This window comes from Streptomyces sp. SID13666 (assembly GCF_010548325.1).
Classification (GTDB): Bacteria; Actinomycetota; Actinomycetes; order Streptomycetales; family Streptomycetaceae; genus Actinacidiphila; species Actinacidiphila fildesensis.
Genome location: NZ_JAAGLX010000011.1, coordinates 1 through 57,671, shown reverse-complemented (window position 1 = coordinate 57,671; position 57,671 = coordinate 1). Strand labels below are relative to the sequence as shown.

The 57,671-nt window shown below is 69.9% G+C and carries 54 protein-coding genes (1 of these 54 running past the window's edge); 35 read left to right on the top strand and 19 right to left on the bottom strand.

The annotated features are described in order from the left end of the window. From G3I60_RS16940 to G3I60_RS16925, 4 genes are all read right to left on the bottom strand, one after another. Window positions 1–730 carry the 5' end (the start) of a glycerol-3-phosphate dehydrogenase/oxidase gene (locus tag G3I60_RS16940; protein WP_164293738.1) on the bottom strand. The gene continues 881 nt to the left of window position 1, outside the view, so only the first 730 of its 1,611 coding nucleotides appear in the window; the start codon lies at window positions 728–730; the stop codon falls past the left edge of the window. Window positions 731–735: 5 nt separating this feature from the next. Beyond that, complete coding sequence (gene glpK, locus G3I60_RS16935; RefSeq protein ID WP_138354793.1) at window positions 736–2,262, bottom strand: glycerol kinase GlpK; 1,527 nt, start codon at window positions 2,260–2,262, stop codon at window positions 736–738. A 42-nt stretch (window positions 2,263–2,304) separates the two neighbouring features. Further along, window positions 2,305–3,066 carry an MIP/aquaporin family protein gene (locus G3I60_RS16930; protein ID WP_164293737.1) on the bottom strand — a complete coding sequence of 254 codons (762 nt, stop codon included), beginning with the start codon at window positions 3,064–3,066 and terminating at the stop codon, window positions 2,305–2,307. 145 nt (window positions 3,067–3,211) lie between these two features. Further along, on the bottom strand, window positions 3,212–3,979 hold the full coding sequence (locus G3I60_RS16925) for an IclR family transcriptional regulator (protein WP_138354795.1): 768 nt from the start codon (window positions 3,977–3,979) through the stop codon (window positions 3,212–3,214). Window positions 3,980–4,145: 166 nt separating this feature from the next. Here G3I60_RS16925 and metH point away from each other — a divergent pair, with 166 nt between their 5' ends. From metH to G3I60_RS16870, 11 genes are all read left to right on the top strand, one after another. Next, entirely contained in the window at window positions 4,146–7,655 is a 3,510-nt protein-coding gene (gene metH / locus G3I60_RS16920; protein WP_164293736.1) for a methionine synthase, read from the top strand. 121 nt (window positions 7,656–7,776) lie between these two features. Beyond that, window positions 7,777–8,478, top strand: coding sequence for an HAD family phosphatase (locus G3I60_RS16915; protein WP_164293735.1), 702 nt, complete (start codon window positions 7,777–7,779; stop codon window positions 8,476–8,478). Between the two features lie 374 nt (window positions 8,479–8,852). Continuing rightward, window positions 8,853–10,412: an ABC transporter substrate-binding protein gene (locus tag G3I60_RS16910; RefSeq protein WP_164293734.1), complete on the top strand. Its 1,560-nt coding sequence runs from the start codon at window positions 8,853–8,855 to the stop codon at window positions 10,410–10,412. Window positions 10,413–10,485: 73 nt separating this feature from the next. Next, window positions 10,486–11,496 carry an ABC transporter permease gene (locus G3I60_RS16905; RefSeq protein ID WP_138354799.1) on the top strand — a complete coding sequence of 337 codons (1,011 nt, stop codon included), beginning with the start codon at window positions 10,486–10,488 and terminating at the stop codon, window positions 11,494–11,496. Continuing rightward, window positions 11,496–12,608 carry an ABC transporter permease gene (locus G3I60_RS16900; RefSeq protein ID WP_164293733.1) on the top strand — a complete coding sequence of 371 codons (1,113 nt, stop codon included), beginning with the start codon at window positions 11,496–11,498 and terminating at the stop codon, window positions 12,606–12,608. The genes G3I60_RS16905 and G3I60_RS16900 overlap by 1 nt, the downstream gene beginning before the upstream one ends. Further along, entirely contained in the window at window positions 12,605–13,666 is a 1,062-nt protein-coding gene (locus G3I60_RS16895) for an ABC transporter ATP-binding protein (protein WP_138354800.1), read from the top strand. Before G3I60_RS16900 ends, G3I60_RS16895 begins: the two co-directional genes overlap by 4 nt. Next, entirely contained in the window at window positions 13,650–14,990 is a 1,341-nt protein-coding gene (locus tag G3I60_RS16890; protein WP_232485980.1) for an ABC transporter ATP-binding protein, read from the top strand. Before G3I60_RS16895 ends, G3I60_RS16890 begins: the two co-directional genes overlap by 17 nt. 107 nt (window positions 14,991–15,097) lie before the next feature. Beyond that, a complete protein-coding gene (locus G3I60_RS16885) occupies window positions 15,098–16,699 on the top strand; it encodes an ABC transporter substrate-binding protein (protein ID WP_164293732.1) in 1,602 nt (533 codons plus the stop codon). 28 nt (window positions 16,700–16,727) lie between these two features. After that, on the top strand, window positions 16,728–18,326 hold the full coding sequence (locus tag G3I60_RS16880; RefSeq protein WP_164293731.1) for an ABC transporter substrate-binding protein: 1,599 nt from the start codon (window positions 16,728–16,730) through the stop codon (window positions 18,324–18,326). Window positions 18,327–18,481: 155 nt separating this feature from the next. Then, window positions 18,482–19,588: a MerR family transcriptional regulator gene (locus G3I60_RS16875; protein WP_343240978.1), complete on the top strand. Its 1,107-nt coding sequence runs from the start codon at window positions 18,482–18,484 to the stop codon at window positions 19,586–19,588. Between the two features lie 112 nt (window positions 19,589–19,700). Beyond that, the gene (locus G3I60_RS16870) at window positions 19,701–20,129 is read left to right on the top strand and encodes an STAS domain-containing protein (protein ID WP_343240976.1); all 429 of its coding nucleotides are present in this window, start codon (window positions 19,701–19,703) and stop codon (window positions 20,127–20,129) included. On the opposite strand, the gene G3I60_RS16865 is transcribed toward G3I60_RS16870, so the two are convergent. Genes G3I60_RS16865 through G3I60_RS16850 form a run of 4 tightly spaced genes read right to left on the bottom strand, consistent with a single transcriptional unit; the run spans window position 20,040 to window position 23,275 of the window. Continuing rightward, window positions 20,040–21,023 (bottom strand): sigma-70 family RNA polymerase sigma factor, encoded by a 984-nt coding sequence (locus tag G3I60_RS16865; RefSeq protein WP_164293730.1) that lies wholly within the window; start codon window positions 21,021–21,023, stop codon window positions 20,040–20,042. The genes G3I60_RS16870 and G3I60_RS16865 overlap by 90 nt on opposite strands. Before the next feature lie 51 nt (window positions 21,024–21,074). Beyond that, a complete protein-coding gene (locus tag G3I60_RS16860; protein ID WP_164293729.1) occupies window positions 21,075–21,650 on the bottom strand; it encodes a GNAT family N-acetyltransferase in 576 nt (191 codons plus the stop codon). A 52-nt stretch (window positions 21,651–21,702) separates the two neighbouring features. Continuing rightward, complete coding sequence (locus tag G3I60_RS16855; protein ID WP_138354806.1) at window positions 21,703–22,374, bottom strand: response regulator transcription factor; 672 nt, start codon at window positions 22,372–22,374, stop codon at window positions 21,703–21,705. Between the two features lie 40 nt (window positions 22,375–22,414). Further along, window positions 22,415–23,275 carry a PD-(D/E)XK nuclease family protein gene (locus tag G3I60_RS16850; RefSeq protein WP_164293728.1) on the bottom strand — a complete coding sequence of 287 codons (861 nt, stop codon included), beginning with the start codon at window positions 23,273–23,275 and terminating at the stop codon, window positions 22,415–22,417. A 138-nt stretch (window positions 23,276–23,413) separates the two neighbouring features. Here G3I60_RS16850 and G3I60_RS16845 point away from each other — a divergent pair, with 138 nt between their 5' ends. The 3 genes from G3I60_RS16845 (at window position 23,414) to G3I60_RS16835 (ending at window position 26,441) form a co-directional block, all read left to right on the top strand. Beyond that, window positions 23,414–24,625 carry a site-2 protease family protein gene (locus G3I60_RS16845; RefSeq protein ID WP_164293727.1) on the top strand — a complete coding sequence of 404 codons (1,212 nt, stop codon included), beginning with the start codon at window positions 23,414–23,416 and terminating at the stop codon, window positions 24,623–24,625. A gap of 59 nt (window positions 24,626–24,684) precedes the next feature. Then, window positions 24,685–25,677 (top strand): tRNA (adenine-N1)-methyltransferase, encoded by a 993-nt coding sequence (locus G3I60_RS16840; protein ID WP_239069926.1) that lies wholly within the window; start codon window positions 24,685–24,687, stop codon window positions 25,675–25,677. A gap of 203 nt (window positions 25,678–25,880) precedes the next feature. Beyond that, complete coding sequence (locus G3I60_RS16835; RefSeq protein WP_164293726.1) at window positions 25,881–26,441, top strand: hypothetical protein; 561 nt, start codon at window positions 25,881–25,883, stop codon at window positions 26,439–26,441. A gap of 24 nt (window positions 26,442–26,465) precedes the next feature. On the opposite strand, the gene G3I60_RS16830 is transcribed toward G3I60_RS16835, so the two are convergent. After that, a complete protein-coding gene (locus G3I60_RS16830) occupies window positions 26,466–26,765 on the bottom strand; it encodes a ferredoxin (RefSeq protein WP_164293725.1) in 300 nt (99 codons plus the stop codon). 252 nt (window positions 26,766–27,017) lie between these two features. On the opposite strand from G3I60_RS16830, the gene arc reads away from it, so the two are divergent. From arc to prcA, 6 genes are all read left to right on the top strand, one after another. Then, window positions 27,018–28,784 (top strand): proteasome ATPase, encoded by a 1,767-nt coding sequence (gene arc, locus G3I60_RS16825; protein WP_138354810.1) that lies wholly within the window; start codon window positions 27,018–27,020, stop codon window positions 28,782–28,784. 241 nt (window positions 28,785–29,025) lie between these two features. Further along, a complete protein-coding gene (dop, locus tag G3I60_RS16820; RefSeq protein WP_138354811.1) occupies window positions 29,026–30,537 on the top strand; it encodes a depupylase/deamidase Dop in 1,512 nt (503 codons plus the stop codon). 108 nt (window positions 30,538–30,645) lie between these two features. After that, window positions 30,646–30,864, top strand: coding sequence for a ubiquitin-like protein Pup (locus tag G3I60_RS16815; RefSeq protein ID WP_138354812.1), 219 nt, complete (start codon window positions 30,646–30,648; stop codon window positions 30,862–30,864). Window positions 30,865–30,873: 9 nt separating this feature from the next. Next, the gene (locus G3I60_RS16810) at window positions 30,874–31,464 is read left to right on the top strand and encodes an endonuclease VII domain-containing protein (RefSeq protein WP_164293724.1); all 591 of its coding nucleotides are present in this window, start codon (window positions 30,874–30,876) and stop codon (window positions 31,462–31,464) included. Further along, complete coding sequence (gene prcB, locus G3I60_RS16805) at window positions 31,416–32,261, top strand: proteasome subunit beta (protein WP_138354814.1); 846 nt, start codon at window positions 31,416–31,418, stop codon at window positions 32,259–32,261. The genes G3I60_RS16810 and prcB overlap by 49 nt, the downstream gene beginning before the upstream one ends. Before the next feature lie 64 nt (window positions 32,262–32,325). Further along, complete coding sequence (gene prcA / locus G3I60_RS16800; protein WP_164293723.1) at window positions 32,326–33,075, top strand: proteasome subunit alpha; 750 nt, start codon at window positions 32,326–32,328, stop codon at window positions 33,073–33,075. 185 nt (window positions 33,076–33,260) lie between these two features. Here prcA and G3I60_RS16795 read toward each other — a convergent pair whose 3' ends face one another. Next, window positions 33,261–34,271 carry a LacI family DNA-binding transcriptional regulator gene (locus G3I60_RS16795; RefSeq protein ID WP_343240973.1) on the bottom strand — a complete coding sequence of 337 codons (1,011 nt, stop codon included), beginning with the start codon at window positions 34,269–34,271 and terminating at the stop codon, window positions 33,261–33,263. 122 nt (window positions 34,272–34,393) lie between these two features. Between G3I60_RS16795 and G3I60_RS16790 the strand changes: the two genes are divergently transcribed. The 12 genes from G3I60_RS16790 (at window position 34,394) to G3I60_RS16735 (ending at window position 46,673) form a co-directional block, all read left to right on the top strand. Continuing rightward, complete coding sequence (locus G3I60_RS16790; protein WP_138354817.1) at window positions 34,394–35,641, top strand: MFS transporter; 1,248 nt, start codon at window positions 34,394–34,396, stop codon at window positions 35,639–35,641. 9 nt (window positions 35,642–35,650) lie between these two features. Further along, window positions 35,651–37,012: a Pup--protein ligase gene (gene pafA / locus G3I60_RS16785; protein ID WP_138354818.1), complete on the top strand. Its 1,362-nt coding sequence runs from the start codon at window positions 35,651–35,653 to the stop codon at window positions 37,010–37,012. A 156-nt stretch (window positions 37,013–37,168) separates the two neighbouring features. Continuing rightward, the gene (locus tag G3I60_RS16780) at window positions 37,169–38,182 is read left to right on the top strand and encodes an FKBP-type peptidyl-prolyl cis-trans isomerase (protein ID WP_164293721.1); all 1,014 of its coding nucleotides are present in this window, start codon (window positions 37,169–37,171) and stop codon (window positions 38,180–38,182) included. A gap of 41 nt (window positions 38,183–38,223) precedes the next feature. Next, on the top strand, window positions 38,224–38,595 hold the full coding sequence (locus G3I60_RS16775; protein ID WP_138354820.1) for an FKBP-type peptidyl-prolyl cis-trans isomerase: 372 nt from the start codon (window positions 38,224–38,226) through the stop codon (window positions 38,593–38,595). Window positions 38,596–38,704: 109 nt separating this feature from the next. Beyond that, the gene (locus G3I60_RS16770; protein ID WP_164293720.1) at window positions 38,705–39,646 is read left to right on the top strand and encodes a YafY family protein; all 942 of its coding nucleotides are present in this window, start codon (window positions 38,705–38,707) and stop codon (window positions 39,644–39,646) included. A 14-nt stretch (window positions 39,647–39,660) separates the two neighbouring features. Further along, window positions 39,661–40,608, top strand: coding sequence for a YafY family protein (locus tag G3I60_RS16765; protein WP_138354822.1), 948 nt, complete (start codon window positions 39,661–39,663; stop codon window positions 40,606–40,608). Window positions 40,609–40,617: 9 nt separating this feature from the next. Beyond that, window positions 40,618–40,878 (top strand): hypothetical protein, encoded by a 261-nt coding sequence (locus tag G3I60_RS16760; protein WP_164293719.1) that lies wholly within the window; start codon window positions 40,618–40,620, stop codon window positions 40,876–40,878. Between the two features lie 146 nt (window positions 40,879–41,024). Further along, on the top strand, window positions 41,025–41,228 hold the full coding sequence (locus G3I60_RS16755; protein ID WP_164293718.1) for a hypothetical protein: 204 nt from the start codon (window positions 41,025–41,027) through the stop codon (window positions 41,226–41,228). A gap of 280 nt (window positions 41,229–41,508) precedes the next feature. Next, window positions 41,509–41,790: a Sec-independent protein translocase subunit TatA gene (gene tatA / locus G3I60_RS16750; RefSeq protein ID WP_138354825.1), complete on the top strand. Its 282-nt coding sequence runs from the start codon at window positions 41,509–41,511 to the stop codon at window positions 41,788–41,790. Between the two features lie 61 nt (window positions 41,791–41,851). Next, complete coding sequence (tatC, locus tag G3I60_RS16745) at window positions 41,852–42,778, top strand: twin-arginine translocase subunit TatC (protein WP_164293717.1); 927 nt, start codon at window positions 41,852–41,854, stop codon at window positions 42,776–42,778. An 85-nt stretch (window positions 42,779–42,863) separates the two neighbouring features. Then, window positions 42,864–43,751, top strand: a complete 888-nt coding sequence (locus G3I60_RS16740; protein ID WP_164607398.1) for a diacylglycerol kinase — start codon at window positions 42,864–42,866, stop codon at window positions 43,749–43,751. Between the two features lie 105 nt (window positions 43,752–43,856). Continuing rightward, window positions 43,857–46,673: an RNA helicase gene (locus G3I60_RS16735; protein WP_164293715.1), complete on the top strand. Its 2,817-nt coding sequence runs from the start codon at window positions 43,857–43,859 to the stop codon at window positions 46,671–46,673. Between the two features lie 56 nt (window positions 46,674–46,729). Here the strand turns inward: G3I60_RS16735 and G3I60_RS16730 are convergent, their stop codons facing one another. After that, on the bottom strand, window positions 46,730–47,677 hold the full coding sequence (locus tag G3I60_RS16730) for an ADP-ribosylglycohydrolase family protein (protein ID WP_164293714.1): 948 nt from the start codon (window positions 47,675–47,677) through the stop codon (window positions 46,730–46,732). Window positions 47,678–47,831: 154 nt separating this feature from the next. Between G3I60_RS16730 and G3I60_RS16725 the strand changes: the two genes are divergently transcribed. From G3I60_RS16725 to G3I60_RS16715, 3 genes are all read left to right on the top strand, one after another. After that, complete coding sequence (locus G3I60_RS16725) at window positions 47,832–48,518, top strand: PadR family transcriptional regulator (RefSeq protein ID WP_164293713.1); 687 nt, start codon at window positions 47,832–47,834, stop codon at window positions 48,516–48,518. Window positions 48,519–48,716: 198 nt separating this feature from the next. After that, window positions 48,717–49,736, top strand: a complete 1,020-nt coding sequence (locus tag G3I60_RS16720) for an ATP-binding cassette domain-containing protein (RefSeq protein WP_164293712.1) — start codon at window positions 48,717–48,719, stop codon at window positions 49,734–49,736. Continuing rightward, on the top strand, window positions 49,733–50,512 hold the full coding sequence (locus tag G3I60_RS16715; protein ID WP_164293711.1) for an ABC transporter permease: 780 nt from the start codon (window positions 49,733–49,735) through the stop codon (window positions 50,510–50,512). The genes G3I60_RS16720 and G3I60_RS16715 overlap by 4 nt, the downstream gene beginning before the upstream one ends. 103 nt (window positions 50,513–50,615) lie before the next feature. Here the strand turns inward: G3I60_RS16715 and G3I60_RS16710 are convergent, their stop codons facing one another. From G3I60_RS16710 to G3I60_RS16675, 8 genes are all read right to left on the bottom strand, one after another. Beyond that, window positions 50,616–51,467, bottom strand: coding sequence for a siderophore-interacting protein (locus G3I60_RS16710; RefSeq protein ID WP_164293710.1), 852 nt, complete (start codon window positions 51,465–51,467; stop codon window positions 50,616–50,618). A 145-nt stretch (window positions 51,468–51,612) separates the two neighbouring features. Beyond that, the gene (pgeF, locus tag G3I60_RS16705; RefSeq protein ID WP_164293709.1) at window positions 51,613–52,329 is read right to left on the bottom strand and encodes a peptidoglycan editing factor PgeF; all 717 of its coding nucleotides are present in this window, start codon (window positions 52,327–52,329) and stop codon (window positions 51,613–51,615) included. A 99-nt stretch (window positions 52,330–52,428) separates the two neighbouring features. Beyond that, window positions 52,429–53,514: an alpha/beta fold hydrolase gene (locus tag G3I60_RS16700; RefSeq protein WP_203673134.1), complete on the bottom strand. Its 1,086-nt coding sequence runs from the start codon at window positions 53,512–53,514 to the stop codon at window positions 52,429–52,431. Window positions 53,515–53,687: 173 nt separating this feature from the next. Next, window positions 53,688–54,920, bottom strand: coding sequence for a cytochrome P450 (locus tag G3I60_RS16695; RefSeq protein ID WP_164293708.1), 1,233 nt, complete (start codon window positions 54,918–54,920; stop codon window positions 53,688–53,690). Beyond that, complete coding sequence (locus G3I60_RS16690; RefSeq protein WP_187144813.1) at window positions 54,917–56,161, bottom strand: cytochrome P450; 1,245 nt, start codon at window positions 56,159–56,161, stop codon at window positions 54,917–54,919. Before G3I60_RS16690 ends, G3I60_RS16695 begins: the two co-directional genes overlap by 4 nt. Next, complete coding sequence (locus tag G3I60_RS16685) at window positions 56,158–56,772, bottom strand: ATP/GTP-binding protein (protein WP_138354835.1); 615 nt, start codon at window positions 56,770–56,772, stop codon at window positions 56,158–56,160. Before G3I60_RS16685 ends, G3I60_RS16690 begins: the two co-directional genes overlap by 4 nt. After that, window positions 56,747–57,103, bottom strand: coding sequence for a DUF742 domain-containing protein (locus G3I60_RS16680; protein WP_138354836.1), 357 nt, complete (start codon window positions 57,101–57,103; stop codon window positions 56,747–56,749). The genes G3I60_RS16685 and G3I60_RS16680 overlap by 26 nt, the downstream gene beginning before the upstream one ends. Beyond that, window positions 57,100–57,522, bottom strand: coding sequence for a roadblock/LC7 domain-containing protein (locus tag G3I60_RS16675; RefSeq protein ID WP_138354837.1), 423 nt, complete (start codon window positions 57,520–57,522; stop codon window positions 57,100–57,102). The genes G3I60_RS16680 and G3I60_RS16675 overlap by 4 nt, the downstream gene beginning before the upstream one ends. Between the last annotated feature and the right edge of the window lie 149 nt (window positions 57,523–57,671).

Here is a 57,671-nt window from a genome sequence, read left to right as displayed (position 1 = left end):
TGGCGTTGAGCACCAGCCGGGCGCTCACCCCGAACTCCGTCCCGTCCAGCTTGTCGCGCAGCTCCGCGCCGGTGACCTTGCCGTGCGTGAAGCGCAGCCCCGTCACCTCGGCGTGGTTCAGCACCACGGCACCGGACTCCACGGCCGCGCGGACCGTCATGACGGCCATCCGCGAGTCGTTCATCTGGTGGTCGTGGTAAACCGCGACGGCCTTGAGGTTCGCCGTGCGCAGGCCCGGGTTGTCGGCCACGGCCTTCGCCGGGGAGATGACCCGGCCGACACCGTCACCGAAGGCGGACAGCGCCGAGTACGCGAAGACCCCCGCACCGAGCTTGGCGGCGCCGTGCGGGCCGCCCTTGTACACCGGCAGGTAGAACGTGAGCGGGTTGACCAGGTGCGGAGCCACGTCCTTGGCCAGCACCCGCCGCTCGTGGTGGTTCTCGGCGACCAGCTTGACCGAGCCGGTCTGCAGGTAGCGCAGCCCGCCGTGGACGAGCTTGGAGGATGCCGACGAGGTGGCGCCGGCGAAGTCGCCGGCGTCCACCATCGCGACCCGCAGCCCGGACTGCGCGGCGTGCCAGGCGACCGAGGTGCCGAGGATGCCGCCGCCGATCACCAGTAGGTCGTACGTGGCGTGGCTGAGCAGCTCCCTGGTCTCGGATCGGCTGGGGTCGGTGCCGGCGGTCGGGTGCGTCCCGAGGGTGGGGACGCTCTGCAGGGTGGAAGACATTCTGATCAGTTCTCCTCTTCGATCCAGCCCATGGTCCGCTCGACGGCCTTGAGCCAGTTCTTGTACTCGCGGTCGCGCTTGTCCGCGTCCATCCGGGGGGTCCATTCGGCGGCCCGGCGCCAGTTGGCGCGCAGTGCGTCGGTGTCGGGCCAGAAGCCGACGGCGAGACCGGCCGCGTAGGCGGCGCCCAGGCAGGTGGTCTCGGCGACCATCGGACGGACGACGGGGGCGTCCACGAAGTCCGCGATGGTCTGCATCAGCAGGTTGTTGGAGGTCATACCGCCGTCGACCTTGACCGCGGCCAGCTCGACGCCGGAGTCCTTGCTCATCGCGTCGACGATCTCGCGGGTCTGCCAGGCGGTGGCCTCGAGCACCGCGCGGGCCAGGTGCGCCTTGGTGACGTAACGGGTGAGGCCGGCGATCACACCGCGGGCGTCGTCGCGCCAGTACGGGGCGAACAGACCGGAGAAGGCGGGCACGAAGTACGCGCCGCCGTTGTCGTCGACGGAGCTCGCCAGGGTCTCGATCTCGGCGGCGCTCTTGATGATGCCCATCTGGTCGCGCATCCACTGCACCAGCGAGCCGGTGACGGCGATGGAGCCCTCGAGGGCGTAGACGGCCTTCTGGTCACCGATGCGATAGCCGACGGTGGTGAGCAGGCCGTTGTAGGAGTTGACGGCCTTCTCGCCGGTGTTCATCAGCAGGAAGGTGCCGGTGCCGTACGTCGACTTGGCCTCGCCCTCGGCGAAACAGGTCTGGCCGAACAGCGCGGCCTGCTGGTCACCGAGCGCGGAGGCGACCGGCACACCGGCCAGCACGCCGACGGCGGCGGTGCCGTAGACCTCGGAGGAGGAGCGGATCTCCGGGAGCATCGACATCGGGACGCCGATGGACTCGCAGATCTTCTCGTCCCACTCCAGGGTGTGCAGGTTCATCAGCATGGTGCGGGAGGCGTTGGTGACGTCCGTGACGTGCACACCGCCGTCCGGGCCACCGGTCAGGTTCCAGATGACCCAGCTGTCCATGGTGCCGAAGAGGATCTCGCCGCGGTCGGCGCGCTCGCGCAGGCCCTCGACGTTGTCCAGCAGCCAGCGGGCCTTCGGGCCGGCGAAGTAGCTCGCCAGCGGCAGGCCGGTCTCGCGGCGGAAGCGGTCCTGGCCGACGTTGCGGCCCAGCTCGCGGCAGAGCGCGTCGGTGCGAGTGTCCTGCCAGACCAGCGCGTTGTGGACCGGCTCGCCGGTGTTCTTGTCCCACAGCAGCGTGGTCTCGCGCTGGTTGGTGATGCCGATGGCCTTGACGTCCTCGGCGGTGATCCCGGCCTTCTCGACGGCACTGGCGACGACTTCCTGGACGTTGGTCCAGATCTCCGCGGCGTCGTGCTCGACCCAGCTGGGCTTCGGGAAGATCTGCTCGTGCTCCTTCTGGTCGACGGAGACGATGCGGCCGTCCCGGTCGAAGACGATGCAGCGGCTGGACGTGGTGCCCTGGTCGATCGCGGCGATGAACGGCCCTGCGGTGTGTGCGTCGGTCACGGTGTGCTCCTCAAGGGGTCTGCGTCGGTCGGACAGGAGGGGTTACGCGAAGGCCAGCCGGTAGAGGCCGCCCGCCAGAACGGCACCGACGAGCGGGCCGACGACGGGGATCCAGGCGTAGCCCCAGTCGGAGCCGCCCTTGTTGCGCAGCGGCAGAAGGCTGTGCACGATACGCGGGCCGAGGTCGCGGGCCGGGTTGATCGCGTAGCCGGTGGGCCCTCCGAGTGACAGACCGATGCTGACGACCACCAGAGCGGTGATCAGGGCGCCGGTTCCGGAGAGTGCGAGGCCCGGCGTCAGGCCCTGGGTGAGAACGGCCAGGACGAGAACGGCGGTGCCGATGATCTCGGTGGCGAGGTTCTGCACCGGGTTACGGACCTCAGGCCCGGTGGAGAAGACGCCGAGGACCGGTCCGGCCGGACCGCTGTCCGGTCCGAGCGGCGGTGCCAGCTCGTTGTCGTCCATGTGCGCCTGGAACTGTCCGTAGTAGGCCACCCAGACCAACGCCGCGCCGATCATCGCGCCGAACATCTGTCCGGCTATGTACAGCGGCACGTCGTTCCAGTCGCCCGTCTTGACGGCGATGCCGACGGTGACGGCGGGGTTGAGGTGCGCCCCCGAGAGGCTCGAGGAGATGTACACCGCGGTGAGCACCGCGAAGCCCCACCCGAAGGTGATGGCGAGCCATCCCGCGTTGCGGGCCTTGGAGCTCTTGAGCGTGACGGCGGCGCAGACGCCACCGCCCAGCAGGATGAGGACGGCGGTACCGATGGTCTCGCCGAAGAAGATATGGCTGTTGGACACCGCGACTCCCTTGTCTTACGTCCATTCAGGCGGACCGGGTCCCGTCCGGTGTTCGACAATGTCGACCGCCGAACGGCAGTTTTCTCTGCAATATCTTCCTCGTCAAGAGCTTGGGGCTGAGGACTCCGGATCGTGACCCGAGTCCCTAGAACCGTCCGGCGCCGAGGTCGCGCGAGACGGCGCGGGCGCAGTCGCGTACCGCGGCCACCAGGCGCGCCTGGATGTCGCCGTCCTCCTGGCAGACCCGTTCCACGGCCCCGGTGATGCCCACCGCGCCGACCGGCATCCGCCGCCGGTCCAGGATGGGCGCGGCGACCGAGGCCACGCCCTCCCACGTCTCCTCCAGGTCGGACGCCCAGCCCCGGGTCCTGGCGAGCTCCAGCACGTCCTCGAAGCCGGCCGTGTCGGTGATCGTGCGCGGGGTGAGGGCGAGCCGCTCGTTCTCGGCCGCCTCGCTGTGCGCGACCGGGTCGTACGCGGCCAGCACCTTGCCCAGCGCCGAGCTGTGCAGCGGCTGCATGGCACCCACCTCCAGCACCTGCCGGCTGTCGTCCGGGCGGAAGACGTGGTGCACGATCAGCACCCCCGACTGGTGGAGAACCCCCAGGTAGACGGCCTCGCCGCTGGACCTGGCCAGATCGTCGGTCCACACCAGGGCGCGGGCCCGCAGCTCGTGCACGTCCAGATAGCTGTTCCCCAGCCGCAGCAGTTCGGCGCCCAGCTGGTACTTGCCCGACGCGGCGTCCTGCTCGACGAAGCCCTCCTGCTGGAGGGTGCGCAGGATGCCGTGCGCGGTCCCCTTGGCGAGGCCCAGGGAGGAGGAGATGTCGGAGAGGCCCAGCCGGCGCTCACCGCCGGCCAGCAACCGTAGGATCGCGGCTGCCCTCGCCAGCGACTGAATCGGTCCGGGCATCCGCCAACCTCCGCAAGCCGTTCGACATTGTCGAACCCCATAGTCTCAGAGAAGATTCTGACACCTTCGTCCACCCCTCGGAACTCTTTCGAGGCCCGCGCACCGCGCCCGCTACCCTGGCCAGGCACGTAAAGCCGACAGCCGTCGCACTCCTGGGAGTACATCCATGGCCCCGCAGTCGTCCTCCACCCTCGCCAGCCAAGCCCGAGCCGACGCGCTGCGTCAGGCATTCGCCACCAGGGTGGTGGTGGCCGACGGCGCGATGGGCACCATGCTCCAGGCCCAGGACCCCTCGCTCGAGGACTTCCAGGACCTGGAAGGCTGCAACGAGATCCTGAGCGTCACCCGGCCCGACATCGTCCGGTCGGTGCACGAGGAGTACTTCGCCGCGGGTGTCGACTGCGTCGAGACCAACACCTTCGGCACCAATCTCGCCGCGCTCGGTGAGTACGACATCCCCGAGCGCATCTTCGAGCTCGCCGAGGCCGGCGCCCGGCTGGCCCGCGAGGTGGCGGACGGTTTCGCCACGCCCGACCGGCCGCGCTGGGTGCTCGGCTCCGTCGGGCCGGGCACCAAGCTCCCGACCCTCGGCCACGCCCCGTACGCCGCCCTGCGCGACGCGTACGAGGAGAACGTGGCGGGTCTGATCGCGGGCGGCGCGGACGCGATCCTGGTGGAGACCACCCAGGACCTGCTGCAGACCAAGGCCTCGATCGTCGGCGCCCGCCGCGCCCTCAAGGCGGCCGGCTTCAGCCTCCCGATCATCTGCTCCGTGACCGTCGAGACGACGGGCACGATGCTGCTGGGTTCCGAAATCGGTGCGGCGCTGACGGCGCTGGAGCCGCTCGGCATCGACATGATCGGGCTGAACTGTGCCACCGGCCCCGCCGAGATGAGCGAGCACCTGCGCTACCTGGCCCGGCACGCGCGGACCCAGGTCTCCTGCATGCCGAACGCCGGTCTGCCGGTGCTGGGCAAGGACGGTGCGCACTACCCGCTGTCGCCGGAGGAACTGGCGGACGCGCACGAGACGTTCGTGGGCGAGTACGGGCTGTCGCTGGTGGGAGGCTGCTGCGGCACCACCCCTGAGCATCTGCGGCAGGTCGTGGAGCGGGTGCGGGGCCTGGACCTGTCACCCCGCAGCCCGCGCCCCGAGCCGGGCGCCGCCTCGCTCTACCAGACCGTCCCGTTCCGGCAGGACACCTCGTACCTCGCCATCGGCGAGCGGACGAACGCCAACGGCTCGAAGAAGTTCCGTGAGGCCATGCTGGAAGGGCGCTGGGACGACTGCGTCGAGATGGCCCGCGACCAGATCCGCGAGGGCGCGCACCTGCTCGACCTGTGTGTCGACTACGTCGGGCGTGACGGCGCCGCGGACATGGCCGAGGTCGCCGGCCGCTTCGCGACCGCCTCCACGCTCCCCATCGTGCTGGACTCCACCGAGGTCCCGGTGCTGCGCGCCGGACTGGAGAAGCTCGGCGGCCGGGCCGTCATCAACTCCGTCAACTACGAGGACGGCGACGGTCCCGAGTCCCGCTTCGCGCAGATCACGACGCTGGCGGCCGAACATGGTGCCGCGCTGATCGCGTTGACGATCGACGAGGAGGGCCAGGCCCGCACCCCGGAGCACAAGGTCGCCATCGCCGAGCGGCTCATCGAGGACCTGACCACCAACTGGGGCATCCTCGAATCGGACATCCTCGTCGACTGTCTGACCTTCACGATCGCCACCGGTCAGGAGGAGTCCCGCAAGGACGGCGTCGCCACGATCGAGGCGATCCGCGAGCTCAAGCGCCGCCACCCGCTGGTGCAGACGACCCTCGGCTTGTCGAACATCTCCTTCGGCCTCAACCCCGCCGCCCGCGTGGTGCTGAACTCGGTCTTCCTCAACGAGTGCGTGGAAGCCGGCCTCGACTCCGCGATCGTGCACGCCAGCAAGATCCTCCCGATCGCGCGCCTCACCGAGGAGCAGCGCGATGTGGCCCTGGACCTGATCTACGACCGGCGCAGCGAGGGCTACGACCCCCTGCAGAAGTACCTCGAGCTCTTCGAGGGCGTCGACATGAAGTCCGTCAAGGCCGGCCGCGCGGAGGAACTGGCCGCGCTGCCGCTCGACGAGCGCCTGCAGCGGCGGATCATCGACGGCGAGAAGAACGGCCTGGACCGCGACCTGGACGAGGCGCTCACGACCCGTCCCGCGCTGGCGATCGTCAACGACACCCTGCTGGAAGGCATGAAGGTCGTGGGCGAGCTGTTCGGCTCCGGCCAGATGCAGCTGCCGTTCGTGCTGCAGTCCGCGGAGGTCATGAAGACCGCGGTCGCCTACCTCGAACCGCACATGGAGAAGTCCGACGCCGACGGCAAGGGCACCATCGTGCTGGCCACGGTCCGTGGCGACGTCCATGACATCGGCAAGAACCTGGTCGACATCATCCTGTCCAACAACGGCTACAACGTGGTGAATCTCGGCATCAAGCAGCCGGTGGCGGCGATCCTGGACGCGGCGACCGAGCACAAGGCCGACGTGATCGGGATGTCGGGTCTCCTGGTGAAGTCCACCGTGATCATGAAGGAGAACCTGCAGGAGCTCAACCAGCGCAAGATGGCCGCCGACTACCCCGTCATCCTGGGCGGCGCCGCCCTGACCCGCGCCTATGTCGAGCAGGACCTGCACGAGATCTACGAGGGCGAGGTCCGCTACGCCCGCGACGCGTTCGAAGGCCTGCGGCTGATGGACGCGCTGATCGCCGTCAAGCGCGGCGTCCCCGGCGCCGTCCTGCCGGAGCTCAAGCAGCGCCGGGTGGCCAAGCGCGCCAGCGTCGTGGAGGAGGAGCCCGAGATCAACCTCGGGCAGATCCGCTCGGACGTGGCCGTGGACAACCCGATCCCGACGCCGCCGTTCTGGGGCAGCCGCGTCATCAAGGGCATCCCGCTCAAGGACTACGCGTCCTGGGTCGACGAGGGCGCGCTCTTCAAGGGCCAGTGGGGCCTGAAGGAGGCCCGCGCGGGCGGAGCGACGTACGAGGAGCTGGTGGAGACCGAGGGCCGGCCCCGGCTGCGCGGCCTGCTGGACCGGCTGCAGACCGACGGCCTGCTGGAAGCGGCCGTGGTCTACGGCTACTACCCGTGCGTCTCCAAGGGGGACGACCTGATCCTGCTCAACGACGACGGCAGCGAGCGCACCCGCTTCACCTTCCCGCGCCAGCGCCGGGGCCGCCGGCTGTGCCTGGCGGACTTCTTCCGCCCGGAGGACTCCGGCGAGATCGACGTCGTGGGTCTGCAGGTCGTGACGGTCGGCAACCGGATCGGGGAGGCGACGGCCGAGCTGTTCGCCGCCAACGCCTACCGCGAGTACATGGAGCTGCACGGACTGTCCGTCCAGCTCGCCGAGGCCATGGCCGAGTACTGGCACGCCCGGGTCCGCAGCGAGCTGGGTTTCGCCGGTGAGGACCCGAACGAGGTCGAGGACATGTTCGCCCTGAAGTACCGGGGCGCGCGCTTCTCGCTCGGCTACGGGGCCTGCCCCGAGCTGGAGGACCGGGCGAAGATCGCCGAGCTGCTGGAGCCCGAGCGGATCGGCGTGAAGCTGTCCGAGGAGTTCCAGCTGCACCCGGAGCAGTCCACCGACGCGATCGTCATTCACCACCCCGAGGCGAAGTACTTCAACGCCCGTTAAGCGTTCGCCAGCGACCCGACGTACACTGGACGGTCCGGCACAGGCCGGTCGCCGCACTCCGATCAGGAGTGTGTCGCGACCGGCCTTTGTGCCCCCCTGGCCCAGCTGAGGAGTGGTGCGCATGACCAGTAGCATTCCCGCCGTCGACACCCGTCCGGCCCAAGGCCGCGGGCTGCAGGCCGTGCTCCTCGACATGGACGGCACCCTGGTCGACACCGAGGACATCTGGTGGGCCGCCGAGGTGGAGGTCTTCGCGGCCCTGGGCCACGCCCTGGACGGCGCGCACCGCGCGATCGTGGTCGGCGGCCCGATGGCGCGCAGCCTGGGCCACCTGATGGCCGTCACGGGCACCGAGGTCACGCTGCCCGAGCTGTCCGCCGCGATCAACGCGCGCTTCGTCGAGCTGATCGCCCGGGGCGTGCCGCTGATGCCCGGCGCCCGGCGGCTGCTGACGGAGCTGGCGGCGCACCAGGTGCCCACCGCGCTCGTGTCCGCCTCGCACCGGCACATCATCGACTCGGTGCTGCGCACGCTCGGCGCGGAGCACTTCGCGTTCACCCTCGCCGGCGACGAGGTCGCCCGCACCAAGCCCTTCCCCGACCCGTATCTGCTCGCCGCCGCCCGGCTCGGCGCGGAGCCCGCCCGGTGCGTGGTCGTGGAGGACACCCCGACCGGGGTCGCCTCCGCCGAGGCGGCGGGCTGCCACGTGGTCGCGGTGCCCTCGATCGTCCCGATCGAGGTGGCTCCAGGCCGCACGGTGGTGGGCTCGCTGGAGCAGCTGAGCGTGCCTTTTCTGCGCTCTCTGAATGCGACTGTTCACTGAGCGTATGCCGCTGAATAGTTTGGAAACTCTGGGCGCCCGGCTGCTCATTCCGTGTTACGAAATGCGCTGGCTGAATTCCGCCCCGCTCCAATTTTTGGTCACGTGATTTTTGTCACCCCTCAGTTGGTCGACAGGTACGGACGCGCATGATCCGTTTGCGCGAATCGGGGCAACAAACGCGACGTTGTGTCCGGGTTGCGACACAGAGGGGCGGATCGTTCCATCGTCCGCATATCGGTACCTGCAGTGCCGTTATCGGGATGTGATTTTGCCTCAACTTCTCCGTGTTCTGGGCAAGGAGAGCGTTCCCACTAGTGTCCTGACTGGTCAATGCCGAATCGAGTGATCGGCATTTGAGCAAGGGGAATCACTAGATGTCACGTACTAAGCGTGTCGTCGCCGCAGCTGCCGTGGCCTTCCTGGCCGTCGGTGTGACCGCGTGCGGTGGCAACAAGGACAATTCGGCGTCCGGCAGCAAGGGCGCCGTCATCGTCGGGACCATCGACTCGGTGTCGTCACTCGACCCCGCAGGAGCGTACGACTACGGCTCCTGGGAGGTCATCGACAGCGTTTACCAGAAGGTGATGCGCTTCCCGACGGGCGGCACCAAGCCTGAGCCGGACGCCGCCAAGTCGTGTGCCTTCACCGACCCGAAGACCTACGCCTGCACGCTGCAAGCCGGGCTTCAGTTCTCCAACGGTGACAAGCTGACCTCGGCCAGCGTCAAGTTCTCGTTCGACCGCATGCTGAAGATCGCGGACCCGAACGGGCCGTCCAGCCTCTTCGGCACGCTGGAGTCGACCGAGGCCAAGGGCGCGGACCAGGTGATCTTCCACCTGAAGAGCGCCGACTCCACCTTCCCGTCGGTCCTCGCGACCGACGCCGGTGCGATCGTCGACGAGAAGACCTTCCCGGCCGACAAGCTCCTCGCGGGCACCAAGGTGATCGGCTCCGGCCCGTACACCCTGGACAAGTACACCGCGAAGCAGCAGGCGTCCTTCAAGGTCAACGCGAAGTACAGCGGCCCGGTCAAGGCGCAGAACAGCCAGTTCGTTCTGCAGTACTTCGCCGAGGCGTCCGCGCTGAAGGCGGCCGTCAAGGACGGCACCGTCAACGCGGCCTTCCGCACCCTGTCGCCGACCGACACCGCCGACCTGAAGAAGACCCAGGGCGTCAAGGTCGTCGAGGGCACGGGCACCGAGAAGCGCTACTTCGTCTTCCACGCGAAGGTGAAGCCGTCGGACCAGAAGGCGGTCCGCCAGGCCGTCGCGCAGGTCATCGACCGCGAGGGCATCGCGAAGGACGCCTACAACGGCACCGTCGCCCCGCTCTACTCGATGGTCGGCAACGGCATCGACGGTCACACGGACGCGTTCAAGGACAAGTACGGCGCTCCGGACAAGGCCAAGGCCGCCGCGATCCTGCAGGCCGCCGGCATCACCGCCCCGGTCGCGCTGTCCTACACCTGGACGCCGAGCCACTACGGTGCCGCGGCTGCCGACGAGGCCACCGCGATCAAGCGTCAGCTGGACGCCTCCGGTCTGTTCAACGTCAAGTTGAGCTCGACCGAGTGGCAGCAGTACCAGAAGGACGAGAAGGCGGGCAGCTACGCCTCGTACATGATCGGCTGGTTCCCTGACCTGCCGGACGCCGACAACGACGTGTCGCCGTTCCTCAGCAAGTCGCCGTTCCTGGGCACGGGTTACGACAACCCGGCGATCCAGGCGCTGCTGGTCAAGGAGCAGGGCTCCAACGACCCCAAGGTGCGCAACGAGGCCTTCGCCGAGATCCAGAAGATCGTCGCCGAGGACGCCCCGATCATCCCGGTCTGGCAGGGCAAGCAGACCGCTGTCGTGCGTGACGGTGTGACCGGCGTGGACAAGGCGCTGGACCCGACGATGTTCCGCTTCTACGAACTCTCGACGGGCAAGTGACGGCCGGCCGGCCCGCGGGGGAGTCTCTCCCCCGCGGGCCGGCCGCCACTCCGGCTAAGAAAGACACCCCTCCATGAGTAAGCAGTCCGGGTCGCTGCGCCGCTACATCCTCACCAGGATCGCGCTCGCAATCCCCATGGTTCTCATCCTGCTGGTCCTGGTCTTCGTCCTGATGCGGGTGGCCCCCGGTGACCCCATCTCGGCCTCCCAGGGCGGCAAGCTCAACGCGGCGGAACTCGCGGCGAGACGGCATGCCGCGGGCTTCGACGCCCCGATGTACCAGCAGTTCTGGGACTACCTGAAGTCCGTCGTCACCCTGAACTTCGGCACCACGTTCTCCGACCACCGCCAGGTGCGGGACATCATCATCGAGAACGGCGGCGCCACCCTCACCCTGACCTTCGGCGCCCTGGTCTTCGCGAGCGTCATCGGTATCCCGGTGGGCCTGCTCGCGGGCCGGCTGCGGGACAGCACGATCGACGTGGCGGGCCGGCTCTTCGGCATCCTCAGCTACGCCGTGCCGGTCATCGTCGCAGCGCCCATGCTGATGCTCGCCTTCGGCGCCACGTCCGGCCAGGCCTCCCCACTGGTGCAGCTGAACGTGCCGACGCAGACCCACATCCTGATCGTGGACGCCATGATCGTGGGCGACTGGGACGCGGTCGGCGACATCGCCAACCACCTGGTCCTGCCCTCGATCGCGCTGGGCCTGCTGATCGTCGGTGTCTTCATCCGCATGATCCGCATCAACCTCATCCAGTCGCTGCAGGGCGACTACATCGAGGCGGCCCGCGCCCGCGGTGTGAAGGAGACCGCCGTCGTCGGACGGCACGCCTTCCGCAACGCGATGGTCCCGGTGATCACCGTCCTCGGCCTCCAGGTCGCGATGCTGCTCAGCGGTGCGGTGCTCACCGAGCGAATCTTCACCTGGCCCGGTATCGGTCGCCAGCTCATCGACTACATCAACCAGCGCGACTACGTCGCCGTCCAGGGCATCGTCACCGTCTTCGCCCTCGTCGTCGTCGTGATCAGCATGCTGATCGACTTCATCAACGCGCTGATCGACCCGAGGGTGCGGTACTGATGGCCCAGACGACACTCCCCGCTCCGCTCGACCCGGAGATAACCCCCAAGGCCCCGGGTCCCGGAAAGTCCGTCCGCTTCGGCGGTCTGCGGCGCATCGTGATCGCGGTCCGGCAGGCCCACGGCGTGCCCAAGTTCATGCTGTGGACCGGCGCGATCCTCTCGCTGCTCTTCGTGCTGACCGCGATCTTCGCCCCGCTGATCGCCCCGTACGACTTCGACACGTACCAGTCCGGTGGCAAGACCTTCCCGAAGCAGGGCGCGCCGGACGGCGACCACTGGTTCGGCACCACCGTGCAGAGCCTCGACGTGGTCTCCAGGACCGTCTACGGCGCCCGCACCGCGCTGGAGGTGATGGTCCTCGCCGTCGTCTTCTCGCTCATCCTGGGGGTCCTCCTGGGCCTCCTGGCGGGTTACTTCGGCGGCTGGCTCGACCGCATCCTGGTGCTGGTGATGGACGCGCTCTTCGCGTTCCCCTACCTGCTGCTCGCCATCGTGGCCGGCTTCGTCTTCGCCAGCATCACCGGCGGGGGCGTGGTGACCGCCGCGCTGTCGATCACCGTGGTCTACATCCCGCAGTACTTCCGGGTGGTCCGCGCCTCGGCGCTCTCCGCCCGTGAGGCCACCTTTGTGGAGGCGGCCCGCGCGATGGGCGCCAAGCCCTCCGTGGTGATCCGCAAGTACCTGTTCGGCAACGTCATCCAGTCGGTGCCCGTCATCGGCACGATGAACGCCGCCGACGCCATCGGCACACTGGCCGGCCTGGGCTTCCTGGGCCTCGGCATCCAGCCCACCGACGCCGCCGAGTGGGGCTACGACCTCGACCGCGCGATCAGCGACGTCAACGCCGGCATGTGGTGGACCTGTCTCTACCCGAGCATCGCCATGGTGATCGCCATCCTCGGCTTCACGCTGCTCGGTGAGGGCCTCAACGACGTCCTCAACCCGACCATGCGCCGCCGCCGCATCACCAAGGTGGCGCTGCCCGCGCTCAGCCGCCGCCGCGTCGTCACCGCCGAGACCGCGAAGACCGCGGCAACCGCGGCGAACGCGGAATCCGCAGCAATCGCAGCTACCGCAGCAACCGCAGAAGAAGGGGAGGCCGCGAAATGACCGAACCTGTCCTTTCCGTACGCGACCTGCGCGTCTGGTACGGCACCGAACGCGGACCGGTCCGCGCCGTCGACGGCGTCAGCTTCGACGTACGCCCCGGCGAGACGCTCGGCCTGGTCGGCGAGTCCGGCTGTGGCAAGTCCACCCTCGGCCGCGGTGTGCTGGGCCTGGCGCCCACCGTCGCCTCCGTCGACGGTGAAGTGATCCTGAACAGCAAGGGGGGCAAGGGCCGCAACCTGGTGGGCCTGCCCGCCAAGGAGCTGCAGAAGCTCCGCGGCCCGGACCTCGGGCTGATCTTCCAGGAGCCGATGACCCGGCTGAACCCGCTGATGCGGATCTCCCAGCACTTCGAGGAGGCCCTGCACACGCACCACAAGGACCTCTCGAAGAACGAGCTGCGCGAGCGCGCCATCGAGGCGCTGCGCGGTATGGGCATCCCGGCCAGCCGGTACGAGAGCTACCCCCACGAGTTCTCGGGCGGTATGCGCCAGCGCATCATGATCGCGCTCGCCCTCGTGCTGCGCCCGGCGTTCATCGTCGCGGACGAGCCCACGACGGCGCTCGATGTCCTCGTCGAGGCACAGATCATCAAGATCCTTGCCGATCTGCGCAAGAACTTCGACACATCCCTTGTGCTGATCACCCACAATCTCGGTATCGTCGCCGAAGCGTGTGACCGGGTCGCGGTGATGTACGCGGGCCACATCGTCGAACAGGGCGATGCCCGCGAAGTGTTCGCGAACCCGCAGCACCCGTACACCAAGGAGCTGCTCCGCTCCACGATCTCGCTCTCCACCACCGGACTGCACTTCATCCCGGGTAGCCCCCCGGACCTGGTGCACCCCCCGGAGGGCTGCCGGTTCAGCCCGCGCTGCCCGGTGGCGATGCAGGGATGCGCGAAGGTGGAGCCGCCCGAGGTGGTACTGCCGTCCGGCGTGCACAGCGTCTGCTGGCAGCAGGCGATCGAGGTCGACCCCTCGATGGCCGACGAGTTGGGAACGGGTGGGCGCGAGCCGCTCGCCGCCGTGAAGGAGATCAGCGTTGCTGACGAAGCCTGATACAGAAGCGAGCGGTGTCGTAGCTCTCGACGACCGCGAGACGCTCGTCGAGATGCAGGACCTCGAGGTCCACTTCGGCATGCGGGGCAACGTCTTCGGCCGGCTGGCCGGCAAGGCGGCGGGCGCGGTCAAGGCCGTCGACGGGGTCAACCTGAAGCTGCGCAAGGGCGAGGTGCTCGGCCTGGTCGGCGAGTCCGGCTCGGGCAAGACCACCCTCGGCCGGACCCTGCTGGGCATGAACCGGGCCACCGGCGGCACCATCCGCTACCGGGGCGAGGACATCACCGAGTTCGGCGAGCGCAAGATGCGGCCGCTGCGCCGCAAGCTGCAGATGGTCTTCCAGGACCCGCACGCCTCGCTCAACCCGGCGATGGACATCCGCACCGCCGTCGGCCACCCGCTGCGCATCCACAACCTGGTGAGCAGCGACGCGGAGTACGACGCCAAGGTCACCGACGCCCTGGAGCGGGTCGGCCTGACCCCTCCCGAGCGGTACCTGACGAAGTTCCCCGGCGACCTGTCCGGCGGCCAGAAGCAGCGGGCCGTGCTGGCCCGCGCGATCATCGCCGAGCCGGAGCTCCTCGTCGCCGACGAGCCGATCTCCATGCTCGACATGAGCGTCCGCGCCAAGATCCTGCAGCTGATGCTGGACCTGAAGCGGGACCTGGACCTGACGTACGTCTATGTGACGCACGATCTGGCCAGCGCGAAGTTCTTCTGCGACACCATCGCGATCATGTACCTCGGCCGGATCGTCGAGTACGGGCCCACCGCGGAGGTCTTCGCCGACCCCAAGCACCCGTACACCAAGGCGCTGCTGGCGGCGATCCCCGAGCCCGACCCGACGCTCGCCGTCGAGCGCGAGCTGCTGCGCGGTGAGATTCCGGACGCGGCCAAGCCGCCGCTCGGTTGTTCCTTCCACCCGCGCTGCCCGGTCGCCCTGGCCGGCTGCGGCTGGGAGGCCCGCGACCTGCGTGGCCTGCTGGAACGCCGATGGCTCGAACTGCCGCCGGCGGAGGCGGGCAAGGAAAGGGCGCTCTTCGGCGATCTTGACGCGCTCTCCGAATCCGGGGTCACTTCCGCCGCAGTCACCCCCGGAAGGGGGCACAGCGCGGAAGATGTGCTGGAATACCTCCGCCGACTCCGTGAGGAGGCCTCGGCGGCCGAGCCGCGCGAGCCCTTCTGGCGGGGCGTGATCACCATGCACGCAGAAGGCGGCCGGGCCGTGGTGGAGTTCTCGCCATCACAGGACCCGCGGCTCAACCTGCTGCCGGAAACGGACGTCCAAGTGGCCTGCCACCTGTACCCCGGCTCCGGCGGATAACCGCATCATCACCTACACGGTGGCGGGCGGCGCAGGCGTCGCGTCGCCCGCCCGGGAACGGCTGAGGATCGACTGAGCACGGAAAGACCAAAGGGAGAACGACGAGGATGAACCGTAAGCTACTGGTGCCGGCGATGCTTCTCGGCGTCGTCGCACCCGCCCTCGCCGGTTGCGGCGGATCGGGCAGTGGCGGTGACAGCAGCGGTAAACCCATCGTCGTCGGGACCACGGACAGCATCAAGCTGACCAAGGAGAACCCGTCACCCTTGGATCCGGCGACGTCGTACGACAGCGCCACGTGGAACGTCTTCTACAACACCTTCCAGATGCTGCTGCGCTACCCGCGCAGCGGTACCAACCCGGAACCCGACGCCGCGGAGAAGTGCGGCTTCACCGACCTGGTCGGGCAGGTGTACCAGTGCACGCTCCGCAAGGGGCTCAGTTTCTCCAACGGTCACGCGCTGACGGCCGAGGACGTCAAGTTCTCGGTCGACCGCATGTTGAAGATCAACAGTGACAACGGTCCCGCGTCGCTGATATCCGGCGTCGCCACCGTGCAGGCGCCCGACGAGAAGACCGTGGTCTTCCGCCTCAAGGCGCCGGACTCCACCTTCCCGCTCAAGCTGGCCACGCCCGCCGCCGCGATCCTGGACAGCCAGGTCTACCCCGCGGACAAGCCGTACGACGGCTTCAAGATCGTCGGCTCCGGCCCTTACACGCTGGACGACTTCAAGCAGGACGACAAGGCCGTCTTCTCCAGGAACGGGAACTACCAGGGCACGCTGAAGCTGAACAACAGCAAGGTGCAGCTGCGGATGTTCACGTCCGCGGACACGATGGAGGCCGAGCTCAAGAAGGGCACGGTCGACGTCGCCACCCGCACCATGCGGCCCGACCAGATCAACCGGCTGCTCAAGGCCGGCGACGGCGAGAACGTCAAGCTCACCGAAGCGGCCGGCACCGAGGCCCGCTACCTGTTCTTCGACACCACGGACCCGGCGGTGCGGCCCAAGGCCGTCCGCCAGGCCGTCGCCCAGATCCTGGACCGCCAGGCGCTGACCCGTGATGTCTTCCAGCGGACCGCCGATCCGCTGTACTCGCCCGTCCCGGTGGGCATCACCGGGCACGCCAACTCCTTCTTCAAGACCTACGGCGACCCGAGCGTGACCAAGGCCAAGGCGCTGCTGCACCAGGCCGGTATCGACGACAAGGTCGCGTTCGACTACTGGTACCGCAAGGACCTCGCCGGCTCCAGCAACAAGGAGGAGGCCGAGGCGATCAAGGCTCAGCTCGACGCGAGCGGCCTGTTCGACGTCACGCTCAAGAGCGAGGAGTGGAACGTCTTCCTCACCGAGGTGAAGAAGCACAAGTACGCCGCTTACGCTCTGAGCTGGCTGCCCGACTTCCCGGACCCGGACAACTACATCGCTCCGTTCTTCGACAAGGGCAACTTCCTGAAGCTGCCCTACCAGAGCGACATCATCCAGCGCCAGGTGATCCCGCAGACCCGACAGCAGTCCCAGCGCAGCGCCACCATCAGTGATTTCGAGACCGCTCAGAAGATCATCGCCCAGGACGTACCGATGCTGCCGCTGTGGCAGGGCAAGCAGTACATCGCTGCCCGCAGTGACATCACCGGTGTGGAATGGGCGCTCAACTCCTCCACCACCACCCAGTTCTGGGAGCTCGGGCGGGGCGTGACGAGTTGATCAGCACATACAAGGGAGAACGTCGAGGATGAATCGCAAGCTGCTCGCGCTGCCGATAGTCGTGGGTCTGATGACGCCCGTTCTCGCCGGTTGTGGATCCGGCAGTGGCAGCGGGGACGACGGCAAGGCGATCGTCTTCGGCACCACCGACGAGTTCCACATCACGCCGCAGGCGCCGGCCCCGCTCGACCCCGTCACGGGCTACGACATCCAGTCCTGGAACGTCTTCTACAACACGTTCCAGACGCTGCTGCGCTACCCCCGCAGCGGTACCGACCCGGAGCCCGAGGCCGCCAAGGAGTGCCACTTCACCGACGGGCTCGGCGAGCAGTACCGCTGCACCCTGCGGGACGGCCTCGAGTTCTCCAACGGGCACGCGCTCACGTCCAAGGACGTGAAGTTCTCCGTCGACCGCATGCTCGCGATCAAGGACGAGAACGGCCCGTACAGCCTTCTGACCAACGTGGACAAGGTCGAGACGCCGGACGACGCCACGGTCGTCTTCCACCTCAAGGACCCCGACGCCACCTTCCCGTACAAGCTGGCCACGCCCGCCGCGGCGATCGTGGACAGTGAGGTGTACGACGCGAAGAAGCAGCACCCCGGCTTCGACATCATGGGTTCCGGCCCGTACCAGCTGGACTCCTTCAAGGAGGGCGACTCGGCCGTCTTCACGAAGAACCCGCACTACAAGGGCACGATCAAGCTGAACAACAGCAAGATCGAGCTCAAGTTCTTCAAGAACTCCACGGACATGGAGAAGGCGCTCAAGGCCGGTGACATCGACGTCATGAACCGGACGATGACGCCCGACCAGCTCAACAGCCTCAACATCAGCACCGACAGCAACGTCAAGCTGACCGAGACGGCCGGCACCGAGATCCGCTACCTGGTCTTCAACACGGCCGACCCGGTCGTGAAGCAGAAGGCGGTCCGCGAGGCCTTCGCCCAGATCGTGGACCGGCAGGCCATCACGCGCGACGTCTACAAGCGCACCACCGAGCCGCTCTACTCGATGGTCCCGGCCGGCATCACCGCCCACGCCACCTCGTTCTACAACTCCTACGGCGAGCCGAGCGGGCCGAAGGCCCGTAAGACGCTCAAGGACGCCAACATCACCACGCCGGTCGAGCTGACGCTCTCGTACACGACCGAGCACTACGGCGAGGCGACCAAGGCGGAGTTCGAGCTGCTCAAGAAGCAGCTGGACGCCAGCGGGCTGTTCAAGATCAAGCTGCAGCCGGTGGCCGACTGGCACACGTACACCGACGGCGGGCGCAAGCACCAGTACCAGGTGTACGGGATGGGCTGGTTCCCCGACTTCCCGGACCCGGACAACTACGTCGCGCCGTTCCTCGGCAAGGACAACTTCCTGGAGCTGGCGTACGCGAACCCGGTCATCCAGAACCAGCTGATCAACTCCACCCGGCAGAAGACCCAGCGCAGCGCCACCTTCCCGGACTTCACCGAGATGCAGAAGATCATCGCCCAGGACGTGCCGATGCTGCCGCTGTGGCAGGGCAAGCAGTACCTCGCCGCCCGCAGCGACATCACGGGCACCGAGTGGACCCTCAACGCGTCCTCCACGACCCAGTTCTGGGAGCTGGGACGAGGTGTGACGGGCTGACAGCAGGCTGATCAGGACACTGGAACGGGCCCGGACGACACTGTCGTCCGGGCCCGTTCCGCTGTGCCGGGGCGGCCGGGGTTGACCTTGTCCCTGGGGCAGACCACAGCATCGGGGCAGCCGGGCACGCCGCCCGGCAGGAGGAGGCGAGCACGGTGCTGCTGACGATCGGGGAGTTCGGACACGCGTCCGGCCTGTCGCCGAAGGCGCTGCGGCTGTACGACGAACTCGGACTGCTGCCGCCCGCCCGCGTCGACCCGCTGACCGGCTACCGGTTCTACGATCCGGCGCAGCTGGAACGGGCCGGGCTGGTGGCCTGGCTCCGCCGGCTCGGCATGCCGCTGGCACGGATCCGGGTGGTGTGCGACCTGGCGCCGGCCGCGGCGGCCGAGGCCGTCGCCGCGTTCTGGGAACAGGTCGAGTCCGACACCGACGCCCGGCGGGACCTCGCGACCTTCCTCGTCGACCACCTGTCACGGAAGGACACCGTCATGGAACGCACCGGAGCAGCTCTGGCGATCCGCTATGCCGCGCTCACCGACACCGGCCTGATCCGCGAGAGCAACCAGGACGCGGCCTACGCCGACGCCCGGCTGCTCGCCGTCGCCGACGGATTCGGCGCCGGCGGGGCGCCCGCGAGCGCCGCCGCCATCGACGCGCTCAAGCGCCTCGACCTCGCCGACAGCACCCGCACCGGCACCCCGGGCCCCGGCGTCCCCGCCGGCGGTCTCCTCAACGCCCTCGAGAACGCCGTACAGGAGGCCAACGAGGCGGTGCGGGGCCTCGCCGGGCCCGACGGCGGGCTCCAGGGGCCGGGAACGACCCTGACGGCCATGCTGTGGACCGGATCGCAGCTCGCCCTGGTCCACATCGGCGACTCACGCGCCTATCTGCTGCGCGGCGGCGAACTCTTCCAGATCACCCACGACCACACCCTCGTGCAGGCGATGGTCGACGACGGCCGCATCAGCGCGGGAGAGGCGGCCTCGCACCCCCAGCGGATGCTGCTGCTGCGGGCTCTCGACGGCGGCGACGCGTCCGCCGCCGATCTGCGCCTGCGCGACGCCCTCCCCGGCGACCGCTATCTGCTGTGCTCCGACGGCCTGACCACCGTGGTGCCGGGCCCGGACATCCACCAGGTGCTCGCCTCGGTCACCGACCCCGAGCAGGCCGTCCGCGAGCTGATCGCGCTGGCCAACGCGGGCGGCGGGCCCGACAACGTTAGCTGCGCCGTCGCGGACGTCGTCGAAGCGGCCGCCTGACCGGTCGCCGGACCGGCCTGTTGGGCGCTGCAGGGCCGGTACACCCCGCCGGCGATGAGTTCTGCCCGGCCGGCAGGTCTGTCGTAGGAGAACCCACGACAGGAGGCCGACGGTGAGTGCAGCCGACGAGGCGCCGGAGCGGGCCGGACGGCAGCCGGAGCAGGGCCCGGACGGGGTCGTCTGGGTCCTGGCCGGCCCGCTCACCCGCGCCGGCATACCCGAGCTCTGCGCCTGCCTGCGGGACCGACTGCACGGCGGGGAACCGGGCTGGGTCACCTGCGACGTGGCCGCGCTCACCGATCCGGACGCGGTCACCGTCGAAGCCCTGGCCCGGCTGCAGCTCACCGCCCGGCGGCTCGGCAGCCGGATACGGCTGCGGAACGCCGGCGGGCGGCTGCGCGGCCTGCTCGCTCTGGCGGGGCTGCGGGACGTGCTTCCCCTGGAGCCGGGGTTACGGCTCCAGCCGGGGAGGCAGGCCGAACAGCGGAAACAGGTGCGCGGTGTCGAGGAACGAGTTGATCCCGGTGATCCGGTCCCCTGAGATCTCGATGACCTGCAGCGCCCACGGCTCGTGGCCCCCGTCGGAAGCGGGCCGGTACTGGCCGAACGCCGGTGAGCCGTTCGCCGTGACCGGCAGCAGCCGCGAGCCCGCGCAGCCTATGCCGGTGCCGAGCATCCAGCCGCGGATGTCCGCGGGGCCGCGGAACCACAGCTCGTACGGCGGCATGGACAGCGTCGCGTCCTCCCGCAGCAGGGAGGTGAGCGAGTCCAGGTCGTAGCGCTCGAAGGCGTCGACGTAGCGGGCCAGCAGGGCGCGCTGCGTCTCGTCCATCGGCCGGGCCGGGTCGCTGGCGGTGACATCACTGGCGGCCAGTGCCGAACGGGCCCGCTGCAGCGCGCTGTTGACCGACGCCACCGTCGTGTCGAGCAGTTCGGCGACCTCGCTGGCCTTCCACGCGAGCACCTCCCGCAGGATCAGCACCGCGCGCTGCCGGGGCGCCAGGTGCTGCAGCGCGGCGACGAACGCCAGCCGGACCGAATCGCGCTGGGCGGCCACCTCGGCCGGATCGCCGCCCGAGGGCAGCATCCGGCCGTCGGGCATCGGCTCGATCCACGTCGCCTCCGGCAGTGCCGGGGTCAACGGGGACGAGGACGAGACGGGGGACGCGAGATCCATCGGGCGGGCCCGGCGCTCGCGTGCCTTGAGCATGTCCAGACAGACGTTGGTGGCGATGCGGTACAGCCACGACCGCAGCGACGCCCGGCCCTCGAACCGGTCGAAGCTGCGCCACGCCCGCACCAGGGTCTCCTGGACGGCGTCCTCCGACTCGAACGCCGATCCCAGCATCCGATAGCAGTAGCCCGTCAGCTCCACCCGGTGCCGCTCCAGCTGCAGCTCCGAAGCCACACCGTCCATTGCCGCGAGATCACTCATCGAGGGCCCCTTGTCGACCGTCGGCCGTCAGCTCCAGCCGTCCCGGTCATCCTAGGCGGGGGGTGTGACAGAGCGCCCGGGATCGCTCGGACCACGCCGGGTTCTGTCCTCAACCGGAAGATCCCGGGCCAGCAGGTCCATCATGAGACCGTCGTGCCAGGTTCCGTCGGGGCCGCGCTCGTAGTCGCGCATGATGCCGACCGGCCGGAATCCCACCTTGGTGTAGCAGCGGATGGCAGCGGTGTTGTCGGCCGCCGGATCGATGATCAGCCGGTGGTGCCCGTGATCGGCGATCAGATGCCCGGCGAGGGTCCGCACGGCGTCGGTGCCCAGCCCGCGGCCGTGGCAGGCGGGGTCGAGATAGATGTCGATGTTCGCGTGCCGGTAGTCGGGCTCCTCCTCGGCGCCCCACTGGATCGCGCCCACCACCCGGCCCTCGTGCTCGATGACGAAGACCTCGGTGTCCGGCTCGGCGAAGTCCTCGGCGACGGAGGCGGCCATCCGGTCGCGGTCACCGTGCCACCGTTCGTAGACCTCCGGGGTCGAGCGGATCGCGGCGAGCGCGGGAATGTCGGCGGCGGCGGCCGGACGCAGCGTGACCGACGCGCCGTGGAGAGTGGTCTGCATGCCGGGGACGTTACCGACCCGGCGGCGCGGCCACGACGCCCACCGCGGCCGCTCAGCCGGCTCCGGGGCGCACCAGCCCGCTTTCGTACGCGTACACCGCCGCCTGGACGCGGTCGCGCAGGCCCAGCTTGGTCAGCACATGCCCGACGTGGGTCTTCACGGTCGTCTCGCTGACGAACAGCTCCGCCGCGATCTCCGCGTTCGACAGACCCCGGGCGACCAGCTTCAGCACCTCGACCTCGCGCTCGGTGAGGGTGTGCAGCGGCTGCGGCACGGACTCCTCGCCGGAGGGGAGCCGTCCCGCGTACTTGTCCAGCAGCCGGCGGGTGATGCTGGGCGCGAGCATGGCCTCGCCCGCCGCGACCACGCGGATCGCCTGCACCAGCTCGGCGGCCGGCGCGTCCTTGAGCAGGAAGCCGCTGGCACCGGCGCGCAGCGCCTCGACCACGTACTCGTCCAGGTCGAAGGTGGTCAGCACCAGGACCTTCGCCGGTCCGTCCCGCCCGGGGCCGGTGATCTGGCGGGTCGCCTCGACCCCGTCCATCCGCGGCATCCGGATGTCCATCAGCACCACGTCGGGCTGCAGCGCCCGCACCTGGTCCAGAGCCTGCTGGCCGTCCCCGGCCTCACCGATCACGGCAAGGTCCGGCTCGGCCTCCAGAATCATGCGGAAGCCGGTACGCAGCAGCGGCTGGTCGTCCACCAGTAGGACGCGAATCGCCACAAGATCTCCCTCGTCGTTGCCGGACCCGCCCCATTCTTGCCTAGATCACATCGTCACCGGACGGCGCGGGGCCCGGGAGCGGCAGCGGATAGGGCGGGGGAGTGCCCCCGAACTCCGGACAGACCGCCTGGTGGTCGCACCAGCCGCAGAGCTTGGTCCGCCGCGGCAGCCACTCGCCGGTCGTCGTGGCCTCGCGGATCGCGTCCCACAGCGCCAGCAGCTTGCGCTCCACGCTCAGCAGGTCCGCTTCCGACGGGTCGTACATGATCACGTCGCCGCTGCCCAGATAGACCAGCTGCAGCCGGCGCGGCACCACCCCGCGCAGCCGCCACAGCACCAGCGCGTAGAACTTCATCTGGAACAGCGCCTCGCCTGCGTACTCCGGGCGGGGCGCCTTGCCCGTCTTGTAGTCGACCACTCGCAGATCGCCGGACGGCGCCACATCGAGCCGGTCGACGTACCCGCGAAGCGTCAGCCCCGAGTCCAGCACCGTCTCCACGTACAGCTCCCGCTCGGCGGGCTCCAGCCGCGTCGGGTCCTCCAGCGTGAACCAGCGGTCGACGAGCTGCTCGGCGCTCTCCAGCCACCGGGTGAGGCCCGGTCCGTCCGCCACCTCGAAGAGCTGGGCCAGCTCGGGCCGGGCGGCCAGCAGCTTCTCCCACTCGCCCGGAACCATCGAACGGGCGCGGTCCGCCGTACGCTCGAAAGCGGGGGAGTCGAAGAGCCGTTCGAGCACCGCGTGCACCACGGTGCCCCGGGTGGCCGCCTCGCTCGGCTTCTCCGGCAACTTGTCGATCACCCGCAACCGGTACAGCAGAGGACACCGCATGAAGTCCGACGCCCGTGACGGGGAGAGCGACGACGGTGGCCGGGGAGGGATGTCTGAGGTGCTGGTGCCCATGGCAGACGACCCTACGGCCTCCCACCGACAGCCGGTGTCGGCCGCGGACCACCGGGCAATACCATCGACGGCAGAGCCCCTCGCATTGCAAGATCGATTCAGCCGGTGCGAGGGTTCACACATGAACGAGGGGAACCAGTGAGCGAGAGCGGGCAGCCGCCGTCCCAAGGCACGCAGGCCCAGCCGGGGAACGGTCAGAAGAAGAGCCCGCGCGAAGCCGGCGGCGGCATCCTCATGGGCCGCATCTTCGGCGTGCCCGTCTACGTCGCTCCCAGCTGGTTCCTGGTCGCGGCCCTCATCACCTGGGTCTTCGGCGGCCAGCTCGACAAGGTGCTGCCCGAACTCGGCAACGTCCGCTACCTCGTCTCGCTCTTCTTCGCCGTCGCCTTCTACGCCTCGGTGCTCATCCACGAGCTCGCGCACACCGTCGCCGCCCTGCGCTTCGACCTTCCCGTGCGCCGCATCCAGCTGCAGTTCTTCGGCGGTGTCTCGGAGATCGAGAAGGAGTCCGAGACCCCCGGCCGGGAGTTCGTCCTCGCCTTCGTCGGCCCGCTGCTCTCCCTGGTGCTGGCCGGTGTCTTCTACGGCGGCATGCAGGTCGTCGAGCCCGGCACGGTCCCCGGGGTGCTGCTCGCCGGCCTCATGATCAGCAACCTGATCGTCGCGGTGTTCAACCTGCTGCCGGGCCTCCCGCTGGACGGCGGCCGGATGCTCCGGGCCGTCGTCTGGAAGATCACCGGCAAGCCGATGAGCGGCACCGTCGCCGCCGCCTGGACCGGCCGCGCGCTGGCCATCGCCGTCCTCGGACTGCCCCTGCTCACGTACGACAACACCGCCGACAGCAGCGGATTCGACTCGCTCACCGACGCCCTGCTCGCCGCGATCCTGGCCGCCATCATCTGGACCGGCGCAGGGAACAGCCTGCGCATGGCCCGGCTGCGCGAACGCCTCCCCGACCTGCGGGCCCGCACCCTCACCCGGCGCGCCGTGCCCGTCAGCTCCGACACCCCGCTGTCCGAGGCGCTGCGTCGCGCCAACGAGGCGGGAGCCCGCGCCCTGGTCGTCGTGGACGGCCAGGGGGACCCGACCGCGGTTGTCCGCGAGGCCGCCATCGTCGGCATCCCCGAGCACCGCCGCCCCTGGGTTGCGGTCAGCGGCCTGGCCCAGGACCTCAAGCCGGGCATGCGGGTCTCGACGGAACTGGCGGGCGAGGACCTGCTCGACACCCTGCGGGCGACGCCGTCGACGGAGTACCTGGTCGTCGAGCCGACGGGCGAGATCTACGGAGTGCTGTCCACGGCGGACGTGGAGAAGGCCTTCCTGGCGGCCATGGCGCGGCCCGCTACTTAGGGGCTCGGTCGGCTCGCCCCGGCGAACCGAGCCCCAAAAAAGCCAGCTACGCTGTTCACATGTCCGAACCGACCGGTGCCGCCCGCCGTCGCGGCCCATTCCAAGTCGGGGACCAGGTCCAGCTCACCGACCCCAAGGGACGCCACTACACCTTCACGCTCGAAGCCGGAAAGCAGTTCCACACCCACAAGGGCGCTTTCCAGCACGACGAGTTGATCGGTGCTCCCGAAGGAAGTGTTGTCCGTACCACGGGGAACGTCGCCTACCTGGCGCTGCGTCCCCTGCTCCCCGACTATGTCCTGTCCATGCCACGCGGTGCCGCCGTGGTCTACCCCAAGGACGCGGGGCAGATCCTGGCGATGGCCGACATCTTCCCCGGCGCCCGGGTCGTCGAAGCGGGAGTCGGATCAGGCTCGCTCAGCAGCTTCCTGCTGCGCGCCGTCGGCGACCAGGGCATGCTGCACTCCTACGAGCGCCGCGCCGACTTCGCCGAGATCGCCACCCAGAACGTCCAGCGCTACTTCGGCGGGGAACACCCCGCCTGGCAGCTGACCGTCGGCGACCTCCAGGACAATCTGTCCGACACCGATGTCGACCGCGTCATCCTGGACATGCTCGCCCCTTGGGAATGCCTCGACGCCGTCTCGAAGGCGCTCGTCCCCGGCGGCATCCTGTGCTGCTACGTCGCCACCACCACGCAGATGGCCCGCACCGTCGAGTCCATCCGTGAGCACGGCACCTTCAACGAGCCCGCGGCCTGGGAGACCATGGTCCGCAACTGGCACGTCGAGGGTCTCGCGGTCCGTCCCGACCACCGCATGATCGGGCACACCGGCTTCCTGCTCACCGCCCGTCGGCTCGCCGACGGCGTGGAGCCGCCGATGCGCCGCCGCCGGCCCTCCAAGGGTTCGTACGGCGAGGACTACACCGGCCCCGGCAGCGAAAGCGGGGGCAAGCACGCGCCCGCCGCCTCGGCAGAGGCCGCTGAGGTGACTGCCGCCGAGACGCCCGTCGTCGAGACGCCGGCCGCCCCCGAGGCGCCCGCCGAGTAATACCGGGCCCACCGCCCCGCCGAGAGCCCGCCGAGAGCAACGGAAGGCGCCGGTGCCGGAACCCTTGCAAGGGTTCCGGCACCGGCGCCTTCCGCATTTCCGCTGTCCCGGTACTCCCGGCCGCACCTGCTGTTCCACCCGAGTGTGACGTGTGGCACCATGCTGGCCACCCCCCTCGAACGAACTCCCCAGGAGCCAGGCGAGTGCAGCCCTCCGCAGGACCGGCCCTTCCGCATACCCGAGCCCGCTCGGTGCACTGGATCTCCACCGCCGCGCTGCTCGGCGCGGTCATCGGCGCCGGCGCCCTCGTCCAGCCCGCCGATGCCTCCTCGCACGCCTCCCAGGCCACCCCACGGCCCGCACCGGACCCGAAGGCGGCCGTGTACCCGCTCGACTGCGCGGGAGCCCCGGTGGACGTCGTCAGCCGCGTCTCGGGGGATCTGGACCAGGACGGCCGGCCTGAGACCGTCGTCGTCGTGCACTGCCCGGCCGAGGCGGGTACCCCGCCCACCGGTGTCTTCGTCCTGACCGCCGGCGCCGCACCGGGCAGCGCGCCGCGCGTCGTCGCCACGCTGGTCGATCCGGCGGAGGAGCGCAGCATCACCGGCTTCGGGCTCCAGGGCCGCACCATCAGGGCGACGGTCCTCGGGTACTCCAGCGACACCACACCGCGCTGCTGCCCGGACCAGAAGCGCGCGTACACCTGGCAGTGGCGGGCCGGGCGGTACTACGCCACGCCGGGTGCGCTCGCGAACAGCGTCTGAGGGGTCACCCGGCGCTGCCGGCCGTCACCCGGCGTCGGGACCGAACACCTCGACCCGGTCGGTGACGCGGCGGACATGGATGCAGTCGCCGGGGCACTCCTTGGCCGAATCCACCACATCGGTCAGCATCGCCAGCGGAACCGGGGCCGTGGCGCCCGGCGCCTGCCGCAGCTCGTCGTCGTGGCCCTTGACGTACGCCAGCCCGTCGATGTCGAGCTCGAACACCTCCGGCGCGTACTGCACACAGATCCCGTCGCCGGTGCACAAGTCCTGGTCGATCCAGACTTCCAGCTCTTCCGCGCCGGCCTCGGACACGTCACTCACGGGGTACCTCGCCTGCCGTTCATGGATCGGCCCGTACACGGACCGCAACAGTCCCTGACGGGTGTTGACCGAACCGACGATACAACCGGCCGCTTTCCGATGTTGATCCGTGGGTATCCCCCTGGCGTGAGGACGTACGCAAGGGTGAAGATCGGACACACCCCGACCGTCTTTGTGATCTAGGGGTTTCAACCCCCACCGGCCCAGGTAGGGTCTGGAAACGTCCAGCTCCCCTTGGAGGAGGTGAGGACCGTGGCGGCCCACGACGACGACATCACCCGTGGCGGCCGACCCGCTCGTGGTTCAGAAGACACCGCGAGCCAGGTCGCCTTTCTTGAGCAGGAAATCGCCGTCCTGCGACGTAAGCTCGCCGACTCTCCGCGTCACACGAGGATTCTCGAAGAGCGGATCGTCGAGCTGCAGACCAACCTGGCAGGCGTGTCCGCTCAGAATGAGCGGTTCGCGAACACTCTCCGCGAGGCCCGCGACCAGATCGTGGCCCTCAAGGAAGAAGTGGACAGGCTCGCACAGCCTCCTGCCGGTTTCGGCGTCTTTCTGCAGGCGAACGAGGACGGAACGGCGGACATCTTCACCGGCGGCCGAAAGCTGCGGGTGAACGTCAGCCCCTCCGTCGAACTGGAAGACCTCCGGCGAGGTCAGGAACTCATGCTCAATGAAGCGCTCAACGTGGTCGAGGCCATGAAGTACGAGCGCGTCGGCGACATCGTCACCCTCAAGGAGATCCTTGAGGACGGCGAACGAGCCCTGGTCGTCGGACACACCGACGAGGAGAGGGTGGTGTGGCTCGCCGAGCCACTCCTGGACGGCGCTCTCCGCGTAGGCGACGCACTTCTGCTGGAGCCCCGCTCCGGCTACGTGTACGAGAGGGTCCCCAAGAGCGAGGTCGAGGACCTCGTACTCGAAGAGGTCCCTGACATCGACTACCAGCAGATCGGCGGCCTCGCCGGTCAGATCGAGCAGATCCGGGACGCGGTCGAACTCCCGTATCTGCACGCGGATCTGTTCAAGGAGTACGAGCTGCGCCCGCCCAAGGGCGTGCTGCTCTACGGCCCCCCCGGCTGCGGAAAGACCCTCATCGCCAAGGCAGTGGCCAACTCCCTTGCCAAGAAGGTCGCCGAAGTCACGGGACAGCCGCAGGGGAAGAGCTACTTCCTGAACATCAAGGGTCCCGAACTCCTCAACAAGTACGTCGGTGAGACCGAGCGTCAGATCCGCCTGGTCTTCCAGCGAGCCAGGGAGAAGGCGAGCGAGGGCACCCCCGTCATCGTCTTCTTCGACGAGATGGAATCCCTCTTCCGCACCCGCGGATCCGGTGTCAGCTCGGACGTGGAGAACACCATCGTCCCCCAGCTGCTCGCCGAGATCGACGGGGTGGAGGGCCTGGAGAACGTCATCGTCATCGGCGCCTCCAACCGCGAGGACATGATCGACCCGGCGATCCTGCGGCCCGGCCGTCTGGACGTCAAGATCAAGATCGAGCGGCCGGACGCCGAGGCGGCCAAGGACATCTTCTCGAAGTACCTGGTTCCGACACTCCCGCTCAACAGCGAGGACCTGTCGGAGCACGGCGGATCGAAGGCCGGCACCGTCGAGGCCATGATCCAGGCCGTCGTCGAGCGGATGTACACCGAAACGGAGGAGAACCGCTTCCTGGAGGTCACGTACGCCAACGGTGACAAGGAGGTCCTGTACTTCAAGGACTTCAACTCCGGAGCGATGATCCAGAACATCGTGGACCGGGCCAAGAAGATGGCGATCAAGGCCTTCCTCGACCACAACCAGCGCGGTCTTCGTGTCGCCCACCTGCTCGCCGCCTGTGTCGACGAGTTCAAGGAGAACGAGGACCTGCCCAACACCACCAACCCCGACGACTGGGCCCGCATCTCCGGCAAGAAGGGCGAGCGGATCGTGTTCATCCGCACGCTCGTCACCGGAAAACAGGGCGCGGACACCGGCCGCTCCATCGACACCGTGGCCAACACCGGGCAGTACCTGTAAAGCAGACCTCCGGCTGCGGGCGCCCCGACCGGGTTCCCGCAGCCGGAGTGTTTGTCCACAGGTAGGCCAGGACCGGAGCAATGAGTGAAATGATCTCCCCACCGCCGCCATCGCGTTCTAGGCTCTTCCGTACCGCGCCATGCAGTGCGGCTCAGGGAACAGCAGTCGCGCTCGGGCCATATGCGCAGCGGTACTTGAGCGTCAGCCCCAGCACGGGGCGGCGCCGGGCAAGGAGGGCCGCATGACCGTACGGCGAGTAATGGGTATCGAGACGGAGTACGGCATCTCCGTTCCCGGCCACCCGAACGCCAATGCCATGCTCACCTCGTCCCAGATCGTCAACGCCTACGCGGCGGCGATGCACCGGGCGCGCCGCGCCCGCTGGGACTTCGAGGAAGAGAATCCGCTCCGTGACGCCCGGGGCTTCGACCTCGCCCGTGACACGGCGGACTCGAGCCAGCTCACCGACGAGGACATCGGCCTGGCCAATGTCATCCTCACCAACGGCGCGCGGCTCTACGTCGACCACGCCCACCCGGAGTACTCCTCACCCGAGGTCACCAACCCGCTCGACGCCGTCCTGTGGGACAAGGCGGGCGAGCGCATCATGGCCGAGGCCGCAGAACGGGCCGCGCAGCTCCCCGGCGCCCAGCCGATCCACCTGTACAAGAACAACACCGACAACAAGGGCGCGTCCTACGGCACCCACGAGAACTATCTGATGAAGCGGGAGACCCCCTTCTCGGACATCGTGCGCCATCTGACGCCGTTCTTCGTCTCGCGCCAGGTCGTCACCGGGGCCGGCCGTGTCGGCATCGGGCAGGACGGCCACGACCACGGCTTCCAGCTGAGCCAGCGCGCCGACTACTTCGAGGTCGAGGTCGGCCTGGAGACCACCCTCAAACGCCCCATCATCAACACCCGGGACGAGCCGCACGCGGACGCGGAGAAGTACCGGCGGCTGCACGTCATCATCGGGGACGCCAACCTCTCCGAGATCTCGACCTACCTCAAGCTCGGCACCACCGCCCTGGTGCTGTCGATGATCGAGGACGGCTTCATCAAGGTGGACCTGGCCGTGGACCAGCCGGTGCGCACCCTGCACCAGGTCAGCCACGACTCCACACTGCAACATCTGATCACGCTCCGCAGTGGCCGGACGCTGACCGCCGTACAACTCCAGATGGAGTACTTCGACCTGTCCCGCAAGTACGTCGAGGAGCGGTTCGGCGCCGACGCGGACGACCAGACGAAGGATGTCCTCAGCCGGTGGGAGGACGTCCTGAACCGGCTGGAGAACAACCCGATGAGCCTGTCGGGCGAGCTGGACTGGGTCGCGAAGAAGGAGGTCCTGGAGGGCTACCGGCGCCGTGACGGCCTGGAATGGGACGCCGCGCGCCTGCACCTCGTGGACCTCCAGTACGCCGACGTACGGCCCGACAAGGGCCTCTACAACCGCCTGGTGGCCCGCGGCCGCATGAAGCGGCTGCTGGACGAGCCTGCGGTCGTACGGGCCGAGACCAAGCCCCCCGAGGACACCCGCGCCTACTTCCGCGGCCGCTGCCTGGAGCAGTACGCCGACGACGTCGCCGCCGCCTCCTGGGATTCGGTCATCTTCGATCTGCCGGGCCGGGACTCCCTGCAGCGGGTTCCGACCCTGGAGCCGCTACGCGGCACCCGCAACCACGTCAAGGAGCTCCTGGACCGCTGTCGTACGGCGGAAGACTTGGTCCGCATCCTTTCCGGCGGCTGAAATGGCCCAGAACCGGGAATCAAGCAAGTGAGCGGAAACAGGGCCGATGTCGGACCCGGCTTGTAGGGTCTGATCAAGTGGGAAACGCAACCGAGCGGGGTGAGCGTCATGGCTACGAAGGACACCGACGGCGGACAGCAGAAGGCGACACGCGCCACAGAAGAAGTCGAAGAGGTAGCGCAGGACGCGCAAGCCTCGGACGAACTCAAGGAGCGCCACGAGAAGCTCTCGGAGGACGTCGACGACATCCTGGACGAGATCGACGACGTGCTCGAGGCCAATGCTGAGGATTTCGTGAGGTCCTTCGTTCAGAAGGGTGGACAGTAGTCCACGTATATGAACGACGCGAAATCGAAGCGCTGCTCTCGGTGTAAAGGGACGCTGCCGCACGGCGCCTTCGCCGGCAATCGGTCGACGGAGGATGGGCTTCAGGCGTACTGCCGGAACTGCTCAGCCGAGTATTACCGGCAGCGTCAAGAAGCCAAAGGCCGTGCGGTCCGGCCGAAGTTCGAGGTACCGGAAGGCTCCAAGAGGTGCCCGCAGTGCGAAACGATCAAGCCGTTTGCGGACTGGGAACGCAATTCCACTTCGCCTGACGGCTGGTCCAGCTACTGCAGGCCCTGTCGCGCCGGCCGCAACCGTGAGAGCTACTTCAAGCGGAAGTACGGCATCACGATATCCGAGCGTGACGAGCTGATCGCCTCTCAAGCGGGCGTGTGCCCGATCTGTTTGGCCGCTTCGGCAGAACATGTGGATCACTGCCACGAGACGGGTAGGGTCCGAGGCGTACTGTGCTTCAGCTGCAATGCCGCGCTGGGGCAGTTGAAAGACCGGCCTGATGCCATCCGCCGGGCTGCCGCTTACCTGGAAGGAAACGTGTGGAAGCCAACACTCGTAGCACAGGGCGTCTACCGGCTGCCTTCCTGACGCCTGGCTCGTCCTCGTTCATCGACTTCCTCGGCGAGCACTCACCGGACCTGCTGCCGCGCAACCGGAGCCTGCCGCCGCTCCAGGGGGCCATCGAGATCCCGCACGGCACGACCATCGTCGCCGCGACGTTCCCCGGCGGGGTGATCCTCGCCGGTGACCGGCGCGCGACGATGGGCAACATCATCGCGCAGCGGGACATCGAGAAGGTCTTCCCGGCCGACGAGTACTCGGCCGTGGGCATCGCCGGCACCGCCGGGCTGGCCGTGGAGATGGTGCGGCTGTTCCAACTGGAGCTGGAGCACTACGAGAAGATCGAGGGCGCGGTGCTCTCCCTGGAGGGCAAGGCGAACCGGCTCTCCACGATGATCCGCGGGAACCTCGGGATGGCGCTTCAGGGACTGGCCGTCGTCCCGCTGTTCGCCGGATACGACGTGGACCGCGAAAAGGGCCGGATCTTCTCCTACGACGTGACGGGCGGGCGCTCCGAGGAGCACGGCTTCGCGTCGACCGGATCGGGTTCGGTCTTCGCCCGCGGTTCGATGAAGAAGCTGTACCGCAAGGATCTGACGGAGGACCAGGCGATCACGCTGGTCGTACAGGCCCTGTACGACGCGGCCGATGACGATTCGGCCACCGGCGGACCGGACCTGGCGCGGCGCATCTATCCGATCGTCACCGTCATCACCGACGAGGGCTTCCGCAGGCTCACCGAGGACGAGTCCTCCGACGTCGTCCGTGCCATCCACGAGCGCCGGCTGGAACAGCCCGACGGCCCGCGTGCCGAGCTGCTCTGACGGTCCGGCAGGACCGGATCGAGAAGAAGACCCTCGTCACCTGACAGAAAGGGACGGATAGCCGGTGTCGACGCCGTTCTATGTCTCACCCCAGCAGGCCATGGCCGACCGTGCGGAGTACGCCCGCAAGGGCATCGCGCGCGGCCGCAGCGTCGTCGTGCTGCAGTACACCGACGGCATCGTGTTCGTCGCCGAGAACCCGTCCCGCGCGCTCCACAAGGTCAGCGAGATCTATGACCGGATCGCGTTCGCGGCGGTGGGCAAGTACAACGAGTTCGAGAACCTGCGGATCGGCGGCGTGCGCTACGCCGACCTGCGCGGCTACACCTACGACCGTGAGGACGTCACGGCCCGCGGTCTGGCCAACGTCTACGCCCAGACCCTGGGCACCATCTTCTCCAGCGTCGGCGAGAAGCCGTACGAGGTGGAGCTGATCGTCGCGGAGGTCGGTGCGGCCGCCGAGGACGACCAGATCTACCGGTTGCCGCACGACGGCTCGATCGTCGATGAGCACGGCGCGGTGGCGGTCGGCGGCAACTCGGACTCGATCGGCGCGTATCTGGACCAGCGGCACCGCGACGGCATGACGCTCGCGGAGGCGCTGAAACTGGCGGCCGAGTCCCTCGGCCGGGACAGCAACGGCGGGGAACGCACGCTCACCGCCGAGCAGTTGGAGGTCGCGGTGCTGGACCGGACGCGACCGCAGCAGCGCAAGTTCAAGCGGATCCTGGGTCGTCAGCTGGCCCGTCTCCTGGAGGCGGACAGCGCTGCGACCACCAAGACGGATGAACCTTCGGACGAGGAAGAGGAGTAGCCGGCGGCCCGCCGCGTGGCTTGTGCCGGTGCTCCGGTGACGGGGGCCGGGTCCTCCGGGGCGGGGCTTCGAAATCGACTATTTACGGGCCTGGCGGCCCACAAATAGCTCGGCAGCATTTCGAAACCCCACCCCTGCGGACCCGGCCCCCCTCGCGTTCGCTCCCGCCTGCGGGAGGGGGTGTCTCACGCCGCCGGCGGCCCCGTCGAACCGCGGACCACGAGTTCCACCGGGAGGTCGGCGCTGTTCGCCGGGCGGCCGTCCAGTACGGCCAGCAGCGCTGCCATGCCCCGGCCGCCGATCTCGTCGGCGGGGAGCCGGACGGTGGTGAGTTCCGGTTCGACGGCGGTGGCGAGCGCGAGGTCGTCGAATCCGGTCACGGAAAGATCGGCCGGCACCCGCAGGCCCAGTCGGCGGGCGGCCTTGCACGCACCGGCGGCGAGGATGTCGTCGTCGCAGACCAGGGCAGTGGGCCGGGGCCCGGGCCGGGTGAGGGCGCGTTCGGCGGCGAGCCGTGCGTCCTCGACGCTGTGCGCGGAGCGCTCGGTGTGCAGGGTCACGTCGCCCGTGCCCGCCAGCGTGCCGGCCAGTGCGGCGGCGCGGACGTGGAACGTCCAGGTGTCGACCGCTGAGGCCATATGGGTGAACCGGCGGTGCCCGAGGCCGAGCAGACAGCGGGCCACCTGCCGCATCCCGTCGGCGATGTCGAAGTTGACGGTGACGCCGGCGCCGGCCGCGCCGGGGTCGCTGTCGAGCATCACGAGCGGCAGGTCGCCGCCGCCGATGGCGTCGAGCGCGTCGGCGGCCATCGAGGACGCGATGACGCCGTCGAGCGAGGCGCGGGCCGAGCCGAAGGGGTCGCGGGCCGGCCCGATGCCGTCGGGTGACGGGTAGAGCACCACGCCGAACTCGTGCTCCGCCGCGACGCGGGCGGCGCCGGTGTAGACCCGGGCGAAGTACTCGTTGGTCAGGGCCGGGACGACCAGCAGGGCCGTCCGGGTGCGGCCGAGCCGGAGGTTGCGGGCGGCCAGGTTCGGCCGGTAGCCCAGTGCCAGGGCCGCCGCCCGGACCGCTTCCGCCGTGCGCTCGGAGACCCGCCCGCGGGACTTTCCGCCCAGAACCAGCGAAACGGTCGCCTGCGAGACACCCGCGGCCCGCGCCACGTCCCGTGAGGTGGGGCGTGCGGTTTCGGTCACTCGGGGCATCCTTCCGGTCCCCGCGGATGGACCCGCGGCCTGCCGTCATGGTACGTATGACGCATCAAGTTATACGTAACACTTCGGCGGCGACGGGCGGCGACCGGGGGAGAGGAGCCGGCATGGCGGCGGGGTACGGGGATCTTCTGAGGACGCGGTATGCCGGCCGGCTGCTCGGCGGCACGCTGATCGGCCGGCTGCCCAACGCGACGGCCGCGTTGTGCATCGTGCTGCTGACCCGCTCCGAAGGGGGCAGCTACTCGCTCGCCGGTTCGCTGGGCGCGCTCTACGGGCTGGGCACGGCCATCGGCCAGCCGCTGCTGGGCCGGATCGTCGACCGGTACGGCCAGCCGCGGGTGATGCTCCCCGCGGCCGTCCTGTCGGCCGCCGGCATGGTGCTGTTCGCCCTGGTGGGCCCCGACCCGCTGCCGGTGGCCTGTGTGGCGATGGCGGTCGCCGGGCTGTTCACCCCGCCGCTGGAAGGCGGGCTGCGCGCGCTGTGGCCCGGCGTCCTCAAGAGCGAGGACCGGCTGCACGCCGCCTACGCCCTGGACGCCGCCGCCCAGGAGCTGCTGTTCACCATCGGCCCGGTCCTCGTCACCGGCCTGGTCGCGCTGTTCTCCGAGGCCGCCGCCGTGCTGTGGATCGCGGCGGTCGGCGTCGTGGGCGCGCTGGGCGTCGTGACGGCCCCGCCGTCCCGCGAGTGGCGGGCGGAACCGCGGGCCGCCGACTGGCTCGGACCGCTGCGCGCCCCGGGGCTGCGCGCGCTGATCGGCTGCCTGTTCTTCGTCGGTGTCGCGCTCGGCTCGATCGCGGTCGCCGCGGTCGCGTACGGGGATGTGCACGGCGGCGGCATGGTGAACGGCTATCTGCTGTCGGCGCTCGGGCTCGGCGCGCTCATCGGCGGTGTGACGTACGGCGCCAGGACCTGGCCGGGTACGCCGGAGCGCCGGCTGCGGGTGCTCACCGTCGGACTGGCCGTCTGTTACGCGCCCTTGGTGCTCGTCCCCGGGGTGGTCGCGATGACGGTCCTGTCCGGGCTCGCGGGGGTGTTCCTGGCGCCGGTACTGGCCTGCGCGTTCGTGGTGGTGGACCGGCACGCGCCGAGCGGCACGGTGACCGAGGCGTTCTCCTGGCTGGTGACCGCGATCGGCGTCGGCGCCTCGCTGGGAACGGCCGCCGCGGGACCCGCCGCGCAGTTCGGCGGGGTCGCCGCCGGATTCGCCGTCGCGGCGGCCGGTGGATTCATCGCACTGGCGGTGCTGGTCGCGACCGCCCGATTCCTCGCGTCCCCAAACCTGAAAACCGAGTTGGAAAAAGATCGAATCGGTGGGGTCGAACCCGGTTTCACGACCACGCATCAGGCGTAATGTTCAGTCATGGACCGCCGCATTTTCGGGCTGGAGAACGAGTACGGCGTCACATGCACGTTCAGGGGGCAGCGGCGTCTGTCTCCTGACGAGGTGGCGCGGTACCTCTTCCGCCGTGTCGTGTCATGGGGCCGGAGCAGCAATGTCTTTCTGCGCAACGGCGCCCGCCTCTACCTCGATGTCGGCTCGCACCCGGAGTACGCCACTCCGGAGTGTGACAATCTGACCGAGCTGGTCACCCATGACAAGGCCGGCGAACGCATCCTCGAAGGCCTTCTGGTGGACGCCGAACGGCGTCTGCACGAAGAGGGCATCGCCGGCGATGTCTATCTGTTCAAGAACAACACCGACTCCGCGGGAAACTCCTACGGATGTCACGAGAATTACCTCGTCGCGCGACACGGCGAGTTCTCCCGCCTCGCCGACATCCTCATTCCGTTCCTGGTCACCCGGCAGATGATCTGCGGCGCGGGCAAGGTGCTGCAGACGCCGCGCGGTGCGGTCTTCTGCGTCAGCCAGCGGGCGGAGCACATCTGGGAGGGCGTCAGCTCGGCGACCACCCGTTCCCGACCCATCATCAACACCCGTGACGAGCCGCACGCGGACGCGGAGCGCTACCGGCGCCTGCACGTCATCGTCGGCGACTCGAACATGTCCGAGACGACCATGCTGCTGAAGGTCGGTGCCACCGACCTCGTGCTGCGCATGATCGAGGCGGGCATCGTGATGCGGGATCTGACCCTGGAGAACCCGATCCGGGCGATCCGCGAGGTCAGCCATGACATCACCGGCCGCCGCAAGGTGCGGCTGGCCACCGGCCGCGAGGCGTCCGCCCTGGAGATCCAGGAGGAGTACTACTCCAAGGCTGTTGACTTCTGCGAACGCCGCGGCATCCGCAACGGCGTGATCGAGCAGGTGCTGGAGCTGTGGGGCCGCGCGCTGGAGTCGATCGGCAGCGGTGACCTGGCGGCCATCGGCACCGAGATCGACTGGGTGATGAAGTACCAGCTGATCGAGCGCTACCGGAACCGGGACAACATCACGATGTCCCACCCGCGCGTCGCCCAACTGGACCTCGCCTATCACGACATCCACCGCCGCCGGGGGCTGTACTACCTGCTGGAGAAGAAGGGCCAGGCCAAGCGGATCTGCAGTGATCTGAAGATCTTCGAGGCGAAATCCGTTCCTCCGCAGACCACTCGGGCCAGGCTGCGCGGCGATTTCATCCGGCGCGCGCAGGAACAGCGGCGTGATTTCACGGTCGACTGGGTGCATCTGAAGCTCAATGACCAGGCGCAGCGAACAGTGCTGTGCAAAGACCCGTTCCGATCGGTCGACGACCGGGTGGAGAAGCTCATCGCCGGAATGTGATCGACGAAAGTCGGAACGTGATCGGCAGTGGCTGGTGTTCAGGGGCCCCGCGCGCTGTGGCGTGCGGGGCCCCTGGCATGCCGGGGTCCTGTGATGCGGGGCAGGCCGTAGAGTGACCGCTACTGACGGACCATCCCAGCTACCCCGAGGACCACTGTGCGACGCCGACTCGCTGCCGCGCTCATCGTGCCGGCTCTGATGCTCACCGCGGCCTGCGGAGGAGGGGACGGCTCGGACAAGAAGGCCGACTCGCCGACCCCCACGCCTTCCGCGACGCCTACGCAGCCCGCGGCTCCCAAGCCGGTGTCGTCGGCCGCGCCGATGCCCACCGTCGCCGGTGAGCTGGGCAAGAAGCCGACCATCACCATCCCCAAGGGCGACCCGAGCGGGAAGTTCGTCGTGAGCACCGTGACCGCGGGCACCGGCCCGGAGGTCAAGAAGAACGACCTGGTGGTCACCAAGTTCGCCGGCAAGATCTGGAAGAGCGGCAAGGAGATCGGCGGCTCCTACGACAAGGGCGGCGCCGCGCAGGTCATCCCGGCCGGCTCGCCGACGATCATCCCGGCCTTCAGCGACGCCGTACTGGGCCAGAAGGTCGGCAGCCGCGTCCTGGTCGTCGCCCCGCCGGCCGCCGCGTTCGGCTCGCAGGGCAAGCAGGAGCTGGGTATCACCGGCACCGACACCCTCGTCTTCGTGCTCGACATCGACCGGATCATGCCGAGCCATGTCACGGGCACGCAGTCCGCCATCCCGTCCGACCTGCCGAAGGTGGACGCGGAGAAGGCGGAGGCGGCGAAGATCACGGTGCCGAAGAACGACCCGCCGAAGACGCTCGTCGACAAGGTCCTGATCGAGGGCACGGGCGATGTGATCAAGAGCGGTCAGACGGTCTACATGCAGTACAGCGGCGCGGCCTGGAAGCCCAACGAGGGCAAGGACACGGCCAAGCTGTTCGACGACAGCTGGAAGACCGGGGCGCCGTTCAGCACCGTCATCGGCCAGGGTCAGGTCATCGAGGGCTGGGACAAGGGCCTCGTCGGCAAGAAGGTCGGCAGCCGGGTGCTGCTCGTCATCCCGCCGGAGCAGGCATACAAGGCCGAGGCCAAGGGAGCTGACCTTCCGGCCAACTCCACCCTCGTTTTCGTCGTGGAGATTCTCGGAGCAGTGTAAGACTGTCCGGGTTGTCCGCAACGTATCAAGGAGTTACCGCAGTGAGCATCGAGAAGCCCGAGATCGATTTCCCCGTTGGCGAGCCGCCGGCAGACCTCGAGATCAAGGAGATCTGGGAGGGCACCGGCGAGGAGGCCAAGGCGGGTCAGAACGTCAGCGTCCACTACGTGGGCGTGTCGTTCAGCACGGGTGAGGAGTTCGACGCCAGCTGGAACCGCGGTTCCGCGTTCACCTTCCCGCTCGGTGGCGGCCGCGTCATCAAGGGCTGGGACCAGGGCGTGCAGGGCATGAAGGTCGGCGGCCGCCGCCAGCTGACCATCCCCGCGCACCTCGCCTACGGCAACCAGAGCCCCACCCCGGCGATCAAGCCGGGCGAGACTCTGATCTTCGTCGTGGACCTGATCTCGGTCTGAGCAGGCGCGTGTCCGAGGGCCCACGCCGGCAGGCGTGGGCCCTCGCTTTTGCCGCAGCTCCCCGGAGCGGTACGGTCGTCGATCGAGAGCTGAAGACGAAGGGTGCGCGATGGCGATTGCCAAGGCCGAGCGACTGATGAACCTGGCGCTGTGCCTGATGAACACCCGGCGTCCCGTCAGCAAACGGGAACTGCGCGAGTCGATCGAGGCCTATCACGAGATAGGTTCCGACGACGCGTTCAACCGGATGTTCGAGCGCGACAAGGACGATCTGCGGGAACTCGGGCTCATCATCGAGACGGTGGAGAGCGTCGACGGCGATGTGGGCTATCTGGCCCGCCGTGACCGCAACCGGCTGCCCGAGATCGCGCTGGACGCCGAGGAGGCCGCCGCGCTGAGCCTGGCCGCCAAGGTGTGGCAGCAGGCCCGGCTGGCCGAGGCCGCCAGTGGCGCGCTGCAGAAACTCCGGGCGGCGGGCGTGCCGTTCGAGGACACCCACAGCGCGCTGGAACCGCGAATCCCCACCCCGGAACCGGCGTTCGAGCCGCTGATGGTCGCGACGCGCGAGCGCCGGGCCGTCTCCTTCGACTACCGCAAGGCGAACGCGGTGCGCCCCGAGCCGCGGCAGGTCGAGCCGTGGGCCCTGGAGTGCTGGCGCGGCCACTGGTACCTGGCCGGCTGGGACCGTGACCGCGGCGCGGTCCGGGTCTTCCGGCTCTCCCGCATCTCCGGCAAGGTCCGCTCCCGCGGCGGTGCCTTCAGCGCCCCGGTCCCCGACCACGTGGACGTCCGTGCCGCCGTCGCCAGCTGGGCCGGCGAGGGCGCCACCGCGACCGCCCGGATCCGGCTGCGCCGCGACTCGGGCTATCCGCTGCGCTCCAAGGCCGTGACGTCCGAGCCGGTGGACGCCGAATGGGACGAACTGGAGATCCCGTACGGGCATGGACTCGACGCCTGGCTGGTGGAGTTCGGCCCCGACGTGGTGGTCCTGGAACCCGCCGAACTGCGGGCCGATGTGGTGGACCGGCTGCGTGCCGTGGCCAAGGACTGACGGGACTTCACGACATGGCGAACGCGATCGACCAGACCCGGCGGATGCTCTCCCTGGTCACCTATCTGCGGGAGCGCCCCGGCGCCCGCGTCACCGATGTGGCCCGCGCCTTCGGCGTCACCGAGGCCGAGCTGATCGGCGACCTGAACGTGCTGCCGCTGTGCGGTACGAGCTTCCGCGGCGGTGACCTGCTCGACATCGACACCGACGGCGAGCGGATCTGGTGGCACAACGTCGACGATGTGGCGCAGCCGCTGCGGCTGGCCGCCGACGAGGCCACGGCGCTGCTCGTGGCGGCGCGGGCGGTGGCGAACCTGCCGGGGCTGCGCGACAGCGACCGGCAGGCGCTGCTGCGGGCCACCGCGAAGCTGGAGACCGCGGCCGGCGAGGTGGCGGCCGCCAGCTCCCAGCTCTCGGTGACCTTCGAGTCCGAGGGCAGCGTCTTCGCCGATGTGGACCGGGCGATCGCCGAACGGCGCCGGCTGTGGATCCGCTACTACTCGCCGGCCCGGGACGCGCTGACCGAGCGGGAGGTGGACCCGATCCGGCTCTTCGCGGTCGGCCACACCTACTTCGAGGGCTGGTGCCGGCTGTCGGAGGACCGCAGGACCTTCCGGCTCGACCGGGTCGCGGAGATCAAACTGCTCGACGAGCCGTCCGACCCGCCGCGGATCGAGCCGCGCGACCTGTCCCTCGGGCTGGTGCAGCCGGCGGGCGACGACCCGGAGGTCGTCATCGAGGTGGGTCCCGGCGGTCGCTGGGTCGCCGAGTACTACCCGTACGACAGCGCCGACGAGCTGCCCGACGGGGGCCTGCGGATCAGCCTGCGCACCCCCGACCCGGGTTCGCTGCGCCGGCTCGCGCTGCGGCTGGGCCGGGACGGCCGGATCGTCTCGCCGGCCGACCTCGCGGACCGGGCGCGGGAGGCCGCCGTGCTGGCGCTGGCGGCGTACGGAGAATAGGGAGTGACGATGACGGGGGCAGCGACCTCGACGATGACGGCCCCGGCGCCGTCCGCGGTGCTCTTCAAGGCCGCGTGCCCGGACTGCCGCGGCCGTTTCGAGCTGGCGTCGCAGGAGCTGCGGCTGGCGATCGGCCGCACCCACCGGACCACGTTCTACTCCTTCACCTGTCCGGAGTGCGGGCTGGCGGTCCGCAAGCCCGCGGGGGAGCGGATCATCGAGCTGCTCACCGGTGGCGGGGTGCGCACCATGCGCCTGCACATCTGCTGACGCTGACGCTGACGCTGACGCTGACGCTGACGCTGACGCTGACGCCGACGCCGGCGCCACGGCCGCCGTCCGGAGGCCCGGCCGGCCGCGGTGCTCCGGTGCCCCGAGGACATCCGGGCGCCGGCCGAGCCGATAGGGTCGGTGCCATGTGGTGGCTCTACCTGTACGTCGGCCTCTCGACCGCCGGCATCCTCGTGCTCGGCGCACTCGCCGTCCGGCTCTTCGCCGAGGTCCAGCGGCTGGCCCGGCAGGTGGCCAGGAGCACCGACGACCTCTCCCGCGCCGCCGACCGGCTGAGCCGGGCCGCGGAGCCGCTCGCGGAGCGCGCGGGGGACATCTCCCGGCGGTGACGCGCCACCCGCCGACCCCCTGGACCTGGCGTGATCCCGGGTTCGCGGACCGGGACCGCTCCGGCGTTACACAACGGCTCTCGTTCCCGGCCGTCCCGGAGGGTACGCTGCGTAACGTGGCCCCATGAATGAGCGGCAGGGGTCGCACCTGGTGGTTGCCGACGGGTTGCCGGTCGTTTACCACCGCAGGCTACGATCACAGCCAGTACGGCGGTACGGACACACGTCCGGGTCGCCGAAGACATGGACCCACGCCGCCTCGGTGAGAAGGTAGACACTTATGCTCGGCAATCTCAAGCCCCTCGAGATCGTCCTCATCCTTCTCGTCATCATCTTGCTGTTCGGCGCCAAGAAGCTTCCCGACATGGCCCGGTCGCTCGGCAAGTCGGCCCGCATCCTCAAGAGCGAGGCCAAGGCGATGAAGAAGGACGACGAGGCTCCGGTGGCCGACACCCACACCGCAGAGTCCACGCCCGCCGCGCCGAAGACGATCCAGGCCGCGCCCGGCGATGTGACCAGCGCCCGCCCGGTGACGGAGCCGAACCACACCACCCAGGGCTGACCTCAGCCCGTACCGGTTCGCAACAAGCCGCTGACGGCTGCCGCACGAGACGAGGACGTGGGTGCTCAAGTCTGCCCGCAAGCAGGAGAAGGATCCCGAAGGGCGCATGCCGCTCGCGGATCACCTGCGTGAGTTGCGCAACCGGCTGCTGAAGTCGGTACTGGCGATCATCGTCGTCACGATCGTCGCGTCGTTCTTCTACCGCGACATCATCCAATTCTTCATGCACCCGGTGCTGAAGTCCGTGGGCTGCGTCAACGGCCAGATCAAGGGCGCCGACGGCCAGCCGTGCGCGGAGATGACGGTGAACGGGCTGACCGGCCCGTTCGCGATCGCCATGAAGGTCTCCCTGATGGCCGGCCTGGTGGCCACGACGCCGATCTGGCTCTACCAGCTCTGGGCGTTCCTCGCGCCGGGACTGCACACCAAGGAGAAGCGCTACGCGATCTCCTTCGTCGCCGCGGGCGTGCCGCTCTTCCTCGGCGGCGGCTATCTCGCCTACGTGATCCTGCCGCAGACCGCGCAGATCATGATCGACCTGACGGTCGACGACGCGCGCAACCTGTTCCCGCTCGACGACTACCTCGACCTCGTCGTGCGCATGATCATCGTCTTCGGCTGCGCCTTCGAACTGCCGCTGCTGCTGGTCCTGCTGAACTTCACCGGAGTGCTCACCGCCAAGCGCATGCTCGGCTGGTGGCGGGTGATGGTCCTCGGCATCACGATCTTCGCCGCGGTGGCCACGCCCACCGGCGACCCGTTCTCGATGTCGCTGCTCGCCGCTCCCATCGTGTTCCTGTACTTCGGGGCCGTGGGGATCGCGTTCTTCAACGACCTCCGCAAGCGCCGCCGCCGCGAGGCCGATCCGGACTTCTCGCTCGACGACGACGAGGCGTCCAGCCTCGACCACATTCCCGAGCAGGTCGGCGCCGCACCGGCCCCGACCGCGTCGGAGCGTCCCACCGACGACTTCGACGACGCCACCTGATCCCGACCGTCGCACCTCGCACCTCGACCGTCGTCGCTCGCCGCTCGACCTCGACGCGGGTGATCACGCGCGGTAGGGTCCGCGCGTGACCAGCGACATCACGCTCTTCGTCAATCCCACCGCGGGACGCGGCCGGGGCGCGCAGGCCGCGCAGCCGGCCGCCCACGCGCTGCGGGAGGCCGGGTTCACCGTCCGCACCGTCGTCGGCCAGGACGCCGCCGACGCCCTCGTACGGGCTCGCGAGGCGGTCGCCGCGGGGACCGGCGCACTGGTGGCCGTCGGCGGCGACGGGATGGTCTCACTGGCGCTGCAGGCGGTGGCGGGCACCGACACCCCACTGGGCGTGATCGCGGTGGGCACCGGCAACGACTTCGCCCGCGCCACCGGGCTGCCGGTCCGCGACCCCGCGGCCGCCGGCCGCGCGGTGGCCGACGCGCTCAAGGACGGGCGCACCCGGGCCGTCGACCTGGGCAGGGTGGGGGACCGCTGGTTCGGGACCGTACTGGCCTCCGGCTTCGACTCGCGGGTCAACGACCGCGGCAACCGGATGCGCTGGCCCACCGGGCGCTTCCGCTACGACGTCGCGATGCTCGCCGAACTCGCCGCCCTGCGCCCGATCCCGTACCGGATCCGGTTCGACGACGGCCCGGAACGGGAGATCGAGGCGACCCTGATCGCGGTCGGCAACGGGTCGTCGTACGGCGGCGGCATGCGGATCTGCACCGACGCGGTCCTCGACGACGGGCTGTTCGACATCACCGTCGTCGGGCCGTGCAGCCGCACCACGCTCCTGACGGTCTTCCCCCGGGTGTACCGGGGGACGCATCCCAGCCATCCGAAGGTCACCGTGCACCGGGCGGCGCGGGTGCGGCTCGCCGCGGACGGGGTGACGGGATACGCGGACGGTGAGCGGATAGGGCCGCTGCCGATGACCGCCGTGACGGTGCCGGGGGCCCTGCGGCTACTGGTCTGATGTTCGACCGCGCTGGTCCGCCGCCCGTCCGCCGCGGGTCCGGGCGTCGATACGAATAAAAGATCACGCGGTGTGTCGGTGGGGGCCGGTACGCTCGGTGGCAAGATGACCGATGAGATGTCCCCCGCCGAGCGCTACGCCGCAGACCGGCGTCGCGCGGCCGATCAGGCCACTGCCCTCGCGCCGTTCCGCGCGCTGTACGACTTCGACCTGGATCCGTTCCAGATCGCGGCATGTCAGGCTCTGGAGGCCGGAAGCGGAGTGCTGGTCGCCGCGCCGACCGGCTCCGGAAAGACCATTGTCGGCGAGTTCGCCGTCCACCTCGCCCTCACCGAGGGCCGCAAGTGCTTCTACACCACCCCGATCAAGGCCCTGTCGAACCAGAAGTTCAGCGACCTCGTCAAGCGGTACGGCGCGGACAAGGTCGGTCTGCTGACCGGTGACAACAGTGTCAACGGCGACGCACCGGTGGTCGTGATGACCACCGAGGTGCTGCGCAACATGCTCTACGCCGGATCCTCGGCGCTCGACGGCCTCGGCTATGTCGTGATGGACGAGGTCCACTACCTCTCCGACCGGTTCCGCGGTGCCGTCTGGGAAGAGGTGATCATCCACCTCCCGCAGTCCGTGACGCTGGTGTCGCTGTCGGCGACCGTCTCCAACGCCGAGGAGTTCGGCGACTGGCTCGACACGGTGCGCGGCAGCACCGAGGTGATCGTCTCGGAGCACCGCCCGGTGCCGCTGTGGCAGCACGTGCTGGCCGGCCGCCGGATGTACGACCTCTTCGAGGAGAAGGAGGGCGCCGCCGAGGCCGCCCGCCGCGAGGTCAACCCGGACCTCGTACGCCTCGCCCGGATGGAGAACCAGCGGACCGTCCACCCCCGTGACCGGCACAAGCGCGGTTACGAGGCGGACCGGGAGCGGGAGCGCCGGTCGAGCGGCAAGGTCTGGACGCCCAGCCGCGCCGATGTGATCGACCGGCTCGACTCCGAGGGGCTGCTGCCGGCCATCACCTTCATCTTCAGCCGGGCCGGCTGCGAGGCGGCCGTCCAGCAGTGCCTGTACGCCGGGCTGCGGCTGAACAGCGACGAGAACCGGGAGCGGGTCCGGGCCATCGTCCAGGAGCGCACCAAGGCGATCCCGGACGAGGACCTGCACGTCCTGAAGTACTTCGAGTGGCTGGAGGGCCTGGAGCGCGGCGTCGCCGCGCACCACGCCGGCATGCTGCCGACCTTCAAGGAGGTCGTCGAGGAGCTGTTCCTCAAGGGCCTGGTCAAGGCGGTCTTCGCCACCGAGACCCTGGCCCTGGGCATCAACATGCCGGCCCGCTCCGTGGTGCTCGAGAAGCTCGTGAAGTGGAACGGCGAGACGCACGCCGACATCACCCCGGGCGAGTACACCCAGCTGACCGGCCGGGCCGGCCGTCGCGGTATCGACGTCGAGGGCCATGCCGTCGTGCTGTGGCAGCGCGGCTTCGACCCGGGCGCGGTCGCGGGGCTGGCCGGCACCCGGACGTATCCGCTGCGCTCGTCCTTCAAGCCGTCGTACAACATGGCGGTCAACCTGGTCGGCCAGTTCGGGCGGCACCGCTCACGGGAGCTGCTGGAGACCTCCTTCGCGCAGTTCCAGGCCGACCGGTCGGTCGTCGGGATCTCCAAGCAGGTGCAGCGCAACGAGGAGGGGCTCGACGGCTACAAGGAGTCGATGACCTGCCACCTCGGCAACTTCGACGACTACATGCGGCTGCGCCGCCAGTTGAAGGAGCGCGAGGCCGAACTGTCGCGGCAGGGCGCCACGCAGCGGCGGGCCGCCGCGTCGGACGCGCTGGAGAAGCTCAAGCCGGGCGACATCATCCATGTCCCGGCGGGCAAGTACGCCGGGCTCGCGCTGGTGCTCGAACCCGGTGTCCCGGCCGGCCGCAGCCCCGGCCACCGGCGGCACGAGGACCATCAGGACGGCCCGCGTCCGCTGGTGCTCACCGCCGAGCGGCAGGTCAAGCGGCTGGCGCAGATCGACTTCCCGGTGCCGGTCGAAGCCGTCGACCGGATGCGGATCCCGAAGTCGTTCAACCCGCGCAGCCCGCAGTCCCGCCGCGACCTGGCCTCCGCGATGCGGACCAAGGCAGGGCACTACGAGCCGGAGCGGCACCGCAAGTCGCGGGCCGCGGCGGCCGACGACACCGAGATCGCCCGGATGCGCACCGAGATCCGCGCGCACCCCTGCCACGGGTGCGACGAGCGCGAGGACCACGCCCGCTGGGCGGAGCGCTACCACCGGCTGGCGCGCGACACCAAGCAGTTGGAGCGGCGCATCGAGGGCCGCACCAACACCATCGCGCGCACCTTCGACCGGATCTGCGGGCTGCTCACCGAACTCGGGTATCTGCAGGGCGAGCAGGTCACCGCCGACGGCAAGCGGCTCGCCCGGCTCTACGGCGAGCTGGACCTGCTGGCCAGTGAGTGCCTGCGCGAGGGCGTCTGGGACGGCCTCGGCCCGGCCGAACTGGCGGCGTGCGTCTCGGCGCTGGTCTTCGAGGCCCGCCAGTCCGACGACGCGCTGGCGCCCAAGCTCCCGACCGGCAACGCCAAGGAGGCGCTCGCCGAGATGGTCAGGATCTGGGGCCGGCTCGACGCGCTGGAGGAGGACCACCGGATCCACCAGACCGAGGGCGTCGGCCAGCGCGAGCCGGACCTCGGCTTCGCCTGGCCGGTCTACCGCTGGGCGTCGGGCCACGGCCTGGACGCGGTCCTCGGCGACGCCGAGATGCCGGCCGGTGACTTCGTCCGCTGGTGCAAGCAGGTCATCGACGTACTCGGCCAGATCTCCGACGCGGCCCCCACCGACAGCCCGGTCCGCAAGAACGCCCGCAAGGCCGTCGACGCCCTGCGCCGCGGAGTAGTGGCGTACTCCTCAGTGGGCTGAGCCCACCTGGCAGCCCCCGCCCGCCGGTTCTCCGGCGGGCGGGGGCTGCCGCCGTCTCACCGCGCGCTTCCCGCGCGGGCCAGCCGCTCCGAGAGCCCGACGAGCTCCGCCAGCCGCAACTCCCGTCCGCCGAAGCCCGGCAGCGGCACATGCAGCGTCTCCGTCCACCGCTCGGGAATCGCCCCGAGCCCGTGCACGGCCCCGGCGAGCCCCCCGGTGACCGCGGCGACCGTATCGGTGTCACCCCCGAGATCGACCGCCGCCCGCAGCGCCCCCTCGAACGACGAGGTGGTGCGCAGCGCCCACACCGCGGAGCCGAGACAGGGCCACACGGCTCCGTTGAACTCCGTGGCCAGTCCGGGGTGCCAGTCGGGGTCGAGGACGACCGCCCAGCGTTGCCGGTGGTCCTGCCCGACCTCGCCGAGGGCGGCCCCCACGGCTGCCAGCGGGTCACCGCCGTCGAGTGCCACCCGTACCAGCTCATGGAAGACGGCGGTGCCCTCCCAGGCCGCGCCGTCGCCATGGGTGAGGGCGGCGATCCGCCGGGCCGCGTCCATCGTCGCGTCCCGGCCCGCCGGTGCGAAGTACACGGCCGAGGTCGTCGCCCGCATCAACGAGCCGTTGCCGGCCGCGCGTTGGTTGACCTGGAAGTGCACGGCGGCGGCGAGGTCCCACGGCATCCCGTTGCTGAGCACGTCCTCGGTCTGCAGCCCGATGTCCTTCGGCTCGGCGGCCGACCACCGCTGGAACCGTTCGAAGATGTCGGGCAGGTCCAGGCCGTCGCGCTCCAGGAGCGACTCGGCGACCAGCACCGCCATCTGCGTGTCATCGGTGGCCTCGCCGGGATCCCAGCCCCCGCCCCCGCACATCTCGCCGCCGGCGGCCGGGAACCGGGTGGAGAACGTGCCCGCCTCGCCGAACTCGAAAGGCGCGCCGAGCGCGTCGCCCACTGCCGAGCCGACGATGGCGCCGGCTGCGCGCTGTTGGCGTTCCTGATGATCCATGCGACTCCTCCGTGCGCCCTGCGGTGCAGGGTACGACAGGTGGGGACACGGCGGGCAGGGCGTGGAGAACATCCGAAACTCGCGATGTATCGCGCTTGTCGCACTCGCGTACACGCGATATGCTCGGCCACGGATATCCGGAAGCGAGGTGAGGATGATGGCGAAGCGGCGGAAGCTGTCCAATCCGTTGGCGCTGGCGGTGATGGCCACGCTGGGGGAGCGGCCGATGCATCCGTACGAGATTGCGCAGGTGCTTCGGCAGCGGGGGAAGGAGCAGAGCATCAAGATCAATTACGGCTCGCTCTACACCGTCGTCCAGAACCTCGAGAAGCACGGATTCGTCGAGATCGCCGGTACGCAGCGGCAGGGTAACCGTCCCGAGCGGACCCTGTACGGCCTGACCACGTCCGGGCGGGTGGAGATGCACGACTGGCTCGCCGATCTGGTGGCCGTGCCGGTGCGGGAGTATCCGGCCTATGAGGCGGCGCTCTCGCTGATTCTGATGCTGCCGCCGGACGAGGCGGTCGGGCTGCTCGGGGAGCGGGTCGCCAAGCTGGAGGTCCAGGTGGCGGCGATCCGCGGGGTGCTCGGCAAGCTGGACGGGGACCTGCCCCGGATGTTCCTCATCGAGACCGAGTACCAGGTCCACATGGTCGAGGCGGAGATCGCCTGGACTCGTGGCTTCCTCGCCGAGCTGGCCGCGGGAACGGTCTCCGGCGTCGCCGAGTGGCGGTCCTGGCAGCAGAGCGGCGAGATCCCCGGCGAATGGGCGGAGATCGAGAAGCGGGTCGCGGACTCCGGGATCGGCGAACAGTTCAGGGAGCACATGAAGGAGCTCTGACCTCGGGGGTACCACCCCCGGAAACAACAACTCCGGCGCCCGCTGCGGGAACAGCGGACACCGGAGGCGTAACCCATCGGCCGGACAACCGCGCGAAGCAGGTGCCAGGCGATCCAGGTGCGGCATACCCAGGATAGCCCGGCTCCCTTCCCGCGATCGGTTCGGCAGACACCGAACACCGATATGCGGAGGCACCTCATGACGACCACCCGCGCGCCCGCTGTGGCGGCGCTCAACCTGATCAAGACGTATCCCGGCGATATCAAGGCCCTTGACGGCATGAACATCACCGTCGGAGCGGGCACGGTCTTCGGACTGCTGGGCCCCAACGGCGCCGGCAAGTCGACCACCGTCAAGATCCTCACCACGCTCGCCCGTCCGGATTCCGGGACCGCGATCGTCGCGGGCCATGACGCGCTGCGCCATCCGGACCGGGTCCGCCGGGCCATCGGCGTGGTCGCGCAGAAGTCCGGCGCCGACCCGGTCGCCACCGGGCGGGAGAACCTGCTTCTGCAGGGGCGGCTCTACGGGCTCAGGGGCGCCGCGCTGACCCGGCGGGCCGATGAGCTGCTGGACCGTTTCGATCTCACCGATGCCGGCAAGCGGCTGGTCAAGACGTACTCCGGCGGTATGCAGCGCCGGCTGGACGTGGCCATCGGGCTGGTCCACCGGCCCGAGGTGCTGTTCCTCGACGAGCCGACCACCGGTCTCGACCCCGAGGCGCGTACCGCCATGTGGGAGGAGATCTCCCGGCTGGCCGGTGACGAGGGCCTGACGATCCTGCTGACCACCCACTACCTCGAAGAGGCCGACCGGCTCGCCGAGCGCGTCGCGATCGTCGACCGCGGCCGGGTCGTCGCCGAGGGCACCCCCGACGAGCTGAAGGGCGAACTGCACGGCGACGCCGTCCAGGTCGTGCTGCGGGAGGACACCGGCCCGCTCGACGCCCGGCTGCTGGAGACGGCGCTGTCGGAGTTCGCGGGCGTCCGGGAGGCGGTCGTCGACGGCCGTCATCTGCGGGCCCGCGCCGACGACGGTCCCTCCGCGGTGCCGCACGTGCTCGCCGTCCTCGAACGCGAGGGCGCGGCCGTGGCCTCGGTGACCGTGGCCCGGCCCTCCCTCGACGATGTCTATCTGCGCTACGCCGGCCGCCGCTTCGCGGACGCCGACACCGGTGACGGCGCTCCCGTCCCGGCCACCGCTGGAGGTGCCCGATGAGTACGGCGACCCTGAACCACACCTGGTACATGACGCAGCGTCAACTGACCGCGATCCTGCGGCAGCCGGCGTTCCTGGTGATCACCCTGGTGCAGCCGGTGATCTGGCTGTTCCTCTTCGGCTCGCTGTTCCGCAAGGTCGTCGAGCTGGGCGGCTTCGGCACCACGTCCTACCTGGACTACCTGGTGCCGGGCGTGGTGGTGATGAGCGCCCTGGCGTCCAGCATGTGGGCGGGCATGGGCACCCTTGAGGAGATCGAACGCGGCACGCTGAACCGCTTCCTCGTCACCCCGGTCAGCCGGGCGGCGCTGATGAACGCCAACGTGGTGCAGCAGGGCATCAGCACCGCGCTGCAGTCCGTGGTGATCGTGCTGCTGGGCAAGCTCGGCGGCGCCGACTACCCGGGCGGCGTCACCGGACTGGTGATCCTGGTCATCGCGTCGATCCTGCTCGGTACGGTGTTCGGCGCGTTCTCCAACGCGCTCGGCATGCTGGTGCGGCAGCGCGAGAGCATCATCGGCATCAACACCTTCCTGCTGCTGCCGCTGACGTTCCTGTCCTCGGCCTTCATGGCCGTGACGCTGATGCCGTCGTGGATGCGGCACATCGCCGACTTCAACCCCGTCAACTGGGCGCTGGTGGCGGGCCGTTCGGCGATGGCCACCGACCCCGACTGGGGCTCGGTGCTCAGCCGCGGTGGCGCGCTGCTGGCGCTGGCGGTGGCCGCGGTGTGGCTGTCCACCCGCACCTTCCGCGCCTACCAGAAGTCGGTCTGAGGGCCGTACGGAAACGGCGGCCGGGCCCGGAACCTCCGGGCCCGGCCGCCGTGCGTTCACCCCGAACCGCCGTGTGGCGCGCCCGACGTCAGCAACGCCGCTGTCAGGAAGTGGCCGGAACGGCTTCCTGCTCCTGCTCGACCTGCTGGTTCCACTCGCGCTTCGAGGCCTGCCAGCCGTCCTCGTCCGCGCCGCGCCGCCAGTAGCCGGAGATGGAGAGCTGCTCGCGCTCCAGACCGCGGTCCATCCGCAGATGACGCCGCAGTTCCTTCACGAACGTCGCCTCGCCGTGCACGAAGGCCTGCGCGGTGCCCTGCGGGAACTCCAGGGCCTGCACCGCCTCCACGAGCGCGGCGCCGATCGGCCGGTCGCCGCGGTGCAGCCAGACGATGTCCGCCTTCCCCGACGGGACGATCTCCTGCTCCTCCTCGGGGCCGGCCACCTCGATGAACGCCTTCGCGAGCGCTCCCTCGGGCAGTCGCTCCAGGGACGCGGCGATGGCCGGCAGGGCGCTCTCGTCACCGGCGAGCAGATGCCAGTCGGCGTCCTCGCCGGGCGAGTACGCGCCGCCGGGGCCGGCGAACAGCACTTCCTCGCCGGGCTGCACCCGGGCCGCCCACGGGCCGGCGATGCCCTCGTCGCCGTGGTGCACGAAGTCGACGGTCAGCTCCACCGCCTGCGGGTCCCAGGCGCGCACGGTGTAGGTGCGGGTGCGCGGCCACTGGTCGCGGGGGAAGTCCCGGCGGACCGTTTCCAGGTCCATGGGCTCGGGGTAGGCGACCCCGTCCACCGGGAACTGCAGCTTGATGTAGTGATCGGTGTGCTCGCCCGCACCGAAGCCCGCGAGCTGCTCGCCACCGAGCACCACACGGATCATGTGCGGGGTGATGCGTTCGGTGCGCAGTACGCGCGCCCGGTTGAGCTTCGGGGTCCTGCGCGCCGGACGGTCCGCCATGGACTCTTCCCACCCTCTCGGTCACCTGGGTAACTCGGACACAACTTAGGTAAGCCTAACTGATTGGTCCATATCCTGGGCAGCGCATATCGGAATGATCACAACCCCGGTGAACTCCCGCCACCGGAGCGCCGGTTACCGACGACTACCGCGTCAGCCAGACGTAGGCGGCGAACCGTCCGGTGGTCTGCTCCCGCCGGTACGAGAACAGTTCCTTCGACTCGATGGTGCAGCGCGGGTCGTGCCGGACCTCGGCCACGCCGGCGCGGGTCAACTGCCCGGCGATGCCCGCCCGTACGTCCAGTCCGGCGGTGCCCTGGGTGGTGGTCGCCCACGCTTCGGGGAGCGTGGCGCAGACCTCCTCGCGCAGGGCGTCGGGCACCTCGTAGCACGTGCCGCAGGCGGTCGGCCCGATGAAGGCGACCATCCGGGCCGGGTCGGCGCCCTTGGCGACCATGGCGTCGACGGTGACGGGCACGACGCCGGCCACCGTTCCCACCCGTCCGGAGTGCGCGGCGCCGATGACCCGGGCCACCGGGTCGGCCAGCAGCACCGAGGCGCAGTCGGCCGCCAGCGCGGCCAGCGCGAGGCCGACCTCGGAGGTCACGACGGCGTCGAGCGGCGGCGCGTCCGGGCCGAAGGGCGCGGTCACATCGGCCACCGTCGCACTGTGCACCTGGCGCATGTGGACGACACGGGAGGTGTCGAGACCCAGCTCGAACGCGGTCAGCTGCCGGTTGCGGCGGACGGCGGCCGGGTCGTCGCCGGTGGCCCCGCCGAGGTTCCTGCTGTCGTACGGGGCCCTGCTCACCCCGCCGTGCCGGTCGGTGACGGCGTACCGCACTCGCGGTGCCAGTTCCATGCGCGGTCTCCCTCGGTCGGCCTGTGTCAGCAGCGTACGGCCCCGGCCGGTGCCGGCCGGAGCGGCGGCCCGCCCGGAGGCCCCGCGCCGGTTGCCGGATCACCGGGCGGTACGGCCGGCGAGAGCTTCCACCGCGGCGGCGACCGCGTCCGGGCTGGAGATCATCGTCAGATGACGGGCGCCGGGGATCAGCGTCGGGGCGGGGGCTCCGATGCGTGCGGCGGTCTCGGCCGGCGTCCGCCGGCTGAACACGTCGTCCTGCGCGCCGAACACGGCCGCCTTGGGCACGTCCACCCCGCGCAGTCCCGCCAGCCGGTCGGCGGACATGCCGGGTACGCCCTCGCCCAGCATGCTCCACAGGGCGCCCTCGGCGCCCGCCACCCGCAGTGGCCGCCGCCACTGGTCGAGACCCGCGCCGTCCAGCCGCGGGCAGCCGGGCCCGCACTGGGAGTCGTACACCTTGCGGATCAGCCAGTCGGAGCCGAGCCCGAGCCGCAGCAGGGTGGTGCGGTACGGATCGATCAGCGCGTACCGCAGCGCGGGCGGCGGGCCGGCGCCCGTGTCGAGGGCGTCGCCGTCGAGGAGCATCACCCCGCCGATCCGCCCGGGCGCGCGCAGCGCGGCCTCGGCGACCATCGCCGCGCCGCTGGAGTGGCCGACCAGGATCGGGCGCTCACCGGGACCGCCCAGCCGCAGGGCGTCGAGGAAGCCCAGCAACTGCCGGGTGAAGTGGTCGACGGTGTACGGGCCGCTCCGCTCGCTGTACCCCGAGCCGGTCAGGTCCAGGGCGTACACCCGGTGGTTCCGGGCGAGCAGCGGGGCCAGCCGCGACCAGGTGTCGGCCGACTCGAAGGCCCCGTGCACGAGGACGACGGGCGAGCCCGTCGCGCCCCACGCCTCGTAGCGGGTGTGGATACCGTCGGCCTCGACGTACGTCAGCCCCGGTGGTGGCGCGGCCCGGTCGGAGGTGAACGCGTTGTACACGAACGACGCGGCGGTCACCGAGACCAGCAGCGCCGCACAGACCAGCGCGGTACGCCGGACCCACCACCGCAGCCGGGAGCGCCGCGCGGCAGGGGCGGGACCGGACGGTGCCTCCGAAGGCACCTCCGCCGGCGCATCGGCGGCGGGCGCCTGCGGGACGGTGTCCGCGGCGGACTCTTCGTTCGTTCGTGCGTGTTCCAAGGCGGCTGTCCCGGTCGTCGATGGCCCGTCGGGGGCGGACCGCCCCCACGGACACTCTCGCCCCCGGCCGCCCTCCGCCGCGTCCGGCACGAGGAGGGGCCGGCGCTACTTCGTCCGCGGCAGCCGGTCCGCGGCGCGTACTCCCGGGGGAGCAGCGCCGCGGCCCCTAGGCCCTACCCGTGCAGCCGGACCGGGATCTCCTGCCAGCCGTAGGCGATGAACGACGGGACCTGCCGCAACTCGTCCGCCTTGACCGCGAGCTGGAGGTCCGGGAAGCGCTCGAAGAGCGCGGGGAGCGCGGTGAGGGCCTCCATCCGGGCGAGCGGGGCGCCGATGCAGCGGTGCACACCGATGCCGAACGCGAGATGGTCGTCGGACGTGCGGGCGGCGTCGAACTCGGCGGCGCCCGGCCCGTAGTGCTCCGGGTCCTGGCCGGCGGCGGCGAACGTGGTGACGATGGCGTCGCCCGCCGGGATCGTCACGCCCTCGATGGTGATGTCGGAGACGGCGAACCGCAGCGGGAGCGACGCGATGGACGGTGCGACACGCAGCACCTCGTCGATGACGCCGTCCCAGCCGATCTCGCCGGCGCGGACCGCCGCGAGCTGCTCGGGGTGCTGCAGCAGCGCCACCACGGCGTTGCCGATGAGGTTGACGGTGGTCTCGAAGCCGGCGCCGATCACGAGGAGCAGGGTGTAGAGCAGCTCCTCGTCGCTGAGCCGGTCGCCCTCCTCGTCACGGACCTTGATGAGCTCGGTGGTCATGTCGTCGCCGGGGTGCTCGCTCTTGTGGCCGATGAGCGCGGGCAGCACGGTGCCGATCTGGTGCTGGACGGACGCGGCGTGCTCCGGGCTGGGATCGGAGGTGTCCATGATGGCGGCGATCAGCCGGCCGGTGTCCTCGCGCAGCTCGTCCGGGACACCGAACAGCTCGCAGATCAGCTGCATCGGCAGCGGGTGCGCGTAGCCGGATCGTACGTCGACCGGTTCGCCCGACGCGCCCGAGGTGTCGAGCCGGTCGAGGAGCTCGGTGGTGATCTGCTCCACCCGGGCGCGCATCGCCTCGGTGCGGCGGGCGGTGAAGCTGGGGGCGACGAGCTTGCGCAGCCGGGTGTGGTCCGGGCCGTACGTCGAGAGCATGTTGACCACGCCGACCCAGCCCATGATCCAGCCCCAGGCGGGGTGTTCGCCGATCTCCGGGAACAGCGACCAGTGCTTGCGCGGGTCCTTGCTGACCCGTGGGTCCAGGATCAGCGCCTTGAGGGTGTCGTAGCCGGTGGGCGCCCAGGCGGGGATGCCGCCCGGCAGCTCGACGGCCACCACTGGGCCGAGAGCGCGCAGCCGGGCGCTCTCGGCGGGGATGTCGGCGCCGAACGGGTCGATGGCCAAACGGGGGGACACGGTCATGCTCGGTCTCCAGGCTGGTCGGGGATACGCGGGGTGAAGCGGACGGGAAGCGCCTTCAGGGAGCGGTGGAACGGTCCCGGGCGCCAGCTGAGGTCCTCGCGCGGGGTGGTCGCCGTCAGGTCGGGCAGCCACTGGGTGAGCCGCTCGATGGACTCGGTGGCGATCAGCAGGGCCTGCTGCTTGACGGGACAGGCGTGCTCGCCCGCCGACCACGACAGATGCGAGGCGTCGCGGGGGTGGTGGGCCCCGGCGAACTCCTGCTCGGAGAAGAGCGCGAGGGCGCCGTAGGAGACGACGACGGGGACGGCCGCCTGCACCCAGACACCGTGGAAGCTCAGCGACTCGCGGGCGTAGAGGATGCCGTAGTTCGCCAGCGGGGTCTCGTACCGCAGCACCTCGACGACCGCTTCCATGACCGGGCGCGAACCGCTGGTCAGCGTCGAGTAGTAGGCGGGGTTTCCGAGAATGCGGGACAGTGCGTTGGAGACGAGGTTCGCGCTGGGCTCATGGCCCGCGCCCAGGGTCAGGAAGACCTGCCAGACGACCTCTTCGGGGGTCAGCTCCAGCGGGTGGTCCAGCAGCCAGCTCGTCAGGTCCTCGCCGCGCTGCGCGCTCTTGGCGCCGACGAGCCCCATGACGTAACTGCCGTACTCGGCCTCGCCCTCGGCGGAGTCGGCGCCGCCCTCCATCATCTTGCCCAGCGCGGCTTCGAGCCGGCCGCTCTCGCTGTCCGGCAGGCCGAACAGGTTGTTGAAGATCAGCGACATCAGCGGGCGGGCGAAGTCGGCGACGAGGTCGGCGCTGCCCGCCGGGCCGAACCGGTTCACCAGGACGTCCACCGCGTGGTGCACCCGCTCGCGCAGGTCGTGCGGCTCCACGAGGTCGAAGGCGTCGACCAGGGTACGGCGGTAGCGGATGTGGGCGTCGCCGTCGGAGAACAGGGTGTTGGGGCGCCAGCGCATCATGCCGAGGATCGGCGAGTCCTCGGCGACCGTGGCCTCCCACGGCCGGGGGTCGTGCGACCAGGTCTCGGGGTCGTGCAGCACCTCGAGGGCGGCGCGCCGGTCGGTGACGACGTACGCGGGGATGCCGGGCGCGAGCTCGGCCCAGCCGATCGGGCCCTGGGCCTTCAACGTCGCGTAGTAGGCGTGCGGGTCGGCGGCGAAGCCGTCCTCCCACAGGCGCACCGGCGCGGACAGCGAGAAGGTCTCGGCGGGGGCGGGATAGGGAGAGGGGTTCACCAGGTCTCCGGACGGTCGCGGGCTATCAGGTGCTGGACGAGGGCGAGCAGCGAGTCGATGGAGGAGTTGGCGTCCCGGGCGTCGCAGCTCACCATCGGCGTGCCGGGATCCAGGTCCAGGGAACGGCGGAGCTGGTCCTCGGTGTACGGCCGCGAGTCGGGGAACGTGTTGAGCGCCACGGCGTACGGCAGCCCCGTCTCCTCCACCAGGCCGAGCACGTCGAAGGAGTCGTCGATACGGCGGGTGTCGACCAGCACCAGCGCGCCGAGCGCCCCGTAGGCGATGTCCGCCCACAGGGAACGGAAGCGCTCCTGGCCGGGAGTGCCGAACAGGTAGAGCACGACGCCGCCCGCCAGGCTGATCCGCCCGAAGTCGATGGCGACCGTGGTGGTGGTCTTGTCCCGCACCCCGGCCAGGTCGTCGACCTGGACCGACGCCTCGGACATGTGCTCCTCGGTGTGCAGCGGACGGATCTCCGAAACCGAGTCGATCAGCGTGGTCTTGCCCACCCCGAACGGGCCCGCCACCAGGATCTTCACCAGATCGCGGGCGCTGTCCGGCAGGTGCAGGCCACCGGTGCCGGTGCTACTGCTTGAGGGCGCGGAGGCCATCGGCCACTCTCTTCAACAGGTCGGGGTCGTGCAGGGCGGCCAGGGGTACCGGCGGGCGGGCGCTCACCAGCCCCAGGTCGATCAGATCGGCGGCGAGGACGCGTACGGCGGAGACCGGCAGCTCCAGCAGGGCCGCGGTCTCCACCACGGTCAGCGAGCCGCCGTCCAGCGCCTTGAGCAGCGCGTGCCGGGCGGCGGGGAGCCCGTCGGGGACGTGCTCCCCGCCGGTCAGCACCGAGAGGCGCTCCAGGCTGTTGCGGCTCGGCCGCGCCACCCCGCCGGTGGACAGATACGCGGGGACCAGGGGGCGGCCGCTCCGGCGGCCCGTCATACCGGAGAGCCGCCATCGGCTCCCCGGGGCGCGGCGGCCATCGCCTTCTCACCGAGCCGTGCCACCTGCGAGTGCACCCGGTGGGCGAGCAGGTCCAGCCGGACCTCCGGGTCGCCGAAGGCGGCCACGACCGAGCCGTGCCTGGTGGGCGCGACCAGGATGTAGCCGTGGTCGGACTCGATGACGATCTGGCGGATCTGTGCGTCGTCCTGGTCCGCGAAGGCCGCGGCGGCCGCCCGGCACGCGCCCTGCACCGTGCTGGTGATCGCGGCGGTGCGCTCCGCGGTGGCCTGCGACAGTGCCGCGGAGAACCCGGAGACCAGCCCGTCCCTGGTCAGCAGGACGGCCGCCCGGACGTGCGGGATCTCCAGAATCGGGTCGAGCACCCACGCCGTGTCACCGGCTTCTCGGCTGGTCATCGCGGGTCGTTCCCTTCGGTTTCGAGTGCGGATCGGGCCGCGGCGGTCCCGGACTGCAGGGCGCCGAGCGCGGCGGCCGCCTCCTCGGGGGTCCGCTCCCGCACCCGCGGTGCGGCCGGCTCGGCCGCCGCCTGGGCGGGCGCCGCGAC

Coding starts and splice junctions, on each gene's coding strand:
- G3I60_RS16725 (WP_164293713.1), top strand. CDS start 47,832: ATGATGGCGAAGCGGCGGAAGCTGTCCAATCCGTTGGCGCTGGCGGTG.
- G3I60_RS16770 (WP_164293720.1), top strand. CDS start 38,705: ATGGCGATTGCCAAGGCCGAGCGACTGATGAACCTGGCGCTGTGCCTG.
- G3I60_RS16755 (WP_164293718.1), top strand. CDS start 41,025: ATGTGGTGGCTCTACCTGTACGTCGGCCTCTCGACCGCCGGCATCCTC.
- G3I60_RS16760 (WP_164293719.1), top strand. CDS start 40,618: ATGACGGGGGCAGCGACCTCGACGATGACGGCCCCGGCGCCGTCCGCG.
- G3I60_RS16885 (WP_164293732.1), top strand. CDS start 15,098: ATGAACCGTAAGCTACTGGTGCCGGCGATGCTTCTCGGCGTCGTCGCA.
- metH (WP_164293736.1), top strand. CDS start 4,146: ATGGCCCCGCAGTCGTCCTCCACCCTCGCCAGCCAAGCCCGAGCCGAC.
- G3I60_RS16900 (WP_164293733.1), top strand. CDS start 11,496: ATGGCCCAGACGACACTCCCCGCTCCGCTCGACCCGGAGATAACCCCC.
- pafA (WP_138354818.1), top strand. CDS start 35,651: ATGGACCGCCGCATTTTCGGGCTGGAGAACGAGTACGGCGTCACATGC.
- G3I60_RS16720 (WP_164293712.1), top strand. CDS start 48,717: ATGACGACCACCCGCGCGCCCGCTGTGGCGGCGCTCAACCTGATCAAG.
- G3I60_RS16850 (WP_164293728.1), bottom strand. CDS start 23,275: ATGGGCACCAGCACCTCAGACATCCCTCCCCGGCCACCGTCGTCGCTC.
- G3I60_RS16905 (WP_138354799.1), top strand. CDS start 10,486: ATGAGTAAGCAGTCCGGGTCGCTGCGCCGCTACATCCTCACCAGGATC.
- G3I60_RS16915 (WP_164293735.1), top strand. CDS start 7,777: ATGACCAGTAGCATTCCCGCCGTCGACACCCGTCCGGCCCAAGGCCGC.
- dop (WP_138354811.1), top strand. CDS start 29,026: ATGACCGTACGGCGAGTAATGGGTATCGAGACGGAGTACGGCATCTCC.
- G3I60_RS16810 (WP_164293724.1), top strand. CDS start 30,874: ATGAACGACGCGAAATCGAAGCGCTGCTCTCGGTGTAAAGGGACGCTG.
- G3I60_RS16840 (WP_239069926.1), top strand. CDS start 24,685: ATGTCCGAACCGACCGGTGCCGCCCGCCGTCGCGGCCCATTCCAAGTC.
- G3I60_RS16895 (WP_138354800.1), top strand. CDS start 12,605: ATGACCGAACCTGTCCTTTCCGTACGCGACCTGCGCGTCTGGTACGGC.
- G3I60_RS16815 (WP_138354812.1), top strand. CDS start 30,646: ATGGCTACGAAGGACACCGACGGCGGACAGCAGAAGGCGACACGCGCC.
- G3I60_RS16675 (WP_138354837.1), bottom strand. CDS start 57,522: ATGACCAGCCGAGAAGCCGGTGACACGGCGTGGGTGCTCGACCCGATT.
- tatA (WP_138354825.1), top strand. CDS start 41,509: ATGCTCGGCAATCTCAAGCCCCTCGAGATCGTCCTCATCCTTCTCGTC.
- G3I60_RS16685 (WP_138354835.1), bottom strand. CDS start 56,772: ATGGCCTCCGCGCCCTCAAGCAGTAGCACCGGCACCGGTGGCCTGCAC.
- G3I60_RS16860 (WP_164293729.1), bottom strand. CDS start 21,650: ATGCAGACCACTCTCCACGGCGCGTCGGTCACGCTGCGTCCGGCCGCC.
- G3I60_RS16680 (WP_138354836.1), bottom strand. CDS start 57,103: ATGACGGGCCGCCGGAGCGGCCGCCCCCTGGTCCCCGCGTATCTGTCC.
- G3I60_RS16880 (WP_164293731.1), top strand. CDS start 16,728: ATGAATCGCAAGCTGCTCGCGCTGCCGATAGTCGTGGGTCTGATGACG.
- G3I60_RS16695 (WP_164293708.1), bottom strand. CDS start 54,920: ATGACCGTGTCCCCCCGTTTGGCCATCGACCCGTTCGGCGCCGACATC.
- G3I60_RS16865 (WP_164293730.1), bottom strand. CDS start 21,023: ATGAGTGATCTCGCGGCAATGGACGGTGTGGCTTCGGAGCTGCAGCTG.
- G3I60_RS16715 (WP_164293711.1), top strand. CDS start 49,733: ATGAGTACGGCGACCCTGAACCACACCTGGTACATGACGCAGCGTCAA.
- G3I60_RS16730 (WP_164293714.1), bottom strand. CDS start 47,677: ATGGATCATCAGGAACGCCAACAGCGCGCAGCCGGCGCCATCGTCGGC.
- G3I60_RS16765 (WP_138354822.1), top strand. CDS start 39,661: ATGGCGAACGCGATCGACCAGACCCGGCGGATGCTCTCCCTGGTCACC.
- G3I60_RS16925 (WP_138354795.1), bottom strand. CDS start 3,979: ATGCCCGGACCGATTCAGTCGCTGGCGAGGGCAGCCGCGATCCTACGG.
- G3I60_RS16710 (WP_164293710.1), bottom strand. CDS start 51,467: ATGGCGGACCGTCCGGCGCGCAGGACCCCGAAGCTCAACCGGGCGCGC.
- G3I60_RS16790 (WP_138354817.1), top strand. CDS start 34,394: ATGGCGGCGGGGTACGGGGATCTTCTGAGGACGCGGTATGCCGGCCGG.
- pgeF (WP_164293709.1), bottom strand. CDS start 52,329: ATGGAACTGGCACCGCGAGTGCGGTACGCCGTCACCGACCGGCACGGC.
- G3I60_RS16910 (WP_164293734.1), top strand. CDS start 8,853: ATGTCACGTACTAAGCGTGTCGTCGCCGCAGCTGCCGTGGCCTTCCTG.
- G3I60_RS16735 (WP_164293715.1), top strand. CDS start 43,857: ATGACCGATGAGATGTCCCCCGCCGAGCGCTACGCCGCAGACCGGCGT.